Origin of the sequence: Halalkaliarchaeum desulfuricum, assembly GCF_002952775.1 — an archaeon.
Lineage (GTDB): Archaea > Halobacteriota > Halobacteria > Halobacteriales > Haloferacaceae > Halalkaliarchaeum > Halalkaliarchaeum desulfuricum.
The window spans coordinates 2,244,411-2,302,081 of the sequence record NZ_CP025066.1; the positions used below are offsets into that span (position 1 = coordinate 2,244,411).

Annotated in this window: 44 protein-coding genes, 1 tRNA gene and 4 pseudogenes (2 of these 49 cut by a window edge); 28 read left to right on the forward strand and 21 right to left on the reverse strand. The window is 58.0% G+C overall.

The annotated features are described in order from the left end of the window. On the reverse strand, positions 1-1,517 hold the 5' portion of the coding sequence (locus AArcSl_RS11260; RefSeq protein WP_119819132.1) for an AAA family ATPase. It extends 163 nt beyond the left edge of the window; 1,517 of the gene's 1,680 nt are visible here — the first part of the coding sequence; it begins with the start codon at positions 1,515-1,517; its stop codon lies off the left edge, out of view. A 257-nt stretch (positions 1,518-1,774) separates the two neighbouring features. Between AArcSl_RS11260 and AArcSl_RS11265 the strand changes: the two genes are divergently transcribed. The 6 genes from AArcSl_RS11265 to AArcSl_RS11290 all read left to right on the forward strand — a co-directional run bounded on the left by AArcSl_RS11265 (position 1,775) and on the right by AArcSl_RS11290 (position 13,996). Beyond that, positions 1,775-4,444 carry a Piwi domain-containing protein gene (locus AArcSl_RS11265; RefSeq protein ID WP_119819135.1) on the forward strand — a complete coding sequence of 890 codons (2,670 nt, stop codon included), beginning with the start codon at positions 1,775-1,777 and terminating at the stop codon, positions 4,442-4,444. A 63-nt stretch (positions 4,445-4,507) separates the two neighbouring features. Then, a complete protein-coding gene (locus AArcSl_RS11270; protein WP_119819138.1) occupies positions 4,508-6,628 on the forward strand; it encodes a phospholipase D-like domain-containing protein in 2,121 nt (706 codons plus the stop codon). A 5-nt stretch (positions 6,629-6,633) separates the two neighbouring features. Beyond that, a complete protein-coding gene (locus AArcSl_RS11275; RefSeq protein WP_193588466.1) occupies positions 6,634-8,691 on the forward strand; it encodes a PD-(D/E)XK nuclease family protein in 2,058 nt (685 codons plus the stop codon). Then, a complete protein-coding gene (locus AArcSl_RS11280) occupies positions 8,688-9,593 on the forward strand; it encodes a RecB family exonuclease (protein WP_119819141.1) in 906 nt (301 codons plus the stop codon). Before AArcSl_RS11275 ends, AArcSl_RS11280 begins: the two co-directional genes overlap by 4 nt. Continuing rightward, the gene (locus AArcSl_RS11285) at positions 9,590-13,042 is read left to right on the forward strand and encodes an ATP-dependent helicase (protein ID WP_119819144.1); all 3,453 of its coding nucleotides are present in this window, start codon (positions 9,590-9,592) and stop codon (positions 13,040-13,042) included. Before AArcSl_RS11280 ends, AArcSl_RS11285 begins: the two co-directional genes overlap by 4 nt. A gap of 318 nt (positions 13,043-13,360) precedes the next feature. Further along, positions 13,361-13,996, forward strand: a complete 636-nt coding sequence (locus AArcSl_RS11290) for an HNH endonuclease (RefSeq protein ID WP_119819147.1) — start codon at positions 13,361-13,363, stop codon at positions 13,994-13,996. A 340-nt stretch (positions 13,997-14,336) separates the two neighbouring features. Here the strand turns inward: AArcSl_RS11290 and AArcSl_RS11295 are convergent, their stop codons facing one another. After that, positions 14,337-15,107, reverse strand: coding sequence for an SWIM zinc finger family protein (locus AArcSl_RS11295; protein ID WP_119819149.1), 771 nt, complete (start codon positions 15,105-15,107; stop codon positions 14,337-14,339). An 893-nt stretch (positions 15,108-16,000) separates the two neighbouring features. Here AArcSl_RS11295 and AArcSl_RS11305 point away from each other — a divergent pair. After that, positions 16,001-19,087, forward strand: coding sequence for a UvrD-helicase domain-containing protein (locus AArcSl_RS11305; RefSeq protein WP_119819152.1), 3,087 nt, complete (start codon positions 16,001-16,003; stop codon positions 19,085-19,087). A gap of 147 nt (positions 19,088-19,234) precedes the next feature. Here the strand turns inward: AArcSl_RS11305 and AArcSl_RS11310 are convergent, their stop codons facing one another. The 5 genes from AArcSl_RS11310 to AArcSl_RS11335 form a co-directional block, all read right to left on the reverse strand. Next, on the reverse strand, positions 19,235-19,714 hold the full coding sequence (locus AArcSl_RS11310; protein WP_119819155.1) for a hypothetical protein: 480 nt from the start codon (positions 19,712-19,714) through the stop codon (positions 19,235-19,237). Positions 19,715-20,189: 475 nt separating this feature from the next. Beyond that, positions 20,190-21,098, reverse strand: a complete 909-nt coding sequence (locus tag AArcSl_RS11320; RefSeq protein ID WP_119819158.1) for an ADP-ribosylglycohydrolase family protein — start codon at positions 21,096-21,098, stop codon at positions 20,190-20,192. Between the two features lie 508 nt (positions 21,099-21,606). Further along, entirely contained in the window at positions 21,607-22,989 is a 1,383-nt protein-coding gene (locus AArcSl_RS11325; RefSeq protein WP_119819161.1) for a PD-(D/E)XK nuclease family protein, read from the reverse strand. 51 nt (positions 22,990-23,040) lie between these two features. After that, positions 23,041-24,072: a hypothetical protein gene (locus AArcSl_RS11330; protein ID WP_119819164.1), complete on the reverse strand. Its 1,032-nt coding sequence runs from the start codon at positions 24,070-24,072 to the stop codon at positions 23,041-23,043. A gap of 4 nt (positions 24,073-24,076) precedes the next feature. Then, positions 24,077-24,550, reverse strand: coding sequence for a hypothetical protein (locus tag AArcSl_RS11335; RefSeq protein ID WP_245883225.1), 474 nt, complete (start codon positions 24,548-24,550; stop codon positions 24,077-24,079). A 249-nt stretch (positions 24,551-24,799) separates the two neighbouring features. Between AArcSl_RS11335 and AArcSl_RS11340 the strand changes: the two genes are divergently transcribed. Then, positions 24,800-25,498, forward strand: coding sequence for a TraB/GumN family protein (locus tag AArcSl_RS11340; protein ID WP_133412155.1), 699 nt, complete (start codon positions 24,800-24,802; stop codon positions 25,496-25,498). 840 nt (positions 25,499-26,338) lie between these two features. Next, positions 26,339-26,992, forward strand: coding sequence for a CPBP family intramembrane glutamic endopeptidase (locus AArcSl_RS11350; RefSeq protein WP_217563445.1), 654 nt, complete (start codon positions 26,339-26,341; stop codon positions 26,990-26,992). A gap of 168 nt (positions 26,993-27,160) precedes the next feature. On the opposite strand, the gene AArcSl_RS11355 is transcribed toward AArcSl_RS11350, so the two are convergent. Then, a complete protein-coding gene (locus tag AArcSl_RS11355; protein WP_217563446.1) occupies positions 27,161-28,648 on the reverse strand; it encodes a serine hydrolase domain-containing protein in 1,488 nt (495 codons plus the stop codon). A 626-nt stretch (positions 28,649-29,274) separates the two neighbouring features. On the opposite strand from AArcSl_RS11355, the gene AArcSl_RS11365 reads away from it, so the two are divergent. From AArcSl_RS11365 to AArcSl_RS11385, 6 genes and pseudogenes are all read left to right on the forward strand, one after another. Continuing rightward, positions 29,275-29,910 (forward strand): CPBP family intramembrane glutamic endopeptidase, encoded by a 636-nt coding sequence (locus AArcSl_RS11365; RefSeq protein ID WP_119819175.1) that lies wholly within the window; start codon positions 29,275-29,277, stop codon positions 29,908-29,910. A gap of 494 nt (positions 29,911-30,404) precedes the next feature. Continuing rightward, a complete protein-coding gene (locus tag AArcSl_RS11370) occupies positions 30,405-31,613 on the forward strand; it encodes an MFS transporter (protein WP_119819179.1) in 1,209 nt (402 codons plus the stop codon). Between the two features lie 140 nt (positions 31,614-31,753). Beyond that, complete coding sequence (locus AArcSl_RS17225) at positions 31,754-32,191, forward strand: helix-turn-helix domain-containing protein (RefSeq protein ID WP_217563447.1); 438 nt, start codon at positions 31,754-31,756, stop codon at positions 32,189-32,191. Further along, positions 32,086-32,736, forward strand: a pseudogene (locus AArcSl_RS17230) (IS630 family transposase); the annotation flags it as partial. The gene AArcSl_RS17225 and the pseudogene AArcSl_RS17230, both read left to right, overlap by 106 nt. Before the next feature lie 147 nt (positions 32,737-32,883). Beyond that, positions 32,884-34,086, forward strand: a complete 1,203-nt coding sequence (locus AArcSl_RS11380; protein ID WP_119819182.1) for an outer membrane protein assembly factor BamB family protein — start codon at positions 32,884-32,886, stop codon at positions 34,084-34,086. Positions 34,087-34,207: 121 nt separating this feature from the next. After that, positions 34,208-34,846, forward strand: a complete 639-nt coding sequence (locus AArcSl_RS11385; RefSeq protein WP_119819185.1) for an IS6 family transposase — start codon at positions 34,208-34,210, stop codon at positions 34,844-34,846. A 149-nt stretch (positions 34,847-34,995) separates the two neighbouring features. Here the strand turns inward: AArcSl_RS11385 and AArcSl_RS11390 are convergent, their stop codons facing one another. Beyond that, positions 34,996-35,472: a hypothetical protein gene (locus tag AArcSl_RS11390; protein WP_119819187.1), complete on the reverse strand. Its 477-nt coding sequence runs from the start codon at positions 35,470-35,472 to the stop codon at positions 34,996-34,998. A gap of 122 nt (positions 35,473-35,594) precedes the next feature. Between AArcSl_RS11390 and AArcSl_RS11395 the strand changes: the two genes are divergently transcribed. Then, positions 35,595-37,019 (forward strand): PD-(D/E)XK nuclease family protein, encoded by a 1,425-nt coding sequence (locus AArcSl_RS11395; protein WP_161945941.1) that lies wholly within the window; start codon positions 35,595-35,597, stop codon positions 37,017-37,019. Positions 37,020-37,171: 152 nt separating this feature from the next. On the opposite strand, the gene AArcSl_RS11400 is transcribed toward AArcSl_RS11395, so the two are convergent. The 4 genes and pseudogenes from AArcSl_RS11400 to AArcSl_RS11415 all read right to left on the reverse strand — a co-directional run. Further along, positions 37,172-37,972, reverse strand: coding sequence for an ABC transporter permease (locus AArcSl_RS11400; RefSeq protein ID WP_119821947.1), 801 nt, complete (start codon positions 37,970-37,972; stop codon positions 37,172-37,174). Positions 37,973-38,043: 71 nt separating this feature from the next. After that, positions 38,044-39,222, reverse strand: a complete 1,179-nt coding sequence (locus tag AArcSl_RS11405; RefSeq protein ID WP_119819193.1) for an ABC transporter ATP-binding protein — start codon at positions 39,220-39,222, stop codon at positions 38,044-38,046. Between the two features lie 706 nt (positions 39,223-39,928). Then, positions 39,929-40,272, reverse strand: a pseudogene (locus tag AArcSl_RS11410) (transposase); the annotation flags it as partial. Further along, positions 40,247-40,309: pseudogene (locus tag AArcSl_RS11415) on the reverse strand (IS200/IS605 family transposase); the annotation flags it as partial. The pseudogenes AArcSl_RS11410 and AArcSl_RS11415, both read right to left, overlap by 26 nt. Before the next feature lie 382 nt (positions 40,310-40,691). On the opposite strand from AArcSl_RS11415, the gene AArcSl_RS11420 reads away from it, so the two are divergent. From AArcSl_RS11420 to AArcSl_RS11450, 7 genes and pseudogenes are all read left to right on the forward strand, one after another. Then, the gene (locus AArcSl_RS11420; protein WP_119819196.1) at positions 40,692-40,982 is read left to right on the forward strand and encodes a DUF433 domain-containing protein; all 291 of its coding nucleotides are present in this window, start codon (positions 40,692-40,694) and stop codon (positions 40,980-40,982) included. A gap of 3 nt (positions 40,983-40,985) precedes the next feature. After that, on the forward strand, positions 40,986-41,330 hold the full coding sequence (locus tag AArcSl_RS11425; RefSeq protein WP_119819199.1) for a DUF5615 family PIN-like protein: 345 nt from the start codon (positions 40,986-40,988) through the stop codon (positions 41,328-41,330). 74 nt (positions 41,331-41,404) lie between these two features. Continuing rightward, positions 41,405-41,860, forward strand: a pseudogene (locus AArcSl_RS11430) (ABC transporter permease subunit); the annotation flags it as partial. A 52-nt stretch (positions 41,861-41,912) separates the two neighbouring features. Continuing rightward, positions 41,913-42,332, forward strand: coding sequence for a VOC family protein (locus AArcSl_RS11435; protein WP_119819202.1), 420 nt, complete (start codon positions 41,913-41,915; stop codon positions 42,330-42,332). Between the two features lie 93 nt (positions 42,333-42,425). Then, the gene (locus AArcSl_RS11440; protein WP_119819206.1) at positions 42,426-43,199 is read left to right on the forward strand and encodes an SDR family NAD(P)-dependent oxidoreductase; all 774 of its coding nucleotides are present in this window, start codon (positions 42,426-42,428) and stop codon (positions 43,197-43,199) included. A 281-nt stretch (positions 43,200-43,480) separates the two neighbouring features. After that, a complete protein-coding gene (locus tag AArcSl_RS11445) occupies positions 43,481-43,837 on the forward strand; it encodes a hypothetical protein (RefSeq protein ID WP_133412157.1) in 357 nt (118 codons plus the stop codon). A 97-nt stretch (positions 43,838-43,934) separates the two neighbouring features. Beyond that, entirely contained in the window at positions 43,935-45,080 is a 1,146-nt protein-coding gene (locus tag AArcSl_RS11450; RefSeq protein ID WP_119819212.1) for a hypothetical protein, read from the forward strand. 21 nt (positions 45,081-45,101) lie between these two features. Here AArcSl_RS11450 and AArcSl_RS11455 read toward each other — a convergent pair whose 3' ends face one another. The 5 genes from AArcSl_RS11455 to AArcSl_RS11475 all read right to left on the reverse strand — a co-directional run bounded on the left by AArcSl_RS11455 (position 45,102) and on the right by AArcSl_RS11475 (position 51,268). Beyond that, positions 45,102-46,469: a hypothetical protein gene (locus tag AArcSl_RS11455; protein WP_133412158.1), complete on the reverse strand. Its 1,368-nt coding sequence runs from the start codon at positions 46,467-46,469 to the stop codon at positions 45,102-45,104. Further along, positions 46,466-47,128 carry a hypothetical protein gene (locus tag AArcSl_RS11460; RefSeq protein ID WP_119819218.1) on the reverse strand — a complete coding sequence of 221 codons (663 nt, stop codon included), beginning with the start codon at positions 47,126-47,128 and terminating at the stop codon, positions 46,466-46,468. Before AArcSl_RS11460 ends, AArcSl_RS11455 begins: the two co-directional genes overlap by 4 nt. 83 nt (positions 47,129-47,211) lie before the next feature. After that, positions 47,212-49,227, reverse strand: a complete 2,016-nt coding sequence (locus AArcSl_RS11465) for an AMP-binding protein (protein WP_119819221.1) — start codon at positions 49,225-49,227, stop codon at positions 47,212-47,214. 103 nt (positions 49,228-49,330) lie between these two features. Continuing rightward, a complete protein-coding gene (locus tag AArcSl_RS11470; RefSeq protein WP_119819225.1) occupies positions 49,331-50,056 on the reverse strand; it encodes a ribosome assembly factor SBDS in 726 nt (241 codons plus the stop codon). Positions 50,057-50,146: 90 nt separating this feature from the next. After that, positions 50,147-51,268, reverse strand: a complete 1,122-nt coding sequence (locus AArcSl_RS11475; protein ID WP_119821949.1) for a pyridoxal phosphate-dependent aminotransferase — start codon at positions 51,266-51,268, stop codon at positions 50,147-50,149. Between the two features lie 134 nt (positions 51,269-51,402). Here AArcSl_RS11475 and AArcSl_RS11480 point away from each other — a divergent pair, with 134 nt between their 5' ends. Next, complete coding sequence (locus AArcSl_RS11480; RefSeq protein WP_119819228.1) at positions 51,403-51,582, forward strand: hypothetical protein; 180 nt, start codon at positions 51,403-51,405, stop codon at positions 51,580-51,582. 17 nt (positions 51,583-51,599) lie between these two features. Here AArcSl_RS11480 and AArcSl_RS11485 read toward each other — a convergent pair whose 3' ends face one another. The 3 genes from AArcSl_RS11485 to AArcSl_RS11500 form a co-directional block, all read right to left on the reverse strand. Then, positions 51,600-52,304: an SDR family oxidoreductase gene (locus AArcSl_RS11485; protein ID WP_119819231.1), complete on the reverse strand. Its 705-nt coding sequence runs from the start codon at positions 52,302-52,304 to the stop codon at positions 51,600-51,602. Positions 52,305-52,411: 107 nt separating this feature from the next. After that, entirely contained in the window at positions 52,412-53,392 is a 981-nt protein-coding gene (gene fen, locus AArcSl_RS11490; protein WP_119819234.1) for a flap endonuclease-1, read from the reverse strand. A 701-nt stretch (positions 53,393-54,093) separates the two neighbouring features. Further along, positions 54,094-54,333, reverse strand: coding sequence for a hypothetical protein (locus tag AArcSl_RS11500; protein ID WP_119819240.1), 240 nt, complete (start codon positions 54,331-54,333; stop codon positions 54,094-54,096). Positions 54,334-54,345: 12 nt separating this feature from the next. Here AArcSl_RS11500 and AArcSl_RS11505 point away from each other — a divergent pair, with 12 nt between their 5' ends. The 4 genes from AArcSl_RS11505 to AArcSl_RS11520 all read left to right on the forward strand — a co-directional run. Beyond that, the gene (locus AArcSl_RS11505) at positions 54,346-55,776 is read left to right on the forward strand and encodes a glycerate kinase type-2 family protein (protein ID WP_119819243.1); all 1,431 of its coding nucleotides are present in this window, start codon (positions 54,346-54,348) and stop codon (positions 55,774-55,776) included. Between the two features lie 105 nt (positions 55,777-55,881). After that, positions 55,882-56,961, forward strand: a complete 1,080-nt coding sequence (locus AArcSl_RS11510; protein ID WP_119819245.1) for a succinylglutamate desuccinylase/aspartoacylase family protein — start codon at positions 55,882-55,884, stop codon at positions 56,959-56,961. A gap of 77 nt (positions 56,962-57,038) precedes the next feature. Further along, positions 57,039-57,109, forward strand: a tRNA-Pro gene (locus AArcSl_RS11515). Positions 57,110-57,367: 258 nt separating this feature from the next. Next, positions 57,368-57,671, forward strand: partial view of a S1 family peptidase gene (locus AArcSl_RS11520; protein ID WP_119819248.1) — the start only. Its footprint extends 665 nt past the window's final position; 304 of the gene's 969 nt are visible here — the first part of the coding sequence; the start codon lies at positions 57,368-57,370; its stop codon lies off the right edge, out of view.

The window sequence follows — 57,671 nt, forward strand, 5'->3', positions numbered from 1 at the left end:
GATTTCGTATGCTGCCCGGCCTCTGGGTCGAATTCTTCGGCGATTGTTTCGGCGTTGTCAGTATACGGGTGGTAGGAGAGGACGAATGGGAGGACGTGTCCGTTGCGGTGGAGGATGTAGTCAACGAGGCCGGATTCGGTTTCGGTGTATTCGACGTCGTATGCTCCGACGTTGAAGGCGAGTCGTTTGGCGTGGTCGAAGGCGACGGTGCGGGCGAGTTTGTATTCGAATTCGTGGTTGAGGGTGTCTTGTCGTTCGTACGCCTCGAAGCCGTGGTGTTCCTGGCGTTGAGAGAGGAGAACGAGGTGCCGTGGGTTGCGGAGGTACAAGCGGGTCCGGCGGTAGCGTCGCAGGGAGTAGTCGTGAGATTCGGTGACGGCGATTCCTTCGTCGAGTACGTCGAGGTAGTTGTCGACGGTTCGCCTGTCGACGCCGATTTGATCGCTGAGGTCGGTGTACTGGAGTTCGTCACCGGCGTTGGTGGCGGCGATGGAACTGAGTCGGTGGAGATTTTCGGGTTGTTGGATGGATCGGTATTTGGCGAGTTCTTTGTAGAGGAATAGGAGGAAGTGGGATTTTGCGAGGTCGTTACGGATCGATGCGTCGTCTGTTTGGTGGAGGGTACCACCTGTTCGGAGGTATGCGCGCGCAGCGTCGTGGAGGTTGTTTCGGTCGTCCGTGTCGAAGATGTCGAAGCAGAGTTCCGAGAGTGTCTCAACCGCTGTGTCGAGACTGGTTTCCGAATTCGTTCCGGAAAGCCCGGTTCGAATTGTTTTGATTGGCGACGGACCGTCTAAGTCGGACGATTGGAATTGTTCGAGTCTGTTTCGGAATTCCTTATTGAATTCGACACCGAGACCCTCGCCGGTTTGGACGGTGTCGATGAATTTCATCGGGAGGATGGGCCATGGGCCTTCGAATTCATCGACGGTGTCAGCGGTTCCGACGTTTGAGAAGGAGACCTGTGCGTGGACGTTGCCGGTTAGGAATACGTACGTATTGTCGTCGATGAGATCAAGTAGCTCTGCTTTGCGGTTCTCGTCGAGATCAAGGGCTTGGACATCGTCGAGAAGAATGAATTTTTGTCCTTGACGGGGGGCGACGTGTGTCTGGAAATAGTCGATAACCTGGTTGAGGCGTTTGATGTCGTTGCCTGGGCGTTCCAGCTGATACAGCGAGTCTTCTAAAGGAAGGTAAAGGATTTGTCTGGGGGAAAACGCGGAGGTGAGTTCGAGGTCTTGGTTTTGGTGTGGGAATTCAGTTGTGTTGAGGAGTGCTGCGATGAGTTGGTGGAGAAGCGTGGTTTTGCCGATGCCGGTTTGTCCGTGAATTGCGTAGACGAGACTCTTGACATCGTCAGTATAGTGAGTGTTTGTGCTCTTGAGGACGCTGTGGAAATCAGAGCGAGGGGTGAGTTTTGTTGCCTGCGATAGTTCTGGGGAAGCGCCGTCACTCCACCACTGGTTGTGGTGTTCCGCGTCATCGATGAACTCTTCTGCGTTCCCTGTATCAAGCATAGAACCGATTATTCTGCGCTAGTACAAATATTCACGTATCCTGATGTCCCTATTTTAATTCTATCTGAAGATCTCTGTTCTCCGCGGTTTTTGAGGACTATTCACGGCCTCGTCGTTGTCTGGTGCTGTCTCCGCAGCGTCCGCCGAACCGTATTTAGAAGAGTTACGTTATTGTAATTCATCTAAAATTCAGTTTTCGTGTTTTAGATTCGCCTAGTGGAAAAATATTTATTCTGGGCGTCCGTTGGTCGGTGTAGATGGCAGTGAAGGCCGACATCGAGGATGGGGAACAGATCGATATCTCACTGCGCGTCACAGGGACTGACGAGTGGGATCACGACGATATCGCTCGAAAAGTCCAGTTTGAGGACGTCGAAGGAACACCAGTGGAACTGACTGTGTTCCACAATAACGAGGCCTCGGATTTCGAGTGGGGCGTTGGGCGCTGGTACGAACTGGAGAACGCGGTCGGGAACGAATTCCGCGGTGAGATGCAACTCAACGCAGGGTATGACCTGACCGTCACGCCACTAGATGAGCCGCCGGCTGCGGCCCAGAGTGGCGAGTCTGAGAACTCTCCGGCTGAGCGATCCAGTGGGAGTGATCATAGCCGGTCCGCAAAAGAGGCAGAACCGAACGAAGAGACGGAGTTCGTGCGGGGGAGTGAAGTAACGAGCGAGCCACGCCCGACGACAGATGGGGGTGGTGAGCTCTTACACCAGCAACCGTTGTCGGAGGGGAACTACCTGTTGCAGTTCGAACTCGGGGAACTTCCGGAGCTCACGGTCCACGAGTATGAACTCCGCGCGACCGGGAGAGGAGGGATCGATCCAGACGATTTCACGAACGGGATCGAGGGGTTCACAGCGAAAGCGGCGAACTACTACCAGTCACGAATCGGGAGTCCTGTGATCACAGCCGATGCGTCCCAGCGATGCATCTACGCGACCGAGAAACTCCACGGCACGATTTCGATCCACGGGTACACGGTCGAGCCTGTACATCAGGGAGAGACGGCGCTGGAGGCGCGCTCGTACACGAACGATGGGCCACTTCAAGAGTTCGTCAAGCAAGATGTGAAGCGCGCGGTCACGGGTCGTTTCGAGGTGTCGGGGATCGATTCGATTATTGAACCCACGCCGCAGCGAACAGCGAGCAGCGGGTTGTTCGAAGCCTATCGGAAGTACAAATGCCGGATTCGCGTCGATGCTGATGGAACCGTGATCTGCGGTGTGAATGTCGCCTATCATCTTGAATCGACGTTCTCCGCCGCCGAGTGGGTGCAGCGCGGGCACGATATTGCCGGCGTGAATGTCGAGCACGACACTGACCTGTACGACAGTGCTCGCACGGCGACGGTCGAGGAGATCGTCGACATGGACTACGATGACGTGCTGGACGGGCCGGGTGTTCCAATGTCGGAGTACCACGAGAGGTACGTCGAGCAGGACGTCATCGATTCGATGCGGGAGAGTGACCCGATCATCGCGGATCTGCAGTACGGGAGCGGCGAGGATTCGATCTTCCCGCAACTCCTGGAATACTGTAAGGTTATCCCGACGTTTGACCAGTTGGGCAGGGTTGATGAGACGTTCCTGAACGTTATCCACAACGAGAGCCGGATGAAACCGGAGAAGCGGTTCAACGTCGTCACGTCGTTCGTTGACTTGCTTGGCCCGACGCCATACTTCGGCTTCGACCCTATCCCGCAGCCCACGAACGCGGGGTACCGTGAGCACAAGACGCCGAATATCCCGAACCTTCGATTTGGCGATGGGAAAACGGGATATTACGGGGCCGGCGGGCTGGAACGGAAGGGATACGGGATCTACAAGGCACCCGAGTCGTTCGACGTCATCGCGCTGTACCCGAAAGAAGAGGAGGATGACGCACGGCCGTACGTGCTCTCGCTGCTCAACAAGCTCGCGGACTACGATGCGAGTCCGACTAAGTTCGACCGCGACACCTACGAACTCGGTTCGGAGTTCCACTACTCCCAGCACGCACAGAAAGCGAGCGACTACGATGCGGCACTGATCGTGGTACCGGAGAAAGAAGAGGCTAGGACAGCGGACTACGATGACCCGTATCCCGAGTTTAAGCGTCAGCTCGGACAACTCGGCGTGCCGAGTCAGATGATCTCTGTCGACAGTCTCGGCAACAGCAACTACCGCGGGAACATTTGCTCGTCCCTTATTGGGAAAGCGGGCGGGGTGCCGTGGCGTATCGACGAAGTTCCTGGGGACGTTGATGCGTTCGTCGGGCTCGACGTGACGTACGACCACGCGACCAAGCAACACCTCGGCGCGGCCGCGAACGTCATCATGGCTGACGGAACGATCCTCGCGTCCGAGGCGGTCACGAAACAGGCTGGCGAGACGTTCGACGAGGATGACGTAGCGAACGTCATCAAGCACGTTCTAGAAATCTTCGCAGAGGAAGAGGGGCGGCCACCACGACACGTCGTCATCCATCGGGACGGGAAGTTCTACCTCGACGTCGAGAGCCTCATCAACCGTCTCGACAAAGCCCGCGATCTCATCCAACGGTTCGACCTCGTCGAGATTCGGAAATCCGGGAACCCCCGTATCGCCGAGTACGACGAATCGAACTCACAGTTCGTTATCGCGGACAAAGGCGTCGCCTTCCATGTCCACAACGGCGAGCACTCCTACCTGACCACGACCGGCGGAAAGGAGGGCAGCCCTGGCACGCCGCGACCGCTACAGATCGTGAAACGGCACGGATCGACAGATCTCGACACGCTCGCGGAGCAAACCTACTGGCTCTCGGAAGCACATGTCGGGTCGCTGAGCCGGTCCACGCGACTCCCCATCACCACGTACTACGCCGACAAATGCGCCGACTTCGCCATGAATGGATACCTCACCAAAGGCAGCGTCATCCGCGGCGTCCCGTACATCTGACCATGCACCATCACAGGCCCACACAACCACCCACGTACCCGTCGACACACCGATAACCCTCGCATGACTAAGACAGAATTCGAAGCCACAGTCGAGTTCGACGACGGCAGCACCGCCGAACTGGAGATGGCTGCCGACAAATCATGGGATAGCTTCCTGAACTACTTCGGTGACGCCCAGCACGTTTACTGCGTCACGTACAGTCAGTCCCCCGCGTTCATCTACAAAATGTTTCAGAACCAGGACCTCGCAGTAGATTCACTGGAGGTCATCGTCGGGGACAACCAGCACGACGACTACCGGCGCTCGCTGAAAAACACGAGCAACGCAAAGAAAATCGCCGCGCAACTGGAATCGCTGCGCCAAGACGGTGATCTGCTCATCCACACCGTCGATTCCGCCCGCGTCCTACTTCACACGAAACTCTACATCGTCGAGAACCAGGACGGGTCACGTACACTCATTTGTGGGTCGGCGAACCTCTCCAAGCAGGCCTGGCAGGGGAGCAAGCAAACTAACGTCAACATCGCTTGGCGTACCGATGGAGACACGCCCGTTGACGAGTGGTTCGAACGGCTCTACGCGTTCCATAAGGAGTACGCGACGCCGTTCATGGAGGACCTCACCGAGGAGATCGAAGACGCCGAAACGGCAGAAGAAGAGGCGAAGATCTACGATATTTGGCTGGGTGGCGACGAGTTCAGTGACGACCCGGTCGCCGAGCTGAACGCCCGGCTCGACGAAGCAGTTGACGATGACCAGGTCAATACGTACAACGTCGTCACCGACGCCGAAGAGGCAGAGAAAGCGGTATTCGCCGCTGAAGAGACGGATACTGATCCGACCGAGATCAGCCCGGACAAGCGAGTCCGCCTCTCTCCACAGGGACTCGAAGACGCGATCTCGAATCTCGACGACACACTATCTGCCAATAACATTCGGATCAACGACGGCGAAATCGTAGCGACACCCGCCGGTATCGCGCGGTACAAAGAAACCTTCACCGGGTATCCAGACCTCAACGTCGATAGAGACGACAAACAGGTCGGATTGCGGGTTGACGACTCCGTTCTAGAACTCACGGCACCACTACCGGATGACCCGCAGGGAGTCGCTGACGCACTCGACCTGATCGAGCAGTACATCGAAACTGTCGGCGAGTTCGGCGAAACGCGAACGCCAAAGGAGACACGGGCGCACTTCTACGAGGGGATTATTTACTTCTGCTGGGCTCCGTTCGCTAACTACTGTGCCCATCACTACGCCGAATACGAGTCCGCAGAGCTGGATAAGGACCTCCCGTTCCTGTTTCTCCACGGTGACAACGACAGCGGGAAAGGCATGTTCCTGCGGTTCGGAACGCGGCTCATTTCGAACGGGTACGTACAGGAGGTCACGACCGGGGACGACTTCGTCAAAAACAACATTGAGCGCGCTCGTGCGTCGGACACTGTTTTCCCGTACATCGTTGACGACGTGGCGAAGTCGAAAATCGACCGGGACATCATCAAGTCGTACTGGGAGGGGAAGTGGGACGGGTCCATCCAGATGCCGACGTTCATTTTCTCCTCGAACGACTCCACGAAGCCGAAATCCGAACTCCGCACTCGGATGAAGACGCTGGATTTCAACGTCAACTTCTCCGAACTGAAGAAGGACGAACGCGAAGCAGCCGCGCAGATCGCGGGGCAAGCAGACAGTTGTAACCTGTTCCCGTGGTTCGCCCATCTGTTCTTACAGCGGGATATCTCGCTTCCAGACCAGTCGGATCGGCTCGCGGATGCTCGGGACGTGTTCGCGGAGTTGTACGCGTACGCCGGGAAGGAACCGCCGGAGTACGTGCCGCTGGAGACACCCGCCGAGCAGGAGCACGATCCGGGGCGTCGAAAGTGGATCAGTGCCTTATCCGACGGGCTGTGTGAACTCGATTTCAAGGACGACGGGCGGATTGTTGCTGATTTCTCAGCGAATCTGGATCAGCAGCAATGCTGGGAGTTCCAGAAGGCCACACCAGCCCATATCCGAGCCAATATTTACGGGCCGGCGGTACAGTTTGAAAGCGCGAACAGGTTCCAAGATTGGATTGATGAGTCCGGTATCATCGAAGCTGCACGACGCGATACCGAGACAGCCGCTGACAACACTGGTGTTCTGTCTCGGGTTACGCGGCTCGTCCGAGGGTAATAGACATGTCTGATCACTCATCTCACCGGCGGTTCGACGGGACGTTAGTCACGGTACCGTTCGGTGCCGAGAACGTCGAACGGACAGCACGAGACGAATACCGGATGCTCCTCGACGAGTACGATTCTGAGGACGTGCTCGTCATCACGGGTGCGCCGACGAGTACGGACACGTTTCGGGAGACGATAGGTGAGGAACTGCCGGGCGCAGCGATCCCGTACGTGACGTCGCCGGTGGTGCACGCAACCGATGTCCTCAACCAGACTGATGACCGCGTCATTCTCTCTGATGCGCTGCGGCGTGAACTCCTCCATCGATTCCTGGCAGACTACGAATGGGAAACCGAATACCTCCAACGGGCGTCTGAACAGCCGTCGTTCATCGAGGACGTAGACGCTGTGATGAGTACGATCACCTGGCAGGTGGTCACGCCTGATGAAACCCCGGAACTCTGTGACATCGCGGCTGCGCTCGACGCGTTTCACGAGTGGCTCGCCGAGCACGATCATATGGAGCGCGGGCAACTCATCTCGGAAGCGCTCGATGTCCTCACCGGGGAAGCCCGCGATGACGTCGTCGATTTCGATACGGTGCTTGCAGTCGAGTTTGAGGAATTCTTCCCGCTTGACCGCGCGTATCTCGACGCACTCGCTGGAGACTGCGATCTCGTCTGTGTCGCTGAAGAGAACGCGAGTGTGCGCCGTTCGTGGGTCGAGACAGGGCCGGTCACGGACTACGTCTCGTTCAGCGAGTCCCGACGTGGTGCGTCGGGGCCACCGTCGACGCGACCAGCTGCGACGGCAGCCTATTTCGCCGAAGCAACGGTTCCGGAGGATCCGGGAGTCGGGTCGGTCTCCGTTCTCGCTACGGACTCTAGCGACGAACAACTCGCCGAGATTGCGAACGAAATCGAGGAGCTCGTCGCGCAGCCGGACTGGAGTTACGACGATATCGCGGTCGCCACGAAGCAAAGCGGCAGCACTGTTACGGACATTATCGAAGCGTTCGAAGGCACCGGGATTCCAACGGAATCGACAACCGTCACCGGGTTCGGTGACGATCCAGCGATCCGGGTAATCCTCGCGGCGGTTCGGTATCTCGCCGCCGATGGAGATAATGTACCCGACCACGGTCCGGAGCTCGATACAGAGCGCTTGGACCGTGTCAGTGAGATGGATAGCCTCGAAGACGGGATTCGCTGGTGGACGACGGACTCCGGGTTGAAAGAGCGGATCGCGGAGCGGGCGGCTCCGTTGGATGCGCGGGCGCAGTTCGGGAACGTCAAGCGAGCGTTCCGGATGGCCGAGTTCGTCGAAGAGACCGAGTTCGTGGATGCGACGTGGGAGTCTTTCAAGGAGATGCTCGAACGCGCTCACGAGTACGCATCGCAGCAGAATCAGACGAGTGCGACGGATCTAGACGGCGGCGTCCGCGTCGATCACTTGCAAGCGGTTAAGAACGAGTCCTTCCGCGCGGTGTTTCTCGTGAATCTCGTCGACAGTGAGTACCCAGGTGACCCGCTTCTGACACGGTTGTTCCCGAGTGAGCGAGTCGCGTCGATGCCGGACTACCCTGGTGTGACGGAACTCGATGGAGCGGATGTGGATGCGACGTTCCCGACTGAATCGACGGCATCCGGGCGAGCGTTCACACGGTACCACACGGAGCACGCACGGCGAGGCCTGGCTATCGGCGCAGAGACAGCGACAGAGCGGCTGTACTGCTGTCTCTACGAGTACAAAGACACGGCGCTTGAAGAGCGGGCGCAGGCATCACGGTTCCTGACCGCGGCGTACGACGATCTGTCGTGGGTCACCGAAGCCGCCGACCCACACATCACCAGTGAGCAGGCGGCGGAAGACTATCTTCTGTCGCGGGTTGATGACGCGCTCGCGGAGGTGCGGCGCGCGAACAGCCAGGACGTGACAGTGTCACTTGACGAAGTAGAAGCTGAACTCGGGGAGATTCAGGACGTACTCGATAAAAGCGGGGCGCGTGGGGAGGAGCTTCGCAAGGCGTTGCGTGCGCGTGTCGAGTTTGCCAACGGGGAGGTGCAGCGATGAGTTCTGAATCGCTCTCCCCGTCGCGGCTGGCAAATTACGCCACGTGTCCGCGACTGTACGATTACAGGTACGTCCAGGATGTGAACACGCCGGACAGGACAGAACTCTACCTCAATCAGGGAACGATCTATCACGAGACCATCGAGGACGTGTGTGATGCGACCGAGCGTGACGATGCTGCAGAGACAATTCACGACCGCGCGATGGATATCTTCGCGGCGAAGTGGGCGGAACACAGCAACTCGGACGACTACGAATCTGACGCCCATCAGGAATACCAGCGGCGTGAGAACCGGGCTGCCGTCGAGTCGTTCTTCGACCCGGATGGCGGTGACGGCATCGAGCACGCACGTCACTCGGTCGCCACGGAGTGCTGGGTGGAATGCGAACGCGATGGCCGCGGCCTCCACGGGAAAGCTGACAACGTCATTCGGACGGACGAAGGACTGCACATCTTCGATTACAAGCGGAACACGCGCGGTGTCCTTTCTTCCAGGACAGCCGAGTATCTCGGCGAGCACCGCGACGGTGAGGCGCACGAGCCAAAGCGTGTGCGAAACGCGTTCCAGACGGCGACCTACATTGAGGGCGTGAAGAACGAACCGTTCTACGAGGGCGGGATGACGGTTCGGTTCAGTTTCTACGGCCTGCTCAACAGCACGTCGTTCGAGAGCACACCAACCGGGTACGAGGTGTCTGCCCGTGGCTATCCACGAGAAACCACGGACATCTACGCGGAGCACCACGACACGATCTGGGCGCTCATCCGCGCCGCGCACGACGGCATCACGGGAGAAGCCTACGAGCCGGAGCCGTTCGACCTCATCAACGAGGAGGCGTGCCCGGACTGTGACTATCGAGAGATGTGTGCTGACCGCCTGTCGACGGAGGTGCGACGATGAGCAACGATACTGACGAGTACCCCTCGTGGTTCCCCGTTCCGGAAGAAGACGTTTCCCCGGAGCCCCAACAGCAGAGGATCATCAACTCCGACGCCTACCCGATGCGTGTACTCGCCGGGGCAGGGACCGGGAAGACCTTCACGATGGTGCGGAAGATCGAGCACCTCATCGACGAGGAGGACGTGTCTCCGGATCGAATTCTCGCGTTGACGTTCACGAACAACGCCGCGAACTCGATGCAGGAGAAACTCAACGCAAAACTCGGAGTTGCTGGGTACGACATCGACGCGTACACGTATCACTCGATTTGTAACGAGATTCTCTCTGACTACGCCTACGAAGCCGGCCTTGACCCCGACTTCGAGGTTGCCACGGACGCCGAGAAGTACGCCATCGTGCTGGACGTGCTTGACGAGATCGAGTACCGGGCAGTCAAACCGAACGTGTACGGAGATAACGGGTACGCGTCCGGAGCGGCATCGAAACTCCTCAATTTCATCGGGTCGATGAAACGAAACGGCATCACGCCCGAAGACATCGACGAATTCCTCGGTCCTGCTGCCCGCGTCTACGAACTCGTCGACGTTCGGGAGCGAATCGAGGCGATTGCCAGCGACCACCTGGGTGGCCGTTCGGTTTCGAGCGTGCTGGACTCGCTCCCAGATGCACGCGCAGAGCTCGTTACGGAACGTGACGCGCTAGGGAGGGACGGCATGGAAGCTAGCGTGCGCGATTTCCTCGACCGACTCGTTGACCTCTGTGAGGCGCTGGAAGCCGCGTTCGAGGCCCATGAAGCGGGCGAGCGAGAACTACCAGACAACGCGTATAAACTCCCGAAATACATGCTCGGCGGGTACGCAAGCGGCGCGCCGACAGGGATTCCAGGGAACCTCGATCTTGAACTCACAGATCACCTCGATTCGTTCCTCTCTGACTGTCTCACTGCCCGTGACCTGACGGCAGGGTATGCGGCGTACGAGCGAGAACTCGACGAGCGGAATCTCATCGACTTCGACGGCCTGGTCGTCGAGACAGCTGCACTGATGGATTCGCCGGTCGGTGAGGAAATCGCCGACCGGTGGGACTACGTGTTCTGTGACGAGTTCCAGGACACGGACCGCCTCCAGTTCGACCTCGTTACGTCACTCGTCACGGACGACAACCTGTTCGTCGTCGGTGACGACGACCAGGCGATCTACGAGTGGCGCGGCGCACACGTCGCCAACATCACCGACGAACTCGACCGAGCATTCACGGCACTCACTGACGAACCGCTGGAGGAGAACTTCCGCTCCCGACAACCGATCCTCGATCTGGCGAACGAGGCGATTCAGAAACTCGACCACCGCGAACGACACAAGACACTGAAACGCGTCGACGAACCCGCGTATGACGGGGACAGTGTCGCTACCGTCGAACTCCAAGACGAGGACGACGCAGACGGCGCGGCCCAACTTCGTACCGTCGTCCAGAATCTATTGAGCGGTGCAGCAGAAAACCTCGACGAGGCGTACGATCCAGGTGACATCGCCCTCCTCGTCCGGAAAAACGACCACGCGACACCCGTCATTGAGGAATTCGACGATGCTGGCATCCCGTACCAAGTTGCTGGCAATTTGGCCACCGAATCAGTCGGCGTCAGGACTGTCACCGCCTATCTGAAAGCGCTCGCTCGACCCGAAGACGAGGTGAGTTGGAATCGCGTCCTCCTGATGCGGTACCGGCTCTGTGACGCAGACCTCCGCACGCTCAACGTCGGCGACGACCCGCTCGTCGACACGCTCCGTACCACACCGCTCGACGAGTTTGAGGAACCCGACCGCGTCGCAGAAGCCCGTGAGCACGCCACGGAACTGCTCAACCTCCGTGACTCGGCATCACTCAGTCACCTGTACCGCGAACTCACGGATCTCACGAACATCGAGTGGTATCTCAGCGAGCAGGAGCGCCGCGATCTCACCCAGCTTGAGAACGTCATCGAACAGTACGGGGACAGTGCCGTCCAACCACCGCTCACCCCGGAGTTCATCGACTCGCTCGAACACTACGACTCCCTGTTCGACGAAAGTGGCACCACACCCACGAGCCAACCGGACGTCGCAGACGACGCGGTCAACGTGATGACCATCCACAAGAGCAAGGGGCTGGACTTCCCCGTCGCCCTCATCCCGCAAGTTACTGCCGACGAGTGGGCACCGAGCTCACGCACGTACGACGCGCTCGAAACGGGACTCTCGGACGGTGCAGACGCGGCGTTCGCCGAGGACTTTGTTGAGCGTGATTCCCGTGAGACACGCCGTGTATTCCACGTCGGGATTACACGCGCCGAAGACATCCTCGTCCTACAGGGTGGAAGCGAGGAAGATGACGACGCGGACTTACATCCGGTTTCAGAGACGGTCGACGAGATTCTGCCACCCCGAATCCCGTGGCAGGCAGAGCGAGGACAGCTCCCACTCTGGGACGACGTTCAGGAGTGTCTCCTGGACAAGGCAGTAGACTGGACCAACACGCTGGCCAGCGAGACTGTCGGAAACATCGGCGGTGCCGTCACTCACGATGGGGAAGATCTCAGCGTTGAGGCTGCGCGCGACCGCGTGCTAACCCTTGCTACGGCCACCCTTGACGGGAGTCTCTCACCGAGAACCGAGCGGGAGATCCTTCGGGTTGCGTCGCTGACTGGCCCGGCGACTCATTCACCATCGCTCTCTCACAGCTACACGTCGTTAGCGGCCTACGAGGAGTGCCCACGGAATCACTACTTGGAGTACGTCGTCAACGCCTTCTCCGATTACCAGGAGACCACGAGTGGTCCCGGGGGTGGTGTGTCACAACGCGAAATTGGATTACTGTTTCACGACACCGCAGAGCAAGCCGCGAATCAAGAGATAGAACACCGTGAGGAGTGGTACGAGATCTGCGAGCGACTCGCCAGCCAGCGTCGCGCCGAGGACGCGCTCCCGGCGGCGAAACAGTGCATCGACCGGTACTTCGAGTTAGCGCTCTCCAGTTACGAAGTCGTCGACGCAGAACGGAAATTCGAACTCGATATTAATGGGCACGAGCTCGTCGGCTACATCGACGCAGTCTACCGAACACCGGACGACGAGCTCCTCGTCATCGATTACAAAGCAACGGAGCGCCACCGTGACCTGCAAGACGACAAGCAACTGCCGATCTATCTATTAGCGTGCCGCGACCTGTACGACGAGCCAGTGGCACGCGCGGGATACGCTTATGTCGGAGAAATTGGCCCGAAGATCGAGTCCCGACCGTTCAGCGACGCTGAGCTAGAAACAGTCAGAAACGATGTAACGGAGGCAATGGACCGCATTGCTGAGTTCTCATTCAGTCGGTACAGTGCTGGCGACCACTGTCAGTGGTGTCAACACAACCAACTGCCTTGTGCACCGGACTCGTTCACCGTCGGGCCTGGATTCGAAGAGTAGTTCACTCCCCGTGGGGATGGAGCCAAGATCAGTACCGACTTTACGAAGGATTCAGCGATACTTGAGGTGGTAGCAGTCGGCCTAGACGCCTTCCCCCGCTAAAGTTCGGGGTCGGACGGCCTAAGACAGTTTTTGCGAGTTGTGCACAGATCCGTTTGAAGCGGGTGATCTGGGCTGACATTACTAACACCACCGCTTCGTTCCTGTCAAAGACGCATCTCAATTCTGGTTATCGCTATTAGGGTTCACTCTGGCTGTTCCTGTTTCAGGTTAGCAATACACATTTAACCGCAGGGGGTTGAGTTTTATCCAGGGGAAATGGCTGATCGTTACCCCGACGATTGGAACAGGCGCCGACGAGAAGTGTATCGCAGAGACGGATATCGCTGTCAGAATTGTGGCGCGCGAGGCGGTCGGATCGGCAATACGGAGCTTCATGCCCATCATATTGTCCCGATAAGCCAGGGCGGCCGACACAAGAAAACGAATTTGGTGACGGTCTGTAAAGCGTGTCACAACGCCATTCACGGAGAGGGAATCGCTCCGGTTTCATTCCATGCCGGGGATTTCTCCGATCGAGTAACGAACGCCATCGAACGGTACTATCGAACTGACGACCACGAGGATGGATACGTTCGCCTCGGAAAATCCGACAACACAAAAGATGAGGCCCAGCGTCAGGTTGATCGTGGTCGGAACGAGGAATACGGTGGCTGCCCGAACTGTGGGTCATTCACACTAACCGTCAGTTGGGTAGGGTTGAAACCAGGATCAAAAGTCAAGCTCGTCGAGTGCGAATCGTGTTCGACGCAATACGACGAGTCGATCGAAACCCAAGACGGAACCACAAACCGGACGCTGCACGAAATCGATGACCCGTCGGACTCGGAACCCGCCAGATCCGCATTTCTCGAAGAGTTAAAAACTCAGATCCGGTTGCTGTTGAACCGATAACTGGGGCCTTTCACGAACACCGGCGAGGGGTGGCGACGCGAAGAGTCAACCACCACGATATACCATTCATACTGCCCGCCGCCAGCGACCAAATGAGACGACCGTGTTTCAATCACGCGACCACAGCAGTGGGTGGGGACGCTCGTGCTTTTAGATCGGTGATCATGACATTCTGGGCAGAAATAGCCAGTGGCGCCGGTTCGACTGGTACTTAGCGGCGTGTTTCAACACGACCAGATTGTCTGTTTGAACAACAGTACCGGTGAATTCGGCTTTGTTGAGATCACTTGAACTAACTGAGGTTATTTCCCGACTTTGTGGTGCTGAAACTGATATGTAGTCAGATCTTTTTTTGAGATAAACCTTTATACCTAGTCTTTGATCTGAAGTCACTCCGAGATGTGTTGTAAAGATTAGCTAAGGCTACAAAATGCCACCATTCCTGAGATGATCCAGTCCATACTATCTCTTCAGTCAGATTTCGGGGACCTGTTTTTGAAACCGATGGTCCATTGAGTTCATTCGCTTCCTGAGAGCTATTACAAGATGAAAAGTCTCTGTCTTTTGCCAATTTTTGGGTTTCTAATGTAGTTTTTTGATTGGAACGGTCCATTTTACCGGTAGGAATTGTATGGCCATGTTCCTTCTCATGGCAACTATGACATAGTGTTATCAAATTATTAATTCGATCTTCCCCACCTTTTGATTTCGGTACGATGTGATGAACATCAACTCTTTCATTACCATATGGACCACCTCTCTTACCGCACTTTTGACACTCCCATTTGTCCTGTTTTAATGTTCGAATTCTAAGTTCATCCCAATTTTCTGCATAATTTCCGGGAGAGCGGGATTCCGGTGTTCCAAAATTTGTTTTCGCACTGGGTAATGGTTCTATGATATTTTCCTTTAGTTTTACTTTAAGAATATGTTTGCACCCACCGCCTGGTTGATTTTTCTTCCAATCTGGACATTCACATACTGGAATTGAGATATCAACCTCATAGTTGATTCCCCTATTACCATTTACTATGTACGTATTTTTCCCGGCCTTCGATCTGACAAATATATCTTGATTTTCGGCCCGCCATTGCCGGCGACGGTCAACCATGCTAAATGTCTTTGTGTAGTGTTGTTATAAAAATAACTTCGCTTTATGCTAGCTAAAACGGTTGAAGATTGCAAGATTACTAATTGTAATGTTGCTGGATACGGGACCTCAAGATTCCTGTCGATGGATCGCTTTCAAGAGTAAAGAAACAGAATCAGGACCTCAAAAGCGTATGCAGCTAACCATTCTTAGTCGCTCAATCTTTCCTGCTGAGTTGCAACCAGGCGAGCAATGTCACGATGAAAGGAAATGTCGGCAACGGTCAACCGTCGACGCGACAGCGTTGTCGATCTCGCTACAGGCTTTAACGGTCGGTAGTTAGTAGTGGAACCCGTCCTCAGATGGCCGGTACGCGGGGGCGGCCCGACGCACCGGGAGGTCCGTCCACGCAGCCCGTCTAACCATATTGATGAACATTTTCTCTCGCAGTGCGGGGCGCAGATTTCAATGAAAATCCGAACGATCAGGACGCAATAAAGACGTCCGTCGAAGCTGCAGGCGAAGATGTACTCCGTGAACTGCCGGGGTTAACGCCTGGACAAGCAATCGTATCAGGTGATTCGATGAATACGCCAGAGCTAATCCAAGTTCGTCGGCGGCGCACTGAACATGGAGCTGAAAGTTGGTCAGTAGTCGAAGAGTGGAAGAAAGCGTACGAACAGTGACAGCGTGAACCGTCACAGTCAGAATCTGCTGATTTCGGAGAAGGCGATTCAACTGGCGTTCAGAGTCTCGATTAACCCCCCTATCCACCAGAGGGCTAATCTTGTGACGGGATCTTCAAGCAACAGGACAGGCCACCATCGTTTTTATACTGCCCGGGTGTTCGTTCGGACAGATGTTATCGGTTCTACAGCCGCAGTCTCCTGGATCCGGGAAACTATTCATGTCGTATGTCTGAGCAGGAATCGTGGGAAACGCTGGTTCAGTGTCTAGAGCAATCGGAACAGCGATGGTGGCGTCGGTTCCTGCCTCGATGGCTCCAGATCCGGCTGATTGGTGACCCGGAAGAGCAGAAGCAGGAATACGAGGCGATTCGAGCGCAGGTACGAGAGCGATACGTAGAGTTGGTGCGTGCGATCGATCCGGTTCTCGATGACGTGGCTGAGGAGCTTTCGCCCATGATGGACTCCGGTGAGCGACTGCCGTCGGGAGCCGAGTATGAGTCACGGCTTGCTGACGTTCGTCAAGACATTGAGTCGTTCGAGACGGACCTTCGAACCCTGGTTACTGTCGATGAGTCACCCGATGCGTTCCTTCGGGAAACAGAGCACACCGGACTCTCGAATCGCAAGGAACGCGTTGATGACTTCGAAAGGTTCGTCGAAGCGAAATCGACGTTCGATACTCGGATTCTTGCGATCGAGGAAACGGTGGTACACCTCGGAGACATCATAGCTCCGTACCGCTCATATGACCAGTACCTTACCTCGCCGGATCAAGCGAAGATTGAAACAACGTGTGCGGAGCTTTCAGACGAACTGGCGATGCTTACCCGGGAGTGTCCGCTTGAACGGCTCGCAGAATCTGATCAACAGTACGTCGCTGACATCTCCGATGCGCATGATAGTATCCAACGGTACATTGACGGGTACAATGATACGTTCATTGAGCGACAGTGTGCAGCGTACGAGGAGTTGTTCTCAAACATCGACGACGATGGGAACGATCTGAATCAGGCACAGCGGAAGGCGATCGTGACGAATGACGTGCGGAACCTCGTTGTCGCGGCCGCCGGTACCGGGAAGACCTTAGCGTTGACGTATCGAATCGCGTATCTCGTGGCGGAGGGCACGGACCCATCACGAGTCGCTGCACTCACGTTCACCCGGCAAGCAGCCCGCGAAATGGAAACACGACTTACCGAGCGTTTCGATATCGACGGTGTCGATGTGCGGACGATTCACTCGTTCGCCTACGAGATCGCCCGTGACGCTGCGGATGAATACCTCGATGTCGTCGATACCCAGGATCTGTATAATCTCATCGATAGGGTGATCCGAGAAGCACGAAACGGTGAGCGTGAGCAGTTCCAGCAGTACTATACACAGTTTCTGTTTCACTACGATCACACGCACCTCACCGAGACGGATTTCGACTCCCGGGCGGAATACGTCGCCGAGCGCAACGCTGAGACGTACGAGACACTCGCCGGTGAAACCGTCGCCTCACGTGCCGAGCGTGTAATTGCTGATTTTCTATTCACGCATAACGTCGAGTATCAGTACGAAGCCGTTGCAACGTGGGCTGAGAGCGCTGCCGAGAAAGGGGAATACCGCCCGGATTTCTACCTACCGGAGTACGATATCTACATCGAACACTGGGGAATCGACGAAAACGCCGAGGTCGCCCCGTGGTTTTCCTGGACGAGTGCAGAGTATCTGCAGAAACTCCGCTGGGCCCGCTCGCAGTTCAGCGACTCCGAGTATACACTGCTGGAAACATTCGAGTTCGAATACGAAGCCGGGTGGCTCGAACCAGCGCTGCAGCACCGCCTCGAACACGCGGGTGTTGAGCTTGACCAACTGTCGTTTACGGCATTCGTCAACGAGGCGTTCGAATACAACGAGAAAGAACGCGATATCAAGGAGTCACTTGCCTCGTTCGTCCACAACGCGAAAACGTTCAACATCGACGCCGAGAAAGCACGGACCCGGTTGTCGCGGAGGCGGCCACGGCAGTACTACTTCGGGCTGTGTGGCGCTCTCGTGTTAGAAGCCTACAACGAGTACCTGGAGCGATCCGGTCTCGTTGATTTCGATGATATGATCAACGACGCCACAGCCGCCGTGCAGGCGAATCCGGAGCCGTACCGGCACCAGTACGACCACGTCCTCGTCGATGAATTCCAGGATGTGTCGAGGCATCAGATCGAACTCATCCGAGCGCTGGCAGGACAGGATACAGGGCCGCGTCTGTTCTGTGTTGGCGATGACTGGCAGAGTATCTACGCGTTCCAAGGCGCAGACATCCAGCAATTCATCGCGTTTGAAGACCACTTCGGCCCGACAGCCGAAACACAACTCACGAGGAACTACCGCTCACCGCAAACGGTGCTTGAGGCGGGGAACGACTTGATCCACAATAACAACCATCAGATACAAAAAACGGTGACGGCTGCCCGCGACCACGACTGGCACCCGAAACTCCACGTCCTCGACGGGTACACGTCGTCGAAGTACGAACAACGTGTCGGGAGGTACGCTGTCGAACTCGTCGAGACGTTTCTCGCTGACGGACACGACCCTGAAGACGTGATGGTGCTGTGCCGGTACGACGAGGGCGCGGAGTTCACTACCCGTGTCAAATCAGCGCTTGAACGCCGGGAACTGCCGTACGATGGCAAAGACGACCACTACCGTCCAGCCGGAATGCCGGGTGAGTACGATGCAGCGTTCAACCCGGACGCTGGCGTAGCCGTGTACTCCGTCCACCAGGCGAAAGGCCGGCAAGCCAAGCAAGTTATCGTCCTGAACGTCACGGCTGGCAAACACGGATTCCCAGCCGACCAACGGGAGAACTCCCTCGTTGCACCCGTCCAAGACATCGATACCGCGACGATCGAAGAGGAACGCCGGCTCTTCTACGTGGCGATCACTCGAACCGAAAAGCAACTGCATCTCTTGACGCGTGCTGGGAAGTGGTCGCCGTTCATCGATGAAATCGAACCGTATCTCGACGTAGAAGAGTCACTCGCCCATCTTTCTCCAGAGCGAGACAATCGAACCGAACTCACTGCGAAGGTCAAACTCATCTGGGATGATCTGCACGAAACACAGCACCAAGCCGGGGTGCTGGAAGATGCGACCGGGACGATCCGTTTCGTCTCGTGGGCGAACGAATCACCACCAACTGTTGAGGAAGATGTATGGTATCACTTCGAAGATGTTGAGATCAACGAATTTGACGGCGACCCACAAGCCGTCCTCCGATCAGCGACGACAGCAACGCCACTCCGTCAAGTTGGAGCGGACTCCTGATTTAATGAGAAACACACAGCCAAAGATGACGTGTGGTGAAGATCGCGGTGAGGTATTCTCGACCGCAGATGTAGCAGACGACGACGTTCGTGACTTGGCCCGGGGATAGCGACGTTCAACCTCGTTCGTTTCAACACGACACTATTGTCAGTCTGATACTTTTTCGAGGGCGAGTTTTATCGCGGCGAGTCGATTGGTGACGCGGTGGTCTGCAACGCGGGTCAGCCCTTGTGGGTAGTAATCCGTTTTGTAGTCGAAAAGCTGGTTGACTTTGGATCGTGGAACAGAAATGGAACTGAAGTTGTTAATCGTATAGATCAGGGTTGACGGGGCGTTTTTCCAGAACGTGGTTCGAACCCACCCTTCCTCATCTTCGAAGGTGGTTCCAATGACACCGGCGCCGATATACTGTGACTCCTGATAGAACAAGACGAGATCACCAGGTTCCATCTTCTCAAAATAAGATTGGTTGCCTTCGCCGTCTCGTGCCCCCCAGAAGCGAGCTTCAGTCATATTCTGTAGTGGCTCGGGACGGTCGGGATACTCGTCGAGATCGACTGGTGACCCGACAGTTCGATCATAGTTTCCTGGGTCACACGGGACCAAGAAGACATTCGTTCCGGGCATAATCTGGGGTAAATTGCACTCACGTATAATTCTACGCCTTGTAATTTTAATAAAGAATGCGAGTAGTGATATTCATCAAACTACTACTCACCCGGTTCTACTTCTTTGATTCACCGGCCGACCTTGACGCTGCCCACTGATTCAATAGAGTTGAATGGAGAATCCTACCGCAAGTCGCACAGTCGTTGAATACGACGCGACAGTTCCTGACTACATCAAGATGAGGAGCGCCGAGAGAGTATTAGTATTCGTCTCCGTCCTGCTCGACGAGCGCGTCTGTGTGGCTATCACGCCGTCGAATCGACTCTACCGTGCCCGGAATGGCTGCTTCCTTGACGAGATTCTGGTTTCCGATCGCCCAGACTTTATGATCTGTCTCGTGCGCCCAGTATCGTATCCACTCAAGTGAAACTGCTTCACGCTGCGAGGGGATTCACGTCCACCGTCCAGTCCCAGTCAAGCGCGAGTACAAACATCACGGTAACTCCACAAGTTGCGCTGCCAACGCTTCGAGTTCGTCAGCCTCGTCAATAGCAGTAAGCCATCGATCTGGAAGCTGTGAGGCCCCGAACCGCGCACCGGCGACCGCACCCGCAATCGCACCGATCGTGTCCGTATCACCGCCGCGATTCACGGCCGTTACAATCGCGTCCTCGGCGCTCTCGGCGAATAGGCCGTCGTGAAGTGCCGTCTGCAGCGAATGGACGACATACCCTGACGTCTCCAGCGTGTCTGGCGAATCACCACGAGCGAGCGGTTGGAGCGCCGTCACGAGTTCGTCAGGTGCGTTCGAGCCAACGTAATCGAGAGCCTCTTGCAACGGGGAATCCGTATCTTCGAGGAGGCCCGCAATCGTGAGATTCAAAATCACACAGCCCTCCGTACACCGCGGATCAGCATGCGTGATCTGGGAGGACTGGCGACTGACCTCGGCGAGTCTGTCGTGATCGTTTGGGTACGCGATAGCGAGCGGTGGACACCGCATCACGCTCCCGTTCCCGGCGTTGCTCCCTTCGGAACTCGCTTTCCACACCCTCTGGCCGGCCTCCTCCCAGGAGTCGCCCGAGGCAAGCCGCTGGAGTGCCTGTCGCGTCATGTTTCCGATATCGAACGGCCCGGATTCATACCACTGGACGAATCTGGCAGCGACGTCTTCAGGATCGAACTCACCATGGTCGGCGAGACTTCGCGCGATACACAGCGCCTGGTCGGTGTCGTCGGTGATCGTCCCGGCGGGTTGCCCCCACGTCCCGTTCCCAACCATATCGGTGAGAGTGCCATGTTCGGCCCTGATCTGGCGGGCAGACCGGAACTCGACAGGCCGGCCAAGCGCATCCCCGCACGCGAGTCCGAGCATGACGCCCGCGGCGTTGTCGGTGACCATATGTGAGTCTCAGCGGGCAGCGGCAAAAGTGTGGGTCCAGACAGATTGCAACGCTCAACTGAGCGAAATCGCAACCGGCTCACTCCTGATATCTGCGTCGAATCGGACGCCAGCGAAGGAAAGCACGTCATCGAGATCAAACGTACACCGGCGAATCTCAACGGGACGAAACCGGGGGGCAATAACAAAGATATCATCGCGCGATCGAGCATGATCGAACGAGTACCCGTGAACTGATATGTCTCTGTATTGTCGGCGAGGACGAAAACGTGAGTACCATCGACAGTTCACGGAAAGCACGACCGCTGTCCGTGTACATGGATGTGCTACCGACTGTGGATAAATTGAAGAAAGGGATGCGATTGCCGTTCGTACAACATGTAGTGGAGAACTCTCGCTTAACCAGTATACTGCTGGCGATTACTGTCATAAGTGGCAACACCAGCAATTACCTTGCGCACCTGAATCGTGGACTGTTGGCCCGAGATTCAGAGACTGACGCCGCTCTTCAACGTTCGGAAAGCTCGCCGGGGAACTCGCCTTCAGGCTCTTTGCTGAACACTTCCTGATATGTCTCTTCGAACACCTTGTTGATGATTCGGGACAAGTCGGTTCGATCGGTGCAGAAGTCAGACACTGCGGTATCCAACTGTTCGAAATACGACTCAGTGAGGTTTTGTGGGTCAAGTTGGTAATTTTTCACGACAAGTGCCGACGCACTTCCCAGGCGAAGTTCATCAACATCTGTCTCCTCCAGCGAATCTTCTAAACTCTCCGCGTACTCTGAGGTGCATTTTTCAGTAAAGATGTCGTTGAATGACTGTCCCTCGTGTCGCTTGTCCGTATGTACGTTTCGTTGTGGGGGGAGTCGCAGTCTGAAACTGAGGATCCGGTCCCGGAGGTGCGTGGTCGTCGGTGAATGCCGGTAATACAGTTGGATGGTGCTTCTCCTATCGAGCGGGTCTTGATCCCAGTATTCGGGCAGAATCTTCTGCCACTTCGGGTTGTTCGCGCTCGACGTTTTCCATCCTGAGGTCTCGAAATCGTATTTTTTGGTGAGCTTGGTCTCCCAGTTGTCTTTCAGGTAGGTGCTGACATCTTCGAAGTCACTTTCGAACTGGCTGTTCGCTTGTTCGACCTGCTCGATCAGATCGCTGTATTCGAAATACAGGTCTAGGCGCTCGTTGAGTTCGTCTTCTTCGATGGATGAGTCCATATCCTCGGTCTCCTTTAGTGACTGAATGAAGTCTGTAAATTGAATAACACTACGGTTGGGGTACTCGAAGAGCGAATCCTGCGTTTCCGCTTCGAAACTCTCCACGAGATCAGCCCAAGACACTGACTCGAAAGTCCCAGTTTCGTCATCCGGCGGATCGGCAACGTCCCGTTTCACGTATGCGTATTTCGTAACGTCCAGTTCCTCGACCGCTATCGTGTCCGTACCGAACCAGTCGAACCGCCACGTGTCTGCGGTGGCGTACGTAGTCGTTTGGTGTGTTCCTTCCTCTGCACCGACTTTCAGTTCCAGGAACACCGCCCACCGTGGGTGATCGTCCAATGCACGCCCACCACAGATGATCAAGTCGATCCGGCCGTCTGAACCGGTGTCCGCTATCTGAACTTCGTCCTCGATTTCGATGTGCTGGCGCGAGAGATTGAATTCGTGCACGTCGAGACAATCCAAGAATTGTGTGAGGAGGGCGTCTCCGAAGCCGTGTGATTTCCGTGGATCCAGGAAGTATTTGAGCGAATACTGGTACTTGCGCTCCCGTGGCCCGCGAAGTATCGAATAGATGTCTTTCGGACGCTGCACCCGGCGGTCGAGCTCCATGTACTCCTTCAGGAATTGCTCCAGTTCACCGCGGTCGAACGCGAGTGAATTGTCAGTCATACGTCGTCTAGGTTTCACCCGCTTTTCAAATTAATTCACGTGCGGAGTCGATTACCCACTCAGTTCTTCGTATGACTCGACGATCGATAGATCGCCCTCCAATTTCGCTTCGAGCTTTGGACTCCGGGCGTCGAGTTTGATGCGCTCGTGTTGCCAGTCGAGTTCGTCCTTGCCACGCCAGACTCCGTAGACGGTGGTGTTCGGCACTTCGACGATCCCGAATACGATAGCGAGCATGTACAGAAGCGTCTCGATCGCCTGCCAGCTGGCGGTCGCCTCGTCCGGGAACGAATTGGGAAAGTCGACGCGCTGACCAAGCATGCGGTGAGAGCGGGCGCGTTCGACGAAGTTGCGGTCGTTGCTGAAGAGGAGAATATCGCTGCGATACGCCTGGTCGTATTCGTCGTAGGCGTCGATAATCGCCTCATCGCCCTCGTCACTCTGAATTTCGACCGCCTGTTCGATGTCGCGGATTCGCCGGTAGGTGAGCAGTCCGAGGCGACCGACGCGTGCAGACCCGAGTGGCTGGTTCCAGTATTCCTCGAAGGCGTTGCCAAAGGCATCGACGAACGGGTCGGTATCGTGGCACTTGTAATCCCAGTCGAGTTCGTCACGGATACCAGTCGCAAGAACGAATCCGTTGACGTATCCGATCCCGTTGTCTGGGTCGTGTAGACCGAGAACGCGGTCGATTCGCCACGGCAAGAGATTCGTGTCGAAGCCAGCGAAGACAGGAGCGTGTCCGGCCATCAGGTCGGGATCACCGTATCGATCGAGGAAGGCTTCAATGTCCGCCTGATTCGCAGGGTTCAGGATTCCACTTGCAAGCAGCGTATTGCGGAAGTTGTCCGCTGTCGGCAGGTCCTCGAAAACCCGATCAGGGTACTGACGACCCAGGTCCTGGCGAACTGTGGCGTACGAATCGAGGTCGGTCGTGAAGTGCACGGTACAGGCGCCCTCGTCGAGTTCGACGCGGAGTAACTCGCCGATATCCGCCGAGGGATGTTCGACGGCGAACTCCTCGTTGCCGCGGTCGTACAACCGATTCAACAGAACCGTCAGGTGCTCGCGTTTGACCCGCATCGCGTCAGAGCACCTCCGTAAAATCGATGAGATCGATGGCTGTCCGCGGAATCGTTGGATAAGACTTCCCGAAGTGCGTCTCGGTTTTGACGTGTGAGTAGAAGAGGTGTTCGACGTCGTGTTTGACGCCAGCCTGGAAGCTGATGACCGACCAGAACCGTCGTCCTGGCGTGATGTCTACAGCGATGTCAGCATCGGCCTCATGAGCCGTTTCGATTGCTGACTGCACGTACGCGATGATCGCGTCGAAGTCGGTTTCTTCGTCGATGGTTTCGACTGTGATTTCAGGCTCGTCGCCGCCGTGTGCGGTGACGACCGTCTTCATCAGTGACGTTGCTCCATCCGTGATGTCTTCGATGATCGGGTTGTTCAGGACGTAAATATCGGTCGGGACGTAGCCGTCGTGACACGCCGCAGTCAACGGATTGACGACCGGAGCGATGCTCGTCGAGCCGTTCGTAATCCAGACTCGCTCCATACCCAAGTCACTCGGGGGACGTGTGTATGAACATATCGGGAGAACCGGGTCGGAGTTCTCGACGAGTTACTCGTACCGGCAGGACGAGAAACAGGGCGTCACAACTTTCCAACTCTTTATTAGGATTCTCGATCATCGCCTGTATGAAGCGTTACACTGCCCGAGACTATTCAGGTGGAACAACGTACGGTAGTGCTGCCGTATCGTCACTGTGTCGAACCCGTTCACGCCGTCACGGAGGGTCTAGCGATGAGTGAGCAGAAACGGGCCATCCGGGAAACCGGATTCACGAACTGCGATGTTGCTGCCCAGGTCGGGGGCGTTCACGTACTTGGTGGATTACACGGCCATCCACTGACGATCGCTCGGCTGACAGGGTCGATAACGCGGTACGAACCGGATGTCGTCGCTGTCGAAGCCTGTGCTGAAGCGATTTCACAGTACCACCCGGACGTACAGGACGCTCGGTGGCCGCCGCGCGATGAACTGGAGGCCGCCGCGTACGCGACCGACCGGCTCTACGATCTGCTCCTCGCTGGTATCGATACCCGAGAGTCGGAGCATTCGGCTGATTTTGAACGGTTCGACAGGGAGATTTTCACTGAACTCGGAATCATCGGCTCCCCTGACGAATTGACGAGGGCGACGTACTACGAGTTGGATTTGGAGACTATCCGGGAGTGGCGAGCATTGACGGAAGTCCGAGCACCCGATGCGTTCACCACCGTGCTGGCCGAACGGGATGCCGTGATGGCAGGGCACTTACACGCACTTGTTAGTGACGAAGACATCGACACGATCGTTGCAATGGTCGGTGTACAGCATCTCACTGGTGTCGTTGACTTGTTGCGTACGCCATCGGAGATTCCCGACGATTTCGTGGAGATACCTCCACTCGCACATTATCGTCTGTTCCCGCGGGATTCGCCGTGGTCAAGTGCGAAGTAGAGGCATCCTACTCTGACGGGCTAAAACCCACTAAGTGGTGCTTCAACCGTGGATTTGTGAGTTTCAGATCACTACTCTACTTATCACACATTAGAAATTTCTCAATGGCCGTGCAACATACAGAGAATTGATGTTGCAGACGAAGTTATTCATAGCAATAACCTATCACGAACCGTTTGATGCGTAGAAGGGGCATACACATCATCGGAAAGTTTTCAACCGAGAGTTCCTGCCTTAGTGTAGCTTCAACTCTGAATTTGTAGATCTGATTCAAGCTCAACTGGATACAGCTGGCGGAGCTTAATCCGGGCATCGTCGGTGGTAAATTGCCAGTCGATGGGACGATTTGTTTCGTTTCGACGCTGTTGCCACGCAGCGACCTCCGAATGGAGGGTCGCTGCGTGATAGATACGCCCGATGTATTCATCACTCACTTCGTGATGATTCGCTTAGGGTATTTCAGAGGAGCGACCATATAGAAAATGTTGTGACCACCTGATCACGTTAGTCAGGATGTTTTTTTTTACTCACGAGAGCGAATTTTTCCCAGCCTGTTAGAATCAACGATACGGCTAAGTCGATTTTCAGGAGAGCTTACATATGGGTCAGTCTGGGTCCCAGCAGTTCGTAACACGTGCTTCCGGGCTCGTGCGAACCACTGTCCCTTGGGGATTCCCGCTTCTGTATCTTGGTTGGGCGTACCTGTTTTGGCTCCCAGTGGTTGCGTCGGACGCATCGGTCTGGACATACCCGAACATGGTTTTGTTCCTGATTGGCGGGTCGAGTCCCCTCCTGGCTGGGCTCGTGCTATTGTGGGCGAACCACGGGCGATCTGGGTTCGTGGACCTCCGTAAGCAACTGTTTGAACTCGGTCGCATCACTGGCGGATGGTGGATCATCATCGTGCTGTTCTATCCGGTGTACAATCTTATTGTGGCTGCCGTTGCCCTCCTCACCGGATTCACGGCCGAACCACTGGCGTTCATCGACTCCGCCCGGCTGTTTGATCCCGGAGCGGTATTCTTTTTGCTGGCGGTCGTGCTGCTGTTCCCGTCAATCGAAGAGATTGGGCTTCGTGGCTACTGGTTCGATCAGCTCCAGACACGCTGGAGCGCACTCGTGAGTAGTTTGATCTTGGGAACTGTGTGGGCCCTGTGGCACGTTCCGCTCCTCTACATGTCCGGCTACTACGAGGGGACGACATTCCAACCGGAACTGTGGTGGTTTCTGCCGAGTATCGTCCTGACTGCGATTATCGGAACGTGGGTCTACAACAATACTTCACGGAGCGTTCTCGCAGTCATCCTCTTTCACTTCTTCGGAAACTTCACCGGCGAGACGATGGGATTTGCCCCCGAGATGTATCCGTCCGTCACTATCGGGACTGTAATTGTCGCTTTCGTGCTCGTGATCTGGTTCGGTCCGGGTTCACTCCGCGGTCGGGATGTGCCACGACCGTTGCCAGACTGGGCAACTGTCCGCTCAACTCCGTAACCCAAACTCGCTGCTTGTCTTGCACTGTCGAGATGTCTTGTCTGATTCCATCACAAACCCAGTAAGACATCGGGGCTGAAGTCGGGATGCTGTCTGGAAGCTATAGGGGTAACCAGTCAATATGAGTTACTCGTTGGAGAGCGTCGGAATCACGACCCAGCCACAGATTCACTCCTCGGTTATTTTGGGGAAGACTGCCATCAGGAACAGGAGTACAGCAAAGAGAGATAGCGAACCGCCGACCCAATCGGCAAGGTTCGGCAAGAAGAGGTCAGCAATTGGATAGGCCACCATCCACCAGACGACGAGCGATACAACCGCGACGCTGGCAGCGATCCCTCGTTTCAGACGGGAGTGGTCTGCGAGCGGGGCGAACGTTCTTCTTCCACTATGACTGTCGCGCCCGAGTCTCCATGCTAGCCCCAGACCAACTATCCCGAGACCACCTGCCACAACTCGACCGGTAGTTACCACACGGGAATATGTTCGAGCGAGAGAGACTGACCCAAGTCCGCGGCTATCGGTCCATTCTGTGAGTATGGCAGCAATCAATCGGAGGCTCCGCTCGCTGTTGGTGAGAATCACGATACCGTCTCCAGTTTCCGGGACGCTATGATACCAGGCCCACGTGCCGGTTCCCTGTCCCCCATGTGAGACTGCTCGATACCCATCAGGTAGCGTCTCGACGAGGTGACCAAGCCCATATCCATCCGATGCGTATCCGTAGAATCCGGTCGTTTCCACTTCCTCCGAGTGCAGTTCCGCAACACGCTCGGAAGTCAACACATCTCGACCAGGTTCCCGTCCGTCGACTGTCGGCATCCCTGCTGCAACGAAGGTAGCGATGTCTTCAACTGTCGCAAACAGCATCCCGTGGGCCAGCGCTGCTTCACGATACGGCTCGACTACCTCACCGGACCGCTCGTGACTGGTCGCAAGCCCTGACTGCAGTGCCTCATCGAGATCGAACGTCGATGTGTCCATTCCGAGCGGTTCGAACACAGCGGTTTGCATGTACGCTGGGTACGGTTGTCCGGTGACCTCCTCGATAAGCAGTTCGAGCAGCACATAGCCGGGATTCGAATATTGGAACGTCGTTCCGGGAGGGTCCTCCGGTCGCGCTGGCGCCGCGCCTGCGTTCCCCCGGACTGCTTCCTCCAAAGAGGGAATCGACGCGCCGGGTGCATAGTTCGTGTATATTCCCTCTGGAAGTCCTGCCGTGTGACTAAGGAGTCGTCGGACGGTTACCTCATCCCAGGCATCTGAATCGGGAAGTTTCGCGTCCGGAATACACTCACGGATCGACGTATCAAGACTGATCTGTTCTCGCTCGATGAGTGTCATCGCGCCCCATGCAGTGAGTGACTTCGTGATTGACTGTGGACGGCAGAGTGTGTCTGGCTTCATCGGGCGGTTGGTGTCCCGATCAGCGTCGCCGTATGCGCCGGTCCAAGATACCTCCCCATCGGTCACGACTGCAATGGCCGCCCCGGGAACATCGTATCGGTCAAGCAGTGTCGGGACGCGGTCCTCCAGAATGGATGGAAGCTCGTCGCCTTCACCAGCACTTCGCTTCGAGAGAAGAGAAACACCAGCAAATCCCATTATCGCGGTGATAGAAGACTGACGGAGATAGCCTCGGCGTGAGTACTCCATGGGTTTTGGTTGCGGATGAAGGATGAAAATCCTGTTTTGAATTCTCGATCAGTGGAATGTGATGCATACGCCCCTTCCATACATCAAACAGTTCCTGACTGATTGCAAATAGAAAGGAATTGATCGGCTGTATTCAGAGCGTGTCTATAGCAATTGATCCGTCTGTTCCTCTCTGCCGACGAGATCTGGTGAGGAGTAAACTCAATACCAATTTTCAGCTTATTGTTCTTTTATATGGATTGCCCGGTTAGTTGGTATCGACCCAAAATCGAGTTTACTCATTCAAACCCGGAGGCCACCTAGATGCAAAAGAGGATTTATCGAAGACTACTCACAGTCGTTTCCGTTATTTTCTGGAATGACTCAGAAGATCGAGCCCGGGCTCTCTGGCGGATTGTACTTCCGCTGATCCCGCTACTCGTTTTGGGTGCCGCTGTCGCAGCCCTCCTTGTTGAGCGGTCACTACCAATTCCGGCGCGTATTTTCAGCACCCAACTGACGCTCGCACTCACTGCGTTCGTCGTCTTCGCAGTGAGTACACGATACCTTGATCGGGGACGGTCGATCTGGGATTACGGGCTGATCGCCGCTGGAGCAAGGATCTACTCGCGGGATTCGTGATCGGCATGCTCGCAGTCACGATCCCAACACTGGTCGGTATCGCCACCGGATGGTATGCTGTTTCAACGACGTTCACCACGAATTCGATGGCGCTTTGGACCGGACTCGCCGTGATCGTCATGGCGTATCTCTGCACCGGTTTCTGGGAAGAACTCGTTTTTCGTGGCGTCCTGATGTCGAACGCAGCTGAAGGAATCCGTGGCTGGTTTTCGAGACGAAACGTGATCATCGTCGTGTTGATCCTACAGGCCGTCATTTTCGGTGTCATTCACGTTGATCAGTGGACGACACAGGCTCCGCATCCGACATTCGTAGTCACATGGATCCTCGGCGGGTTCATGTATGGATTGCTCTACCTGTTGGGGAACGATCTGGCGCTTCCAATCGGCGTTCATGCGGCGATCAATACCGCAGAAGCCGGATTGTTTTCGCAAACGGCACCGGCAGAGGGGGGCATCCCGGTAATCGTGCTGATCGAACCGATTAGCCAATCGATCCTTGCTGGTCACGGTGGTATCTTGATGATGAGTCGGACTGTGTTAGCTGCCATCCTCGGAATCCTATGGCTCTGGTATATCCGAGAAGGTTCTCTCGATCTGTGGACGCACTCTGCCATGCGCGTCTCTGATTCGACCTCATAAGAACCGTACCTAAACCATTTCCGACATGAAAGATACGCCCCTTGTATTCATCACTCTTCTCCTGATGGTTCCTTAGAGGATTTCAGGGAAGCGCCCGATACAGACAATCTAGTGATCAGCTTCTGGAGGTGATCCCGCTACAGGCCCGTCTAATTTGCGAGTTCTACAACCGTTGTCCCTGGCGCTAAGGGATTCAAAAACTCACAGTGATTCTTCAAGACCACGAAGAGTTGGTTCCACGAGATAGGAATATACCGTGATAGTTGATACATTCGTACATTTGCGAATCAAACCCAACAATGTTACTAGCAAGGAAAGACAGGTTGCCGTTATTGAGGACACGTTCCGCCACTCGGGCTTGAATGCCATCCTCACCGTTGAGATGACACCACCGACGGTGACTAGTGGACTCTGCACCAAAAGAAGCGTTCGGCAAAGAGCGACCAACCAGTTGGATACACATAGTGGCGCATCCTCTGAAGGGATACTGAGTGATGGTACGTGAACGGCTGGTCGGGATCGCTGGTCGCATGTGGGCCGATGGGATGGGCTGGATCCTCATCGTCATCTCGGTTGGTTGGTTTCTCTCGCTCGGAACTCGCCTAATTTATCCAGTTCTCATTCCAGAAATCGCGCTCGAATTCGGTATAGATTATACGAGTGCCGGGATCACGCTGAGCGTCCTCTGGCTCGGATACGCTCTGATGAGCCTCCCAGGTGGAGTGTTGGCCGACCGGTTGGGCGAGCGGTGGGTCCTGACAGGTTCGCTCCTCGTCGGCATCCTTGGTATCGGACTCGTTGTGACCGCGCCGGCCTTCGGGATCTTCGTCGTCGCGTCCTTCATTCTTGGATCCGGCCTCGGATTCTTCGGGACCACCGGGACGACGATTCTGGCGGACGTATATGATGATGGGGCGACAACCGCAATCGGCCTCTCTCAGGTAGTCGGCAATGTCGGTACGATTCTCCTGCCTGTTATCGCTGGCTTGCTTGTCGCTGTCGCCGGGTGGCGACTCGGCCTGGCATACGTCCTTCCAATATTCGTGATCGTCGTTGTCGGCATCTGGGTGATAGTCCCCAGGCGGACATCTCCACAGGCTGGCAGTGATGACCAGTCGTGGAGACGAACCGTTGCACGTATCGGTAGAACCTTCATAGATCGAACGTTGGTCCTGATAATCGTCGCTATGTCAAGCCTGGCGTTCGTCTACCAGGGGCTGTCCGGTTTTCTCCCGGCATATCTCATCGACGTAAAGGCCCTGGATCACACGCTCGCTTCCTTGCTCTTTGGACTCATGTTTGTCGGGATGATGATCGGAATGATAGCGAGCGGGCCGGTGTCCGATCATATCGGCGAACGTAACGCCATGATCGGGTTTTCGATCATGAGCATGCCACCTGTTCTCGCATTGCCGTATGTGGAGAATTTGGGGGTGATCATTTTCCTCGTGGTGTGTGCGGGTCTGATGGGTGGGTTCTTCCCGGTCTCGATGACTTACGTGATCCGCTTTATTCCAGACGATATCCAGGGGAGCGTCTTCGGCGTCGTACGCACGCTGTTCAACGGCATCGGGGTGCTTGGACCACCAACCGTGGGAGTCCTCGCGGATGCCGGATTCTTCGACATGGGTATTCTTGTCCTTGGTGGGATCGGTATCTTGGCCGTAGGCGCGAGTCTGCTTCTTCCTCAGATCTCCCGATAACTGGCCGGCGACCCAATATCGCTTGACCCCGAGCGGGCACACCGTGGATCGCCTCCGATCTCAAATCAACTGTAGTTATCTAAGTGTAGCTTCAACCGTGACAGTGTAACGTTATCTCCTCTGAGCGCGTAGCTTACAGAATGGGAGGAAAGAAATATCTCGTCGACCTTTCCGAGGAAGACCGCAAGACGCTCGACTGGTTCGTTTCTACAGGTGAACGGAGAGCTCAAGACAACACACGCGCACGTATCCTTCTGAAAGCTGACGACGGGCTCACTGATGCGACAATCAGTGAGCACGTCGGCTGTCACCCACAGACCGTCCACAACGTCCGGAAAGACTACACCGAACGAGGGCTCGCGGCGATGCATCGCCGCAAGCCCGACCGTGAGTACGAACGCAAACTCGACGGCAACGCCGAAGCCCACCTCATCAAACTCGCGTGCAGCGAACCGCCAGAAGGACACTCTCGCTGGACGCTCCACCTCCTTGCCGACGAACTCGTCACCCTCGACGAGATCGACTTCGAGTCGATCTCTCACGAAGCTGTTCGACAGCGGCTAAAAAAAACGCCCTGAAACCTCATCTCTCCAATTATTGGGAGATACCACCCGAACAGGACGCTGACTTCGTCTACTACATGGAGGATGTTCTCGATCTCTACCACGAACCCTACGACGAAACGCGTCCAGTCATCTGTTTTGACGAATCCAGTAAGGCACTCCGTGGGCACGAACGCGACCCGCTCCCGGCCGAACCGGGAGCGGTCGCTCGTGTCGATCACCGCTACACACGCAACGGGAAGCAGCGACTCCATATCTCGACTGAACCGTTGACTGGCTGGGTGAATGTTGAAATCACCGAGAAGAGACGGACGTCAGAGTGGATTGACCGCATGGTCGAACTCGCAGACGTTCACTACCCGGATGCGAATCGCATCCGGGTTGTGATGGATCAGCTCAACACGCACAAACCAGCCGCGTTCTACCAGTTCTTTCCGCCAGATCAAGCTCAAACATATCTTGATCGGTTCGAGTTCCACTACACGCCCAAGCGTGGGGGTTGGCTGAACATGGCTGAGATTGAGATCGGCGTCCTCAAACGACAGTGTCTTGATCGGCGAACCCATCAAAATCAAAACGAGGGCGGTAACGGATTACAGTTGGATTGAACTCCTTCTGTGCTCTTGGCCGAAACGTGTTAAAGTAAAACTGTAACCAGCATTTAAGTGTTCAACAGGAATATGAGTTATTGACTGTAGTTTCCAGTCATGAAGCGGCGCGGGTTCCTTGCGGTCTGTGGAGGGGTCACAACGAGTCTTAGCGGTTGTCAAGAGGATCAAGCAGATATCGGACCGGGCGAAGAGGTGTGGCGGTTCGAAACCGGTGATTGGCTGTATTCATCTCCGACGGTCGTTGATGGGGTTGTCTACGTCGGGTCGCACGACTGGCAGTTGCACGCGATCAACGCGGGAACCGGCGAAGCAGTCTGGAATCAACCATACGATATTGGATGGATTATTTGGGCATCAGCCTCAGTGATGGATGGTGTCGCGTACATCACTGCCGAAGACGCAAATCTCCATGCGGTAGACGCTGAAACGGGTGAGGCTGTTTGGGACGAACCGTTCGAAACAAACGGCTACATATGGTCTTCGCCAACGGTCGCTGATGGTGTTGTGTATTTTGGATCACGTGACCAACATCTGTACGCAGTTGACGCAGAAACCGGTGAGTTAGCTTGGAACGTACCGAAAGAGACAACGGACAACGTGGATACATCGCCAACAGTGGTTGATGGGACTGTTTATGCCGCCTCGTACGATGGCACAGTCTACGCCGTGGATGCAGCTTCCGGAGATCTCGTATGGAACGAGCCATTCGAAACAGAGGATGACATCTTTTCTTCACCGACGGTAGCTAATGGAAGCGTCTACATCGGCTCGTTCGATAACAATCTGTATGCGATAGATTGTGAGTCCGGCGAGCTTGCATGGAACCAGCCCTTCGAGACCGGACACGAAATTCGTTCCTCGCCGACAGTTGCTGACGGCACAGTCTATTTGGGCTCGCGCGATCACAATCTATACGCTGTGGATGCCGATTCGGGACAGATGGTGTGGGATCAACCGTTCGAAACCGATGGGAGCGTTAATTCGTCGCCAACCGTTGTCGGCGGGGTGGTTTTCGTTGGTTCACGTGACAACCATGTCTATGCTATCGACACAGAGACAGGCGAGGGAGTTTGGGATCAATCCTTTGAGACGGGTGATATGATTGCGGCATCCTCGCCAACAGTCGTTGATGGCATCCTTTTCATCGCCTCTTGGGACAATAACCTGTATGCGATTAATACGGGTATTGAGGGATCCAGCGAAGGATCACGGGTTCGTTTGGGAACGTTAGGACACCATCATGAATGGGCGGGCACAGAATCTCAGACGATAGAAACACCTCCACTTGAATCGATATGATTATCTCCCGGATCGATAGGTACAAGGTCTGTATGCCTCAGTCGATTCGATTCATAATTCTTCGGTGACATCCAGGGGTCGCGTTAAGTTAGAGGATGAGGCGTTCGTTCGCTGAGTGTCCATGCCTGAGATCGAACGCCTCAGCAATGCTATCACGTGGATAGATTTGTCGTTTGTGGAACGGGAGCGGACTCCCGAGTGGGCGATTCAAGCGGGCATCCGGTGTCATCTTGCCGGTATATCATTGAGGGATGCCAGTCAGTATCTCGATGAGTTGGGAGTCCAGCGGAGCCATGTTGCTATCCATGAGTGGGTTCACAAGGCCGATCTACAGCCGATCTCGACAGTTACTGCGGATCAACTCGCGGTTGACGAGAAGATGATCCGCCTGCACGGCCAAGAGTTCTGGCTGTACGGGGCTGTCGATCCGCAAACGAACGAAATCCTTCACGTCAGCCTGTTTCCGACCACAACGAAACAGACAACGCAGTGGTTTCTGGCCGAACTTCATCGTCGCTACCAGCTTGATGACGTGATATTTCTTGTCGATGACGCCGACTACCTCGCTCCAGTACTGGCTGAAGATGGTTATCGATTTCGGATACTCGCACACGGAAATCGGAATGCCATTGAACGTGTCTTTTGGGAGGTAGAACGAAGAACATCATCGTTTGCAAATAGTTTCAGCCATGTCGAGCTCAAGACAGCTCAAAACTGGTTCGAAGCCTTCGCCGTCTACCACAACTCACGCCAAAGTTAACGCGATGACCCAGATCAGCATATCTGATTCCCCGGGGGCGACCTCCATCGGGATCGACAGCATCGGTGCCCAAATCAGCCAGCTATACACGTAGGTGAGGGCGAAAAACGAGAGAACCGGGCGGTTCCGGATTACATTACGAATTCTGTTCATGTTCGATCACCGTCTTCTCGAATGAGCATTAATCCCAGGGCAACCAGCGTCGCAAGCGGTCCACTGACGATGAGGACAGCTACTACTATCACGAGTACGGAGATCACTGGCGCTACGAGCGGTGGAAGGAGCGTCGCTCCAACAGGGATAGTAAGAACGGTCACGATGGGAGCGACTACGCCGTAGGCGAGGAGTTTCCGCTGCTGCGCCGAAAATTGAATGCCGCTACCGTCACGCTGTGGAATCAAGAGCCCGACTGACAAGACGACGAACCCGCCGAGGACGTACACACCGTAGAAGAGTATCGCTAGTCCCTCGGCGAACCCGCTTTCGCCACGCGGCATCGAGGGGATGGTTGTAAACCCGTATAGTCCCCAGAGGATCACGATCGTCCCGAGTGTAGCGACGCCGAGCTGGAGGTAGGCTCGTACTGAACGACCAGTACGCTCCTTCGAGAGGATAGATGTGCTCATGGTACTGAACTAATCGAGGCGAGATCAGAAATATCAGTGAGATGATTCTCTGTCCCCGAGAATCACACGATCGGTTTTCATCTAATCAGGTCTATCAGCTACCAGCGGCGGAGTCGATACATATGATCAAAACTACGCTACCGAGTGACCGGCGGATTTCTCGCCTCGTGGGTGGCACACTCGTTGTATCACTCGCCTACGTTCTCGGGCAACTTCTGGGTGGCTCCGCGGCAGGAGCAGTTGGATTTCAGCTTCCTCCCGTGGACGACGCTACCGGGGCGTTCTGGTCGTTAGGCGCGTCTGCAATACTTATCGGACTCACGATCACGCTGGCTTCCTGGTGGTTCATCGGCACACGGCTGTGGCATCTGCTCACGTGGTTTGCGCTGGTCTTCTTCGGGACGGTCGGCATCATCCTCGAAGGAATGTTTTTCTTTCCCGGCGCACTTCCAGCAGAGACGGTTCCAGGCGTTGTGCTCGCCCAATTCGTCGCTGCCATCGTTACTGCAACCGTCGCTGCAGTCGTCCTCGGACCAACGGGTGACCGACAGACGTCACCGACGCTTGCAATGCCATACACGTCCGCTCTCTTGCTGTTGAGCGGGCTGCACGAAGCAAACGAGGAGCAAGAATCTGGACTGAAAGCAGGCAAGCCGCCAGCTGAGGCAAAACACCGCACGGATTGGCTCCAACCGCTCCTGTTAGCGGACGATAGCCTGCTTGAAGACCTCTCGACATCGTCGTCAGTGCAGCGGTCCCTGGGGACCGCAGACTATACTGTCCATCGTCCACCGGCGGGGGCGGCATGGCGGTCGGTTACGTCACCGCAGCGGCCACCCACAGATATTGAGATCGATGAGCCACCATCAACGCAACCGAAGGTTCGGCTTACAGCAACCGAATTTCGGGACTACGTCTATGAGGTGCGGCATGATGGGGCCTCGAAGCCGGCGACGCCGGATTCAAGCGACGCAGACGAGACTACGGAGGCCGAGAACCAGCAAACGGGCATGTCTCTTGATCCAAGAGTGTTCGGCGATATCGTACACAAACTCTGTGAGCTTCGGCTGCCAGAGGGGGACTGGCCCGATACAATCAGACGACTTGCGCCGGATCCTGCTGCCATTACGGATGAGACTGTCGCTCTGATTGCACAGCACGTCCACGCTGGCCTCGCAGAATTCGAGCAGCTCCAATCGACGTATCCAGTCGACCAGCGATTCGATGAGGTACAGGTAACCGCTCGGTTCTCAGCGGGTCGCGTTATTGGAGATATCGATCACCTCTCGATTACACCGACCGGCTATCACGTGGTTGACTACAAGACGAGCGACCTCGCCGGACGGGCGGTAGAGACGTTGACAGAGTATTATCTACCGCAATTGCGAGTGTACGCCTGCGCACTCTATCAGGCAGATCCAGGTCTCGAGAGCGTTGATCTCCGATTGGTGTTCACTGACGAAGGAATAACAGAGCGCGTCCAACTGGGGCCATCCGAAATCGAAGCCGACATCGATCGCTACGACTCGCTTCTGCAGCAGCGATGACACAGGGGTTTACACATGCGATCGCGTCTTCATCATAACTGCCGATGAGACCGACCCGTTCGTGTCACCTCAAAAATTGTTGCTGTCGACGACGGCTCCTACAGTGGTAGCACCACCAATTCGTCATCGACCCCGTCCCTGCACTGCGCTGTTCAGTAGTCGCCGAGCACGCCGAGCCGTCGCGCCCGCCGCGTCGCGTAGTGGAACACGACGTACCCACCGAGAAGGTATCCGACAGCGACCCCGACGAGCAGTGCGAGATCTCCGAGCCCGAACTCCCACAGTCGGACGCCATCAACCATCGCTCGCTGGAGGAGTGCACTTCCGTGGGCTAACGGCAGGAAGCGTGTCCAGGGCATGTCCAACACCGGCGCGGAGATCAGCACGATAAAACCGAACTGCAGGAGATTGAGCCAGTTGCCGATTCGCTTGTACAAAACCGTGATCCCGCCAGCAGCGAATCCGAGGCCGAGTACGGAGGTGATCGCCAATCCCGCTACGACGACGACCGTGATCGGATCAATGCTAAGCCATGTGCCGGTCACCACCAGCATTACCGCCAGCACGATCGCCGAGGTGAGAAACGTCCGGATGACCTTTGCGACGCCTTTCAGCAGGGCGACCGGCGCAAACCCGAAGGGCGTAGTGATGTGTCGCTCCAAGGTTCCCCACTGCACTTCGCTGCCGATGTCGTTCGACACCGACGAGTACGCACCGATCGACAGCGTCCACAGGAAGTAGCCGACGATGATCCCCTCGAGTGAGTCGGTCAGCGCCTGCCCGGCGAGTAGCTGCCCGCCGTAAAAGAGTACGCCGAAAAAGAACAGCGCGACGACGATCCCGCCGATGGCGTTCGCAGGATACCGAACGAAGATCAGGTACTCTCGATAGAAGACGGCTCTGGCGAGGTGATAGTAGGTGGCCGGTCGAGGGTCATCGTCGGATCGTGACACGGTGGTGGCCGCCGAGTCACCTCGATTCGCGGTCGTTCGATGGGTGCTGGGCGCCCGATCAGCTCCGTTGGTCACGGTGATCGCCCCCGTCCGTCGATCGCTCCGGCCTCCATGCCGGTTACGTCGACGAATACCTCTTCGAGATCCGGCCGAACGGTATCGATCGTTTCGATCGTGACTCCCGCCTCGCGGAGCGTCTCCATCAGGTCATACAGCGCGTCACCGGCGACATCCACCTCGAGGACGGTCCGTCGCTCTTCCACCAGGTTTTGGTCTCGATCCACGCCTCCGTCCGAGCCGACACCCTCCCCCACGTTGACGGCGGCGTCCGCGTCGCGATCGCCGTGGGCGTGATCCCCAGCCAGACTGGTGTCGTGGAGATCTTCGACGTGTCGAACTGCAAACGACTCTCTGAGAGTTTCGACGACCGCCTCGTCGAGGTCGGGACTCGTAATACGGATCGTCTCTCGAGTGGCGCTCGATAGCAGCGCCTCGACCGTATCGTCAGCGACGATCCGTCCACCGGCCATCATCACGACCCGATCGCAGACGTCCTCGATGACGTCCATGTCGTGGCTGCTGAGGACGATCGTGAGCCCCTCCTCGTGGGCCAGTCGTCGGAGTTCGCGCCGGAGCGTCCGAGAGCTTTCGACGTCGAGTCCGAGTGTCGGCTCGTCCAAAAAGACCAGATCCGCACCGCCGGCGAGCACACTCGCGAGCGACACCTTCTGTTTCATCCCTCGAGAGAGATCTCTGACTGGCGTGTCCGCTTTCTCAGTCAGGTCGAGCCGCTCGAGGAGGCGGTCGTGGCGTGCGGAAACGGAGTTAGGGTCGACCCCGTGGATCGTGGCGAAGTACCGCAGGTTCTCCCGGACGGTAAGTCGCCAGTAGTCGTTTCGTGCCCCTTCCAGCATCGCGTCGACGTCAGCATACGCCGCTCGGCGTCCGTCACCGACGTCGACACCGAACACGCGAACCGACCCTGCATCGGGCAGGACGATCCCCAGCGCGCATTTTATCAGCGTCGTCTTTCCGGCCCCGTTCGGGCCGAGGAGTCCGACGACCGTTCCTCGCTTGACGTCCAGGCTCACGTCGTCGACTGCCAACACCGACTCGTCGCCGCTCCCGAACCGCTTCGTGAGACCCGTGATCGAAAGCGCGAGAGTCGACAGGTTGGTTTCGTTGTTGACGTCGTTTGCGTCCTCACGCTCGCGAGGGCCATCGATCTCGTTCGCCGCACTCCGTGCCATCGAATACTCCTACGTGCCGAGCGGGGATATATTCACCATCAACGGTATGAGACACATCAGTTACGTCAAAGGCGAGACCCCGCTGCTACGGCCGCCGCGGTGGCGACTCACGCACTGCCTGATGGAAACTCGGAGTGAGAACACCGGAGACAGAATGTCGCGTATACCGCCCCACACGCGACGACCACTGTGATTCCAAGCCGCCCCAATCGCGAGCTGGCACCAGTTGATGGGTAGTAGAATTGGGCCAGGGAGTTTCAACCCCGAGAATCCGTCCGAGTCGTCGACTGCTTTTGTCGCTGGCGTGGGTGTCTCTGATGGCGTCGTTTCCGCAGCTGTCGCTTCCGTCGGGGGCGAGGCGGCTGGTGATTGGGTCTGGATTCGGGTACTCGACCGGCGCCGGGACACTCCGCTAGGCTAATCGAAGGCGATCGCCTGTCGCCGGACGCGGTCGGGCTCAAACAGGTGGTTCAGGCGATGATAAGAGTCGTGGACTGTGACGTGCCACACCTCAACGAACGGTTCGGTTCGTCAGAAGGACAATCCGGTATAAACCCAGCGAGGACACGTTGCTCGGTCGGCATGACCTCACGGGACGTATTTTTTGCTCCCGAGCATTCTCTAACACGTCGTCGAGCAGTTCTGATCACCCAACCAAAACCTGGCTCAACCACGCTTCGCTCTTGTGGCGCAGATTGTTGGTGAATCATAGCGCCGTTTCGAGGATGATTTTGAGCGCTTCTTTTCCCGGTTTTCTGTACACTTCACGGCGGAGCTGAAACGCTCGGAGATATGGTGTGAGTCTGTCCTTAGAGACGCCTCGATGCGGCGAGAGCCCCCGTCGCGCCAGCGACGCGTGGCTCTCATAGGTGTTCACGTGGACGTCTCCATCGACATATTCGCCGTCACCGTGGACGACGTATTCACGAGTGAATGGGTCGTCCTCGTCAAGCGGTTCGTATGCCCGAAAGCCGTCGGTATAGACGGTTAACGACTCCTGTTGGCGGTCGGCCAGCAGAGTCGAATCGTCGATTCGGTCGCGTACCTCGCCTGTCAGTACCGACTTACGGTACTTCAGACACCAGATGAAGAGATACTGGAGTTTTTAGAACGCGGTCGTTAACGCGAACGCATTTACAAGAAATCTTGTTGAACCACTACTCAGGCGCCGGATTCAGGAGGGTAATCCACAAGACCCCACCTCCCAAACAGGCAGTGGGATGGCCACCAACGACCTGCCAGTCGATACCGAAACTCTCAGCGAGCGTCACGAAATCGGGTTCCTGAGTTCCGTGCCGAACGACTCGCCACGGTGGGCGTGCTGCTTATCGGAGATCAGTCTGAAATCGTCATCGACGAAGAGGACGAACGTATAGGAGGTGTCTCAAACCATCTCCTCGTTTTCTCGCTCACTACGACGGCAACGCCAGCAGAGGGTTTAAAGTCGATGCGGCGACTACTTTTTCTCAATGGCTACACAGGAGTATCGTATCGTCTCTGGCAAGGAATCGAAAATACACAATGAGCCACACATCGAAGGGAGTCGAGTGACGGTTCGAGACGTGTATGTCCGTGTCGAGCAACGTGGACTGAGTCCCGAGCGGATAGCCGAGCGATATAACCTGGACATCGCTGACGTCTATGAGGCACTCGCGTACTACCACAACAATCCGGATGAGATGAAGCAGGTTGAGAAACGACACGAACGAGCTGGCGAGGAAGCGAAGCGGCGTTCATCGCTTGAGCCTCCCGAACACTGACTGATGGGGTATCGGCTCATCCTCGACGAGAACGTCGAACATGAAGTCTATCATAGACTCGAAAACTACGGTCATGATGTCGCACATGTGGACTTCGTTTCGGAGCTCGGGAAAGGAACGGACGATTATTCGATTGCGCAGTATTCCTGCGACACTGAACGAGTAATCGTCACCTACGACGACGATTTTGTCCTCGAAGTTGATGAATCAGACTACCGCGCAGTGTTGTATATTCACGACGCAAGGCTCACCGTCAAAGACGTTGCAGACATCGTCCACACGGTCTCTCAACAATACCCCCAAGAGGAGATCCAGGGGCTGGAGTATATCGGCGATGAGTGGCTGTGAGCATCTTCTCACTACAACCTATCCGATAAATCAGGGTTGCCGGTACGGCAACGTAGAGTCCAGTTATCGGCCCCTCGCTTCTGTTGTTGCTCGTGGTGTTCGGGCTGTTCAGTTGGGGTGGGATCGCCCGCCTGGTACGCAGCGAGACCTTGCAGCGAAGAGAACGGGGGCACGTACTGGTCGCACGTAGCCTCGGCGCATCTGGGTCGTACCTCGCAAAGCGTCATCTTCTGCCGAACGTAACGAACACTGTCGTGCCGGCAGTTTTTCATCTCTTTGCGATTCTCGTGCTCGTCGAGGCGGGCCTGGCGTTTCTCGGGTTCCACGAGCTCTGGCTCTACTCGTGGGGATCGACCATAAGCGAGTCGATCAACGCCCAGATAGGGAGTCGACTACAGCTGCGTGCTGATCGACCGGCGTATCAGATCTGGTGGGTCTCCGGGCTTCCGGCGCTGGCGTTGACGCTCACGATCACGGCGTTCAAACTGCTGGGAGACGGTCTGCGGGACGCGCTGGATCCGCGTGGGTAGCGATGTCCGGAACTGTACCCAGCTTTATCTACGCGGTGTGAGGAGTACCGACATGGACAAACTATCGGTCCACCACGTCGGCATCGTCGTGAGCGACCTCGAGGCGAGCCTCGAGTTCTACAGGGACACTCTCGGCCTGTCGGTTGCCGACGAGTTTACGCTCTCGGATGACGGCATTGGGACCGCGATCGGGGTTGACGGCGTCTCCGGAGACTTCGTCCACCTGGAAGGGAACGGAGCCAGGGTCGAACTCATCGAGTACGACCCCACCGGTGTGGACAGTCGGGCCGACGCGATCAACGGGCTGGGGGCGAAACACGTCGGCTTCGCAGTCGAGGACCTACAGGAGTTTTACGAGAACCTGCCCGACGACGTCGAACCGCTGAGCAGTCCGCAACCTGTCGAGATCGGAACGTCGATCCTGTTTTTCCGCGATCCCGACGGGAACTTCCTCGAAGTCGTCGAGGCGTAGATACACCTGGTGAGCGTTAAAAGCCCACCTCCGAACCCCGATTGGCTGTATTCCCAGATACATTTATCACAATATACGATGATGTTCAACTGTATGACACACCACAGTAGCTTCGACGGCAAGACCGTCGTCGTCACCGGAGCGGGATCGGGTATCGGCCGGGAAACCGCCATCGCGTTCGGCAACGGGGGAGCGAACGTCGTCGTCGCGGACGTCGATGTCGAGGGCGGCGAGGAGACCGCCGCGACGATCACCGAGGAGACGGAGGGCCACGCGACGTTCGCCGAGGTAGACGTCACTGTGGACGCCGATGTCGAGCGAATGGTCGAGACGGCCACCGCGGAGTACGGGGGACTCGACGTGGCGTTCAACAACGCGGGGGTCGGCGGGACCTTCGACGCGACCGAGGAGATCACCGAGGAGGACTGGCAACGGATCATCGACGTCAACCTCACCGGCGTCTGGCGCTGCATGCGAACGGAGATTCCGGTACTGCTCGAAGGCGACGGCGGAGCGATCGTGAACACGGCGTCGATCCTGGGCAAGGCCGGTGAGGCGGGGACACCGGCGTACACCGCCGCAAAACACGGAGTCGTCGGGCTCACGAAGGTCGCAGCGCTGGATCACGCGACCGACGGGATCCGAGTCAACGCGGTGTGTCCGGGGTACATCGAGACGCAAATGCTCGACGACGCCGGGGTGACGAAAGACGAGGAGCTGCTGGAGCAAACCAAGGAACTCCACCCGATGAAGCGATTGGGGACGGCCGAGGAGATCGCCGACGCCGTGCTGTGGCTCGCCTCCGAACAGGCGTCGTTCGCGACCGGCGAAACGCTCGTCATCGACGGTGGGTACTTGAGTCGCTGAGTGGTCCCTCAACCGGCGTAGTGAGAATTCAGTTTTTTCAGTCGCGCTTGCTTCGCTGACCTCCCCGGATACCCACGGGATCTGACTCGAACAGCCACTTCTCCAGTGGCGGTCACGTACGGGGGTCGCGTTTCCAGAATCCAGCTATCGTGTACATCTTTTATATGTCATCTCCGAGTATCGCATGTCATGGTTGACCTTAACAATCAACCCGACAGAGGGGTGCGGAATCGAATGGGTCAGCCGAGCAAACTCGGGGGCGCAGGTTATTCGAACGATATATGAGTACAGCAAACACGGGATCGGAGCCAAGCGGGGGTACAGTGGAACCGACTGACGTCGAGGGTACAGTTGACAGGGAACTCGAACTAGAGTTCTCCGAGAGCACACTGGAGGAAATAGACGCCTACGCGTCCCACGCCGGCGTGTCCCGATCCGACACAGTCAGACGAATCGTTCGGAAACACTTCGAGCAAACCGAGCGACGGACCATCCGACTCACGGCGTTTACGGCCGGCCTTGCGTGGGTCGCGGCGATCGGTCTCTTCGGGGCGACGAACGTCGCGAGCATCGTCGGTGCGATCTACATCGTGGTGACCCTGTTTTGGGCGAGCTATCCGCTCGTGCGGTCCACGTGATCGGCCGATTCGATCGGACAGATAGCCGCCTACGTCAGATTCCATCGCCGAAGGGCCAACGCTTATTCGGACTTGCCGGTAACGGTTCACGAGAGCGATGACGCGAGGGGAGACGACTGTCCCGTCCGAATCAGACGGTGGAGAGCTCCGGGCATCCGCCCCTCCGTCACGGATAGTGATTTCGGTCGTCGTTTTCGCCACAGTCGTCGCGATCGTCGCAACCGCGCTTGGCGGCGGTCCGTTCGCGGCAGTCGAGCCGGGAACCCTCCTCGACGACTCCGAACCCGACTGGCCGAGTCCGACCGTCGAGGCGGGCGACGACGGAACAGTCACCATCGACTATCGGACGGAGTCGGGCAGTCTCGATCATGTCGTCGTCGACGACGTAGATCCCCGGCTCGTCGACGACAGGGCGGGATGGGTCGTCGTCGACAGACACTACCTGCCGCCGGCGCTCGAAGCTGCAGCCGACGATCCCGAATCCGGGGTCGTGACCGTCGGCGATCGCGCGTTCGTGGGAAACCTCTCCGTCTCCAGTAGAGACGCCGGAAACGCGACCGTGACCGTCGTCGTCCCTGCGGGCATAGACGCCGATCCCGAGCGGAAGTCGTACTTCCTCGCAGAATTCATCTCTCCGTACGATCTGGGACCACACGGCACCGAAACGACGATCGTCCTCGCGCCGGACGCGCTCCCGCACAGGGGAGCGACCTACGAAGACGGCACCGCATACGTGACTGTCCCACAGTTCTGGGACGGCCAGGTCGGTAGCGTGTGGCTCCACGAGTACGTCCATCTCCGCCAGGGATACGATGCCGAAAGCGAAATGATCTGGTTCACCGAAGCCAGCGCCGAATACCTCTCGTATCGGATCATGGCCGAGCAGTACGAACAAGTCACGGACGACGACGTCCGCAGTCGACTCGACTCGCTTTCCGAGCATCCGGACGCGACCTTGTCGGACCCGGACACCTGGAACGGCGAGAGCGTCGATTACACGAGGGGACCGAGGCTACTGTACGCCGTCGACGCTGCGATCCGAAACGGGAGCGACGGGCAACACACCCTGTTCGACGTCTTCCGGGCACTGAACGAACTCGACGAACCCGTAACTGTCGCGGAGTTCCGTCGACTCGTCGAGGACCACTCGGGGGAAAATGAAGCGTGGATCGTGGACGCGATCACCGAACCCGGGGCGATGGATCAGTACCGGGAGTACGACGAACCATTTTCCGACCAGTGAGATAGGTGGGAGAAGTGGGATTCACGCCGATTCGAGCGCGTCTGCAAACCAGTCTGCAGCCCCGGGGAGCGCTCGCGCACGCTCACCCGCAACTGCGTAGTGTCCCATCGCGTAGACGGCACCGCTGTCGGAACTGTATCGCCCTTCGTCGATGTCCCGATCCGCCAGGCCGATCGGCGCGAGGCTCGCTGAGAGCCGCTCTCGAATCAGGTATGGATGAGAGTCTCCCTCCAGAGCCGCCTCGATCGCCTCGATTGCCGATCGCTTGGTCTCGGCCACCGCTTCGACGTCGTCGGGACGATCGAGCCCCCCGTCATCGATCCGATCCCGGAGTCGATCGAACGTCCGCCGTTCGTGTTCGAGTTCGTACAGGGCCACGAGTGCCCGGGCGACGCGATCGTTTTCCATGTAATCGTCGACCCGCGAGCGGGTCCGGTGAATCACCCGGAGCACGCTGGATCCACCGACGCCATCGACAACGATCTCCCGGGGGGTTCCGGCCACCGGAACAGCGAACACCTCCTCGGGATCGGAATCCGCCGGCGGGAGATCCGCCACGTGCGAATCCATCTCTTCGAGCAACTCCGAAGTGGCCCGTTCGAACGCTCCATCGAGAGCCGCATCGCCGACCTGCTCCTGTCGTTCGATGAGGTGTTCGGCCATCTCGAGGTTCGCTCTCGACGACTCGAGGCGGCCGGCGGCCTCACCAACCGCCTCGACCTCGGAGGTGAGCGGCGACTGGTCGTCGACACGGTCCAGACCGCCGTCGACACTGTCGAGACGCCCCTCTACCGTGTTGTACACGAGCACTGCTTCGTGGGGAACATCTCCGATCCGGACGAGTTTGGAGTCTACTTCCCGGCGCCGTCTATCGACGGATTCCACTGCTTCGTAGACGTCCTCGCGGACGCGGCCGGCGGTGGCGGCAGCGTAGGCACCTTCCGCCTCCGCAGCATCGCGTCTGGACCGCCCGAGCGTGGAAAGCCGGTCGTAGTTGTGATCGACGTCCTCGAGTTCGACGATTCGCTCCCGGGCGCGCTGCCGATAGTCGACGATATAGTCCCGGACGGCCTCGTTCGGAATTTCCGCCGTGAGGTCCGACGGGATCGGCTCCAGCAGCGACTCGATCCGATCCCGTCCCGCTTCGACCGGTTCGTCGTCGAGAGACACCGGGAGCCGGGTCGACACCTCCGGGACGTCGATGGCGGCGACCTCGTGCAACTCCTCGTCCGTCACGTCGATCGGCGGAGGATCTCCGTCTGGGAACGAAAGACAGCCAGATAACGCTGCGGTAAGCGACGACACACCCGTTGCGACCCCCGCCAGTATGGCACGTCTCGACGGCGCTCGATCGGACGCACTTTCGGCCGCTCCGGTGGACGGGTTCATTCGCCGCCACCTCCGACTTCGGTCGGCTCTGCGTCACTGGCGGGATGGTCCGGCGGAAGGTCACAGCGGCTGCTCCAACCGCGACCGGACCCGCTGGGCGGTGACTCGTATGCCACGGGAGCACGGATGAACGTTATCTGATAATGGTTTACGTCGGTGGAACAGTCCACCGAGGGATCCCTCATGACCGAACAGAACTGTGGTGCCAGTCGGTCCCCGGAGGGACGACGGTGAACGTACTGGAGGCGGTGGCGGTGACACCCGGATATCGAGGACTCCTCGATCAGAACCGTGGCGTCGTCGTAGTCCGTCTCTCGAAGGAACTGATCGACCCGCTGGTGGTCAGGTAGTTCTCGATCGAACTCGAGGAGAGGAACGTGTTCCTCGTCGATAACGTACGGGAGTCTGAGGGATCGACGGTCGGCGTCCTCGTGGGTTTCGTCGTACGTGACAATCTGTTCACTTCGTTCGATATCGACTTCGAGTCGCTGCGAGAGGACGGTCACGTCCGTGATGACGTTCTCCGGATCAGGGCCAATCTCCGAGGCGGAGTCGGATGATTCGGAATCCCCGAGACAGCCGGCAAGCGGGATCGCAAGGAGGCCCGCAGTACACCGGAGGACGTCTCTCCGCTGGAGGCTTCGCGTGGAGGGGACCATATCGGTTCTCATACGTCCGCTGTCAAGTACCTTTGGGGATCTGAATGATCTCGATTGGGCCCGGACAAACGACCGGAGTGACCTCACGTCTTCCGTTCGATCTCCTCCAGCGCATCCGGGTTCTCGAGACTCGAGAGGTCGCCCAGTTCTTCACCGGTGTAGGCTGCCTCCATGACCCGACGGATGATCTTCCCTGACTGGGTCTTCGGGAACTCCTCGATGAACAGTATCTCGCGGGGACGGAACGGCTTACCGAGCCCCTCGCCGACCGCCTCCCTGAGTTCGGCTTTGAGTTCCTCGGTCGGTTCTTCTCCCGGTTCGAGGATTACGTACGCAACCACCGCCGTCCCGGTCGTGTCGTCGGGGACGCCCACGGCCGCCGCCTGGTTGACCGCGTCGTGTTCGATCAGCGCGCCCTCGATCTCCGCGGGACCGACTTTCCGTCCGGCCACGTTGAGCGCGTCGTCTGCCCGACCGTGGAGGAACCAGAACCCGTCCTCGTCTTTCCTGGCCCAGTCGCCGTGATCCCACAGGTTCTCCCAGCTCGACCAGTACTCGCGGAGGTACCGCTCGTCGCCGGACCACAGCGACTTGGTCATCGATGGACAGGAGTCTCGAGCCACCAGGAATCCACGATCGTGAGTGTCGGCGACCGACTCCCCGGAGGAGTCGACGATGTCGATGTCCATCCCGAGCCCGGGGCCGCCGAGCGTACACGGTTTCAGCGGCTGGATCGGCATCGGCATCAGGAAACAGCCGCAGATCTCGGTCCCGCCGGAGATGTTGATGATCGGCGTCTCTCCGCCGCCGATCTCTTCGTAGAACCACTGCCAGGATTCCGGGTCCCACGGCTCGCCGGTCGATCCCAGCAAGCGGAGTGACGAGAGGTCGTGTCCCTCGACCCAGTCGTCTCCCGCCTTCCGCAGCGACCGGATCGCCGTCGGGGAAATCCCGAACTGGGTGATCCCGTGTCGGTCGATCATCTCCCAGAACCGGTCGGGGTCGGGATAGTCCGGGGCGCCTTCGTAGATGAACACCGTTCCGCCGAAGGCGTGGGTCCCGATCAGCGTCCACGGCCCCATCATCCACCCGATGTCGCTCACCCAGAAGAACCGATCTGCCGGTTTGAGGTCGAATCCGAAGTACAGTTCCTTTGCACACTGCACCAGGACTCCGGCGTGTGTGTGGACGATTCCCTTCGGACGCCCGGTCGTTCCGGACGAGTACAGCAGCATCGACTCCTGTCCCGACGGAAGTGACTTGGTGTCGTACTCGTCGGATCGGGAGCCGACCGCCTCGTCCCACCACCTGTCGCGGTCGTTCCAGGGGATCGTCGGTGTATCCTCCTCCGTGGCTGCCGATTCTCTGGACCCCAGACGATCGTAGACAATTACCCGCTCTACGTGTCCGGCGTCCTCGATCGCCCTGTCTGCGGTTTCCTTGAGGTAGATCGGCTCGCCCCGGCGGTAGAACCCGTCCCCGGTAAACAGGATCCGACACTCGCTGTCCTCGATTCGGGTCGAGACGGCGTCGACCCCGAACCCGGAAAAGATCGGTACCGCGATCGCGCCCACCTTGAAACAGCCGTACAGGATCGGGATCACCTCCGGAACCATCGGCATGTAGAGGCCGACCGTGTCTCCCGTTTCGATCCCGTATTCCTCCAGGGTGTTTGCCACCCGGTTCGTCTCGCGATGGAGTTCGTGAAACGTCAGGTTCCGCACCTCGCCGCCCTCGCCCTCCCAGAGACACGCCACCCTGTTTCGCGTCTCCGAACCGAGGTCTGCGTGGCGGTCGACGACGTTGTGTGCGAGATTCAATTTCCCACCGGGATACCACTCCGAAAATTGAGGGCCGTCACTGTCGTCCCGGACCTCGTGGTAGGGCTCGTCGAACTCGATTCCGAGGTAGTCGACGAGTTCGTCCCAGAACCAGTCGACGCCGCTTTCCTCGACGCCCGGGACGTCAGTGGTGGTTCTCTCGATCAGTTCCTCGTAGTCATCGATGCCGTACTCCTGCATGAAGGCGTACACGTTCGTGGACTCGACGAACTCCTGGTCGGGTTCGTGAACGATCTCGCCTCCGGGTTCGGTGTCCATGACGTCGTCGTACTACCCGCTCGTCTGCGAAGAACGTTATCATTTATCATGTAGTGCGGCGCAGTTCGCGCCCGCTCCCGGCTCCACTTTTGAGACCGGTCGGTCACCTGGTTCCGAGTTCGCCTTTGTCCTTGATGACCCGGGTTTCGGCTTCGCCGCTGGACACCTCGTTGACCAGATCGTAGAAGTCGTTTTGCAATCCGGCCGGGAACGTGACGACGCCGACCCACGAGCCGTCGTTTTGCCATTCCTCCCGCTCGAGTTCGCCGAACTCCCGAACCTTCGCCTGGCCGCTACCGGCGTGTTCGGGCGGGAGCTGCACGGCGATGGTCATCTCCTCGAACCGGATCGGGAGCACGGGTCGGAGCGCCTCCAGCGCCTCGTCGACCTGACTTTCGACCGTCTCCATTGGATCGACCCGGAAGCCCGCCTCCTCGAGTGCCCGCTCGATCCGTTCGGGCGGGTGGGGTGCATCGTCCATCTGTGGGTTGACGGCGTTGCGGGCGATCGTGTTTATCAGCTGTTTGCGCTTCTGTTCTTGCATCTCGCGGCGCTGTTCGGCGGTGATCTGAATCTCGCCGTCTTTGACGACCTGCGGGATGATTTCCATCGGATCGGTCGTCTCGAAGACGGTTTCGAGATCGTCCTCCGCGGGACGGTCCCCTCGGGAGGCGTCCTCGAAGACGTCATCGGCGGCGATCACGTCCTCGAGATCGCCCTCGAACTCGCCGCGTTTCATCGCAAGCGCCGCGTCCGGATCGATCAGCACCTCGAAGCGAGCGCCGTGTGATTCCAGTCTGGCAGTCACGGCCTCGTCCAGCGATATCATATACCGGTGGTTTCGTCCGAGATTATAAAAAGCCCCTTCCCGCGGGACCCGGGTTCGATGGCGAGCCGGAATCAACACCGCATGGGACGGTCACCGCACCGCGTCAGCTGCTTTTTCCATGATGTCGATCGCCTCCCGGAGCGTTTCCTCGTCGGTCGCGTAGGAGATCCTGGCGTATCCGGCGCCGTGGGCTCCGAACGCCTCTCCGGGAACGACGATCACTCCGCGGTCGAGACACTCCTCGATGAACCCGTCCGGTACGTTCGGCATCGCATAAAAGGCACCCCTGGGAGTCGGACAGTCGATACCCGCCTCGGAAAGCCCCTCGAGCAGAACGTCCCGTCGACGCTCGAAGGACTCGGACATCTCGTCGACAACGTCCTGTGGCCCCGTCAGTGCAGCCTCTGCGGCGAACTGCGCAGGTGCGGACGCACACGCCTGAATGTACTGGTGGACCCGGAGCATCCGCTCGATCCGTCGCTTCGAGGCGGTGACCCAGCCGAGTCGCCAGCCGGTCATCGAGTAGAGCTTCGAGGCCGCGTTTACCAGCACGACGTTGTCCGACTCGGCATACTGGGCGGGCGAGTAGTGTTCGCCGTCGAATATCGTGTACTCGTACACCTCGTCGGAGAGACAGAGGACGTCGTGTTCGTCCGCGATCCTGGCGAACTCTTTTACGTCCGTCTCGCTTGCGACAGCGCCGGTCGGGTTGGCCGGCGAGTTCACGACGAACGCCGCGGTGTCGTCGGTAATCGCCGCTTCGATTGCTGCCGGATCGATGGTGAGATCCTCCCGGAGCGGGACCGGAACAGGCGTCCCGCCGGCGAGTCGGGTCAACGCGTCGTAGGAGACGAATCCCGGATCCGGAATCAGGACCTCCTCTCCCGGCTCCACGTGCGCCTCGAGTGCCAAATGCAGCGCCTCGCTGCCGCCTGCGGTCGCGATCACTCGTTCGGGATCGAGGTCGAGCCCCTGATCGCGCTCGTGTTTCGCGACGATCGCCTCCCGCAGCGGTTCGATCCCCTTGTTCGAGGTGTACGCGTCGGCTCTCCCCGCTCGAATCGCCTCCACGGCCGCCTCCCTGGCGTGGGGCGGCGTCGGGAAGTCGGGCTGTCCCAGCCCCAGGTTGATCGCGCCTTCGCCGGCCGCCTCGAACACTTCGCGGATCCCGCTTATCGAGATCTCCTCGACTCGCGTCGAAAACTCGGTCATACCAGCAAGCGCAACCTCCCCGGCCATAGTTCTGTCGCGTCGATCGACGGATCGGTGAATTCGGGACGACAAGCTGTACTGGGTCGCGGGAATCGCCGAAACCCCTATTAGTTTAGTCCCACCTAATCCTTCGTATGAGGACACGCGACGTCCCCGAAGGGGACGCCACCGACGGATCTGAGGGACGGGAACCGACGGAGACGGCGCCAGAAATCTGTACTGTCAGAACTGCTCCCGGCCGACTCCTCTTTTCGGAAACGGACAACCCCGACGGGTGGATCGCGACGGATTACACGGTCGATCTCGAGCGTTAGCCCCGAGCGATAGCCGTCTAGGCCTCGCCGTACACCGGCACCGCAGCGCCGCTCGTAACCCGGGCGGCGTCCGAACAGAGGAACAAGATCACCTGTGCGACGTCTGAGGGATCCACCCAGTCGTCGCTGTGGGTCATCATCTCCCGGTTCATCGGCGTGTCCAGAACGCTGGGCATGACTGCGTTCGCGCGAACGACCCCGGTGTTCTCCTCGGCGATCGTTTCCGTGAGCAGCCGAACGCCAGCCTTCGACGCCCTGTAGATTCCGTCCCCGCTCCCGCCTTCGAGCGACGAGCGTGCCGACACCGACACGATCGCTCCCTCCGATTCCTGGAGGTGGGGCAATGCGTGTTTCGAAGCGAGGAACATGGTTTTCAGGTTGACGTCGAACAGGAAGTCGAAAAGCTCGGTGTCGGTGTCTTCCACCGGGTTACCGCCACGCCAGGTGCCCGCCACGTTACACAGCGCGTCGATCCCGCCGAACTCGGAGGCGATCCCCTGAACAGTCTCGATGACGATGGTTTCCTCGGTCAGGTCGACCTGGTAGAAGTGGATTCCGTCCGCAAGCTCCAGAAGCGAATCGTCGCTTTCGACGTCCACGACATCGATCGCCGCCACGGTCGCCCCTGCCCGTTGAAACGCTTCACAGACTGCGCTGCCCAGCGCACCGCAGGCGCCGGTCACGATCACCACGTCATCCGAAAAATCGAATTCGGCGTTCATAGCGTGTGGTTTGTTCCCAAACGTATAAATCGACCGTCAGTCGATCGCGTCAAATCGACCGTCGACCGGTCGCACACCCCCGACAGATCCCTCAGGAGAATCGTCTGTTACGTCCACCGATCGAGTCCGGTCTGCGTGAGTCCCTCCTCGAGACGTTCGAACCCGCGGGCTACCTCGTCGGTCGGGATTTCCCACTCGTCGGTTACGTACTGTTTCGCGGCAGGGAAGTCGGGGTCGATCGGGTCGTCGAACTCGTATTCGGTCGTGACTGGTGGATCGAAGTACAGCTGTCGAACCTGCTCTGCGTCGGGGATTTCTGTGCCTCGTGCGTCGAGAACTCCCCACAGATCGCCGTGTTCTTTGATCTCCCGTACGGCGGTTTTCGGGCCGACGCCGGAGATCCCTTCGTTGAAATCGGTGCCACACAGGATGGCGACGTCGACGAGCTGTTCGAGGGTGAGATCCAGCTCAGCAAGCGTCGTCTCGAGGTCCATCAGTTCCGGATTGCCGGAGCTCGTCAGTTGTCTGAGCGTGAGGGGTGCCCCGAAAAGCAGCGTGTCGTAGTCCTCGCTCCCGGCGTAATCTACGTCGCCGATCCGCGCCATGTACGCACACTGGGCTTCTCCTTCCGCCGGTGCTTCGACGTACGGGACGTCGAGCCGATCGAACAGCCCCCGCGTCGTCTCCTGGATCACGTCGGTGAGTCGCTGTGTTCGTGCTTCGAGCCGTGCAGCCGCGATCGTGTCGCCCCGATCCCGTGCGTCTTCGAGTTGCTCTTCGGCCGACTCCCGTTTTTCTCGGCGGCGCTGTACCTCGTCGCTTTTGAGCTCAGTGACGCCCCCGTCGAAGACGAACACCGGCGTCAGATCGTGCTCGAAGAACTTCGGAAGCCCCTGCACGATTCCGATCAGGTTGGCAACCTCCTTGCCGTCTCCAGTCGTGTAGACGCGTTCGTCTGTGAACTTCACCGTCGTCGTGAGATACCGGTACAGCCAGTTGTGGGCGTCGACAGCTACCAGGGTTCCTTCGAGCTCGTCGAACGTCACCTCCCGGATCGACGCGAGCGCTCTGAGATCGGCGTTTCCCATCGCCTGTTCTTCGGCCGCTGTCTTTTTCAAGCCACCGAGTCGTGACGACCGGACCGGCAGAAATCTTGGTCCGGGAGAGCTCCGGAATCGGGGGAATCCTGTTTCGAGAGAATGTCTTCCGGATGGATCGAGATCCTGAACGATACGAAACAGTGGCAGGAATCGGTACCGCGGGTCGGGCTGACGGGTCGGGCTCGCGGTACCGTGGGTGGCTAGTAGTCGGGGTTCGTAACGGTCGGCTGGCTGTACCGCGGCGTCACACGCCTGTCCCGGCTGATGTCGCCGAGACGATCGTTTCATCCTCCCGAACGGAACACGACCGCTCGATCGAGCCCATCGTTCGCGCAACGGCTCGTAAAACGCCGAACTCGTCTGACGCCGCGATCGAAACGGGAATCGGACGTTACATAAAAGCGTCCGTCGAATTATCAACGCAGATATTTCCCGACAAACGAGTTATCGCAACGATCGAGTGATCAGTACGGGTTTCGGTTTTCGATCGGGAACCGGGGGCTCATCCCGGAATCGTCCCGGAACTGAGTACGCTGGTTTCGCTGGCGCTACCGTGCCAGACGATCCGTATGGTCGATCCGTCCGCCCAGGTTTTCCCACTTCCTACAGTCTCATGTTGCCTACAGTCTCATGTTGCCTACAGTCTCATGTTACAGTCTCGTGTTGGATAGTCGCGCTTGCGCCCGCGCTCACGATGTCGGCGCGAACACCTCTTCCCCGTGGATGGTCTCGGCGCCCTGTATCTCGATCTCGATCCTGTCGGCCCTGATCTCGTCGCCAGCGGCGTGGGTGATCGTTATGCTGTCACCGTCATCCCAGTCCCCTTCGTAACGTCCCCGATCCGGATTTCGCGTTCGTTCGAGTTGATCCGACCATGTAGGTGTGGCTGTTGGGCCACCGAGTGGGGCGCTTTTATCAAAGACGAGCACGTCCGCTTCGCCATGTTCGATAATCGGGAGGAACAGGGACGCTCCCCGGCACACGGGATCGCTCTCGACTGTCTCGAGGCGGGGATCCGCGCTGCCCATCCCGGGTCGGTCACGGGTTCGGCGGTCTCTCGATCCGGGTCGCAACTGCAGGTCGGTCCGTCGGCAGTCGACGACACAATCGAGACGATCGATCTCTCGGGCTACGACCGGATTCTCGTTGTCGGCGGAGGGAAGGCCGCGGTCGCGGTCGCAGCGCAGCTCGAGGAGATTCTCGGCCACCGTCTCTCCGGTGGCGTAATCGTGACCGACCGGGATCACAGGGGGAAAACCGAGGGTTCCGAGGGGACGTTCGATAGTCCTGGGGGGACATCCGAGGACACGGAACTCGACGGCCACGATCTCCAACGTGTCGAGGTTCGGTACGGCTCTCACCCGGTACCCGACGAGGCAGGCGTCGCCGGCGCCCGGGAACTTCTCGATCTCGTGACGGCGGCCGACGAGAACACGCTCGTACTCGGGGTAATAACCGGCGGCGGGAGCGCGCTGTTGCCGGCCCCAGCCGAGGGGGTTACCCTGTCGGATCTCCGGGAGACGACGAACGCGTTGCTCGCAGCGGGGGCGACGATACACGAGATCAACGCCGTTCGAAAACACCTCTCGGCCGTGAAGGGCGGCCGGCTTGCGGAGGCTGCAACGCCGGCGAGAGTCGTCGGGCTGGTGGTCTCGGACGTCGTCGGCAACGATCTCGACGTCATTGCCTCCGGGCCGTTCGTCCCCGATCCGACAACATACGCCGACGCCAGCGACGTGCTGGATCGGTACGATCTTGCCGTCCCCGAATCAGTTCGCGGGCGACTCGAGCGCGGCGCAGCCGGCGAGATTTCCGAAACACCGAAACCCGGAGAGTCGGCGTTCGATCGCGTGACGACCCATGTGCTGGCCGACGGGTACACGGCCGCAGACGCTGCCAGGAACCGCGCTGAAGTGGAGGGGTACGAAACGATACTGCTCTCCTCGCGGATCCGCGGTGAATCTCGGGAGGCGGCAAAGACGTTCGTCGCGATCGGCGAGGAGATCGCCGCAACAGGGGACCCGGTTTCTCCGCCGGCAGTCGTCGTCTCCGGTGGCGAAACTACGGTGACGATCACGGGTGACGGCCGAGGCGGACCGAACCAGGAGTTCGCGCTCGCCGCTGCCGGGGAACTGGCAGACGGTGGCCCAAAATCGATCGTCGTCGCCGCCGCAGACACCGATGGATTCGACGGGCCGACCGACGCCGCAGGCGGGATCGTCGATCCGAACGCGATTTCGAGAGCGGCAGTGATGAAAGCCCTCGCAGACAACGATGCTTACGACGCCCTGAACGAACGGGATCTGCTGTTGAAGACCGGGAAAACCGGAACCAACGTGAACGATCTCCGCGTCCTGGTCGTCGACGAGTGATCCTCCTGGCGCACGCATTCCCCGCCCGGCATCGCATCCCCTTCCCTGTATCCCCTCCGCCTCATCCCGCGGACGGTTTTTAAGCAGGGAGGTCGGAGACGTCGTATGGAGATCGGGACCATCGACATCTCTCCCGGCGAGTTCGACACCGGCTGGCTCGAGGTCACCGGACTGCCGACCGGCGGGACGGAACAGCTCCCAATTGTGGTCGCTCGAGGGGAGGTCGACGGCCCCACGCTGTGGCTCACCGGGGGGGTCCACGGCGACGAGGCAACCGGCGTCGCCGTCGCACAGGACGCCGTAAACGAGCAACTCACCGAACCCCTGTGTGGAACGGTGATATGCGTCCCGGTGGTGAATCCGGCCGGATTGCGTCGGAACACCCGAACCTCATACTACGGAGATCACGACCCAAACCGTTGCTTTCCGGATCCGGAGTCGGAGTCGGAGCGGCCCCCGAACACGCAAGAGCGGATCGACAGATTGCTGTTCGAGGAGATCACCGATTCGGCGGACTGGCTGATCGACCTCCACACTGCCCGGATCGACTCGCTGCCGTTTGTCATCAGGGATCGGGTGCTGTATGGTGACCTCCGGAACAGCGACGAGGCTGAGGAACTGTCCGACCGTGTCGGAACGATCGCGTCTGCGTTTCGCTTTCCGACAGTCAGGGAGTATCCGGCCGCGGAGTACCTCGAGGAGAACCTCCAGCGGTCTACGGCCGGTGCCGCGCTCAACGGTGCCGGGATCCCGGCAGTAACGGTCGAACTCGGGGGGCACAGCGTCGTCGACGAAGGGATTCGGGTGGCCGGCATCGAGGGGATTCACGCTGCGATGGATGCATTCGACATGTTCGACGGTGCGCCACCGACGTCCGTCAACCGATCCTCTGCCGGAGTTAGAGCAGTCTCTCCACCGGTCGAGTACGACGTCCGGCGCGCCCTGCATCCGCGGACGGAAACTGCCGGGATCGTTCGCCACCGGGTGGAGTCGGGTGACGTTCTGTCAGCTGGTGACCCCGTCGCGGATCTCGTCACGCCGACGGGGGAACGGATCGACGTCGTCGAGACGGAGCACGACGGCTACGTGATTTCGCGAAACGAGGGACTGGCGGTTTTCGAAGGGGATCCCGTCGCGAGCATGGCCGTTCGCGACGATGGGGATCTCGTTGTAGAACGATCGTAAAAAGGAGAAGCTGTCCGCCGGAGGGAGCCCCCACGAAACGAAGCCCTTAATTGATGTACTCTCGTTTGTCGACGTGCGGGACCGTGGGGTAGCGGTATCCTCGGCGCATGGGGTGCGTCGGACCTGAGTTCGAATCTCGGCGGTCCCATTATTTTGCTGCGAGCTACTTCGCGAGCAGCAAATGCTGGCAGAGCCGAGATTCGAGCAGACAAGCCGCAGCCCGCACAGCGACCGACGGGAGCGAGCAGGACCGTCTTGGCGAGTTCGAATCTCGGCGGTCCCACTCGGTTTTTCAGGTTAATCACGCCAGGGAAGTCGTCTATCCGATATCGACCACCCGACCGAGGTATTCTCACGAGAGTATATCTGAGACAAGTTTCTTATCTGGCACGGTGGAAATTCCGACATGGACAGGCGATCCTTTCTGTCGGCCACAGTCACCGCTGGCTTGGCTTCGACCGCCGGCTGTCTGGGCTACACAGTAGTCCGGGAGGAGCAGTTGGATACCCTCCAGGAGCGTGCAGGGGAAGCCGAAGAGCTAGAGGTCGTCGTCGCCGACAAGGAGGATCGAATCGAGGAGCTCGAAACCGAACTCGATGCGGTGGAATCACAACTGGAAGAGAAACAACGGGAACTCGAAGAGGTCCGGTCGACCCATGCAGAAACAGTGGAGGGCCTGGAGGAACTCGAGAGCGAGATCGACGAGCTAC

Excerpts from the sequence above, each read along its gene's own strand:
- AArcSl_RS11265 (WP_119819135.1), top strand. The coding sequence starts at position 1,775 with ATGGCAGTGAAGGCCGACATCGAGGATGGGGAACAGATCGATATCTCA.
- AArcSl_RS11270 (WP_119819138.1), top strand. The coding sequence starts at position 4,508 with ATGACTAAGACAGAATTCGAAGCCACAGTCGAGTTCGACGACGGCAGC.
- AArcSl_RS11275 (WP_193588466.1), top strand. The coding sequence starts at position 6,634 with ATGTCTGATCACTCATCTCACCGGCGGTTCGACGGGACGTTAGTCACG.
- AArcSl_RS11280 (WP_119819141.1), top strand. The coding sequence starts at position 8,688 with ATGAGTTCTGAATCGCTCTCCCCGTCGCGGCTGGCAAATTACGCCACG.
- AArcSl_RS11285 (WP_119819144.1), top strand. The coding sequence starts at position 9,590 with ATGAGCAACGATACTGACGAGTACCCCTCGTGGTTCCCCGTTCCGGAA.
- AArcSl_RS11290 (WP_119819147.1), top strand. The coding sequence starts at position 13,361 with ATGGCTGATCGTTACCCCGACGATTGGAACAGGCGCCGACGAGAAGTG.
- AArcSl_RS11295 (WP_119819149.1), bottom strand. The coding sequence starts at position 15,107 with ATGGTTGACCGTCGCCGGCAATGGCGGGCCGAAAATCAAGATATATTT.
- AArcSl_RS11305 (WP_119819152.1), top strand. The coding sequence starts at position 16,001 with ATGTCTGAGCAGGAATCGTGGGAAACGCTGGTTCAGTGTCTAGAGCAA.
- AArcSl_RS11310 (WP_119819155.1), bottom strand. The coding sequence starts at position 19,714 with ATGCCCGGAACGAATGTCTTCTTGGTCCCGTGTGACCCAGGAAACTAT.
- AArcSl_RS11320 (WP_119819158.1), bottom strand. The coding sequence starts at position 21,098 with ATGGTCACCGACAACGCCGCGGGCGTCATGCTCGGACTCGCGTGCGGG.
- AArcSl_RS11325 (WP_119819161.1), bottom strand. The coding sequence starts at position 22,989 with ATGACTGACAATTCACTCGCGTTCGACCGCGGTGAACTGGAGCAATTC.
- AArcSl_RS11330 (WP_119819164.1), bottom strand. The coding sequence starts at position 24,072 with ATGCGGGTCAAACGCGAGCACCTGACGGTTCTGTTGAATCGGTTGTAC.
- AArcSl_RS11335 (WP_245883225.1), bottom strand. The coding sequence starts at position 24,550 with ATGGAGCGAGTCTGGATTACGAACGGCTCGACGAGCATCGCTCCGGTC.
- AArcSl_RS11340 (WP_133412155.1), top strand. The coding sequence starts at position 24,800 with ATGAGTGAGCAGAAACGGGCCATCCGGGAAACCGGATTCACGAACTGC.
- AArcSl_RS11355 (WP_217563446.1), bottom strand. The coding sequence starts at position 28,648 with ATGGAGTACTCACGCCGAGGCTATCTCCGTCAGTCTTCTATCACCGCG.
- AArcSl_RS11365 (WP_119819175.1), top strand. The coding sequence starts at position 29,275 with ATGCTCGCAGTCACGATCCCAACACTGGTCGGTATCGCCACCGGATGG.
- AArcSl_RS11370 (WP_119819179.1), top strand. The coding sequence starts at position 30,405 with ATGGTACGTGAACGGCTGGTCGGGATCGCTGGTCGCATGTGGGCCGAT.
- AArcSl_RS17225 (WP_217563447.1), top strand. The coding sequence starts at position 31,754 with ATGGGAGGAAAGAAATATCTCGTCGACCTTTCCGAGGAAGACCGCAAG.
- AArcSl_RS11380 (WP_119819182.1), top strand. The coding sequence starts at position 32,884 with ATGAAGCGGCGCGGGTTCCTTGCGGTCTGTGGAGGGGTCACAACGAGT.
- AArcSl_RS11385 (WP_119819185.1), top strand. The coding sequence starts at position 34,208 with ATGCCTGAGATCGAACGCCTCAGCAATGCTATCACGTGGATAGATTTG.
- AArcSl_RS11390 (WP_119819187.1), bottom strand. The coding sequence starts at position 35,472 with ATGAGCACATCTATCCTCTCGAAGGAGCGTACTGGTCGTTCAGTACGA.
- AArcSl_RS11395 (WP_161945941.1), top strand. The coding sequence starts at position 35,595 with ATGATCAAAACTACGCTACCGAGTGACCGGCGGATTTCTCGCCTCGTG.
- AArcSl_RS11405 (WP_119819193.1), bottom strand. The coding sequence starts at position 39,222 with ATGGCACGGAGTGCGGCGAACGAGATCGATGGCCCTCGCGAGCGTGAG.
- AArcSl_RS11420 (WP_119819196.1), top strand. The coding sequence starts at position 40,692 with ATGGCTACACAGGAGTATCGTATCGTCTCTGGCAAGGAATCGAAAATA.
- AArcSl_RS11425 (WP_119819199.1), top strand. The coding sequence starts at position 40,986 with ATGGGGTATCGGCTCATCCTCGACGAGAACGTCGAACATGAAGTCTAT.
- AArcSl_RS11435 (WP_119819202.1), top strand. The coding sequence starts at position 41,913 with ATGGACAAACTATCGGTCCACCACGTCGGCATCGTCGTGAGCGACCTC.
- AArcSl_RS11440 (WP_119819206.1), top strand. The coding sequence starts at position 42,426 with ATGACACACCACAGTAGCTTCGACGGCAAGACCGTCGTCGTCACCGGA.
- AArcSl_RS11445 (WP_133412157.1), top strand. The coding sequence starts at position 43,481 with ATGAGTACAGCAAACACGGGATCGGAGCCAAGCGGGGGTACAGTGGAA.
- AArcSl_RS11450 (WP_119819212.1), top strand. The coding sequence starts at position 43,935 with ATGACGCGAGGGGAGACGACTGTCCCGTCCGAATCAGACGGTGGAGAG.
- AArcSl_RS11455 (WP_133412158.1), bottom strand. The coding sequence starts at position 46,469 with ATGAACCCGTCCACCGGAGCGGCCGAAAGTGCGTCCGATCGAGCGCCG.
- AArcSl_RS11460 (WP_119819218.1), bottom strand. The coding sequence starts at position 47,128 with ATGGTCCCCTCCACGCGAAGCCTCCAGCGGAGAGACGTCCTCCGGTGT.
- AArcSl_RS11465 (WP_119819221.1), bottom strand. The coding sequence starts at position 49,227 with ATGGACACCGAACCCGGAGGCGAGATCGTTCACGAACCCGACCAGGAG.
- AArcSl_RS11470 (WP_119819225.1), bottom strand. The coding sequence starts at position 50,056 with ATGATATCGCTGGACGAGGCCGTGACTGCCAGACTGGAATCACACGGC.
- AArcSl_RS11475 (WP_119821949.1), bottom strand. The coding sequence starts at position 51,268 with ATGACCGAGTTTTCGACGCGAGTCGAGGAGATCTCGATAAGCGGGATC.
- AArcSl_RS11480 (WP_119819228.1), top strand. The coding sequence starts at position 51,403 with ATGAGGACACGCGACGTCCCCGAAGGGGACGCCACCGACGGATCTGAG.
- AArcSl_RS11485 (WP_119819231.1), bottom strand. The coding sequence starts at position 52,304 with ATGAACGCCGAATTCGATTTTTCGGATGACGTGGTGATCGTGACCGGC.
- fen (WP_119819234.1), bottom strand. The coding sequence starts at position 53,392 with ATGGGAAACGCCGATCTCAGAGCGCTCGCGTCGATCCGGGAGGTGACG.
- AArcSl_RS11505 (WP_119819243.1), top strand. The coding sequence starts at position 54,346 with ATGTTCGATAATCGGGAGGAACAGGGACGCTCCCCGGCACACGGGATC.
- AArcSl_RS11510 (WP_119819245.1), top strand. The coding sequence starts at position 55,882 with ATGGAGATCGGGACCATCGACATCTCTCCCGGCGAGTTCGACACCGGC.